This window comes from Bradyrhizobium sp. Pa8 (assembly GCF_052588265.1).
On the sequence record NZ_CP176767.1, the window covers coordinates 5,059,825 to 5,114,241 of the forward strand.

A 54,417-nucleotide genomic window follows, 5' to 3' on the forward strand; every position below is an offset into this window, starting at 1 on the left:
CGCTGCCAACTACGTCGCGTTTCTTCAGGTCGCAAGGCGCACGGGCGCGATCATCGATGTCGTGCCGAGCGATGCCAGCGGCGAGCTCGACGTCCACGCGCTCGAGCGCATGATCGACGAGCACGTGAAGCTGATCGCCATCACCTGGGTTCCGACCAATGGCGGATTGGTCAATCCCGCGGCGGCGATCGGCAGGATCGCGCGGGCGCACGGGATTCCCTATCTGCTCGACGCCTGTCAGGCGGTCGGCCAGATGACGGTCGACGTCGACGCCATCGGCTGTGACATACTGTCGGCGACGGGGCGCAAATTCCTCCGCGGCCCGCGCGGCACGGGCTTTCTCTACGTTCGTCGCGAGCTGCTGCAACGGCTCGAGCCACCGATGATCGATCACTTCGCCGCGCCCTGGGTCTCGCGCGGTGAATATCGGCTCCGTGACGATGCCCGCCGTTTCGAGACATGGGAGAACAATTACGCCGCACGTCTCGGTCTCGGCACTGCCATCGATTATGCCCTCGCGATCGGCCTCGGCCCCATCGAGCAGCGCTGCCGTCTGCTTGCGGACCGTCTTCGCGGCGGCCTCGCCTCCGTTCGCGGCGTGACCATTCGCGACCTCGGACGCGCACCGGGCGCCATCGTCAGCTTCACGATGGATGGGTATGAGGCGGACGCCATCGTCAGCAGCGCCGCTGCAGCGGGCATCACCATCGGCGCTTCGGATCCGGCTAGCACCCGCATCGATGCCGAAGTCCGCTCGCTACCGCCGGTCGTGCGGGCCTCCCCGCATTACTACAACACGGAAGCCGAGATCGATTGGCTGATCGGCCACCTCGCGGATTTGGCGCCGCGATAGTGGCGCGCGCCACTCAGGTACAGCGCGCACTCAAGCCGGATGCGCCGAGCTTGGCCATGACCTCGTCCAGATGCGCGCTGTCGCGGGTCTCGATGACGAGCTGAAGCAGCGTCGCCTTGGCCGGCAGGTCGGAGAAGGTCCGCTGATGCGAGACCTCGATGATGTTGGCGCCGGCCTCGGCCAGCAGTGAGGCGACGGCAGCCAATTGCCCCGGCCGATCGGGGATGTCGAGCGACAACTGGGTCAGCCGTCCTTCGCGTGCCAGCTCGCGCGTCAGAACGGATGCGATCAGCCTGGTGTCAATGTTGCCGCCGCTCAGGACGAGGCCAACCTTCTGGCCGGCAAAGCGGGACGTATCGGACATCAGCGCGGCAAGTCCGGCTGCGCCGGCGCCCTCGACGACGGTCTTCTCGATCGAGATCAGGGTTGCGACCGCACGCTCGAGCTCGGCTTCGTTCACCAGCGCGATGTCGTCGACGAGGCGGCGGACGATCTCGGTCGTGATCTTGCCCGGCGATTTCACCGCGATGCCTTCGGCGAGCGTGTCGCCGCGCGCGGGCAGATTGCCGTCATGGATGGCGTTGTACATCGAGGGGTAGAGCCAGGCCTCGACGCCAAGAATCCGCACTGACGGCTTGATCGATTTCGCGGCAATGCCGATGCCGCTGATCAGGCCGCCGCCGCCGATCGGGACCACCAGCGTATCGAGCTCCGGCACCGCCTTCAGCATCTCGAGCCCAACAGTGCCCTGCCCCGCGATGACGAGGGGGTCGTCGTAGGGGTGGACGAAGATCATGCCGTGGGCCTCGCCATGGCTTCGCGCATGTGCGGCCGCCTCCTCCAGCGTCGCGCCCGTCACCACCACCGCGGCGCCGTGGTGCTTGGTGTTCTCGACCTTCACCATGGGCGTGCCGACCGGCATCACGATGGTGGCGGGAATGCCGAGCCGCTTGGCGTGATAGGCGACGCCCTGCGCGTGGTTGCCCGCCGACATCGCGATGACGCCGCGCGCACGCTCCTCCGGCGTCAGCGCGGTGAGCCGGTTGAGCGCACCCCGCTCCTTGAACGAGGAGGTGAACTGGAGGTTTTCGAATTTCAGCCAGATGTCGCAGCCGCAGATGTTGCTCAGCGTGCGGCTGTAGCTGCAGGGCGTCTCGACGACGGCGCCGCGGATGGTGTCGGCGGCGGCATGAATGTCGCCCAGAGCGACCGGCAAGCCGCTGAGATCGGGGGATATGTTTTGGGACAACTCAGCCATAGGACAGCATAGAGCATTTGGCCGTTTGAGGCGACAAGCCGGCCGCTATTTGGTAAATTCTCGGGAACGTGAAGCCCGCCATAGCGTCCATAGCGTGCGCAGTCGCGACGGGGGCTGCGACGCAAACGGATTGCGACCGGGTTGCGACAGGCGCTTGAGGTCACCCCGCACCTGGCTCAGCAACAGAAACGCTGGCCGCGCCGGCGCCGGCACCTCCGGCAACAGCGACAAGGCCGTCGTCAAATGCTGCTCGGCTTCGCCCACGAGCTGGCCGAGCACCGCATGCAGGTTCGGCGTCTCCTTGCCGGCGAACACGTCTTCCATCTGGCAACCATGAGCCGCCAGCAGCTGCTGCGGCAGGAACAGTTGCCGATGCGCCGAGTCGCGCGGCAGATTCGCAATCACCTGCGCGATGCCCTGGGCGAGCCCGGCATGCCTTGCGACATGCTCGGCCGCTTCCGAAGGTGGCGCCATGACCCGCGCCGCGAGGGCAAACAATGCCGAACAGGTCGCGTCCAGATAGCCCTCCAGAGCCGCCATGGTCGGCATCGGATCGTTGTAGAGGTCGAACTGATGCTCGTCGGCGAGCAGCGACAACGGCTCGACCGGCAGGTCGAAATCGCGGATCGCACGCAATAGCTCTGCCGCCACCGGATTGCCCTCGGCGCTGCCGTGGACGTGGCCCGACAGCATGTCGGTCCACCATTGCAGGCGGATTTCGCCGGGCAAGGGCTGGCTCACCTGGTCGCGGACGCGGACGATCTCGACATTGAAGGCATAGAGCGCCAGCAGCGCCTGGCGCTCGGCGGCCGGCGCAAACAGCGTTGCGGCATAGCGCGGAAAGTCATGGCTGCGCACGAGGCTGGCGCAGAAGGCGACGGAATCGGCCGGAGGCGCAGCGCTGCTCATGGCACGGCGATCAGCGCGGCCGCGACGCGGCGCCGCTCGCCGATCATGATGTTGTAGGTGCGTACGGCGGGACCGGTCTGCATCGTATCCAGCACCACCCTCACCGCCTTCAGCGCCTGCCGCAGGTCCGGCGGCGGCAGCCAGACGCCGGTTCCGGTGCCGATCAGAAGCGTGTCGATGCTGTTGGCCGCCGTGAAGACGCGATCCAGCGAATAGCGGTCGATCTTCGTCGGGTCCGTCACGTCCCAGGCCCAGATCGCGTCGGGCAGGCAGAGCAGCGATCCCCGATGCGACATGCCGGCAAAGGCGAAGCCGCCCTTACCATAGGCTTCGATCGGCGCCGAGCGGGGAAAATGCGGTGCGTTGGGATCGCCGGCCATGTGCTTCGTCCGAATGAGCTTACTGCCCTCGCAAACGCCTGCGAGGGCACGCGGTTCGGATCATGCCTTGTTTTTCTTCGCCGGCGTAGCCGTATCGGGCGCATCTTCGCGATGCTCGCCGACGCCGAGATAGATCAGGATCGGGGCCGCGATGAAGATCGAGGTATAGGTACCGACCAGCACCACGCCGAACATCATCACCGCCGTGAAGCTGTGGATGGCATGGCCACCGAACAGCAGCAGAGCCAGCAGCGCCAGCGTCACGGTGAAGTGGGTGATGATCGAGCGCGACAGGGTCGAATTGATCGACTCGTTGAGCAGCTGCGGCATCGGCATCTTCTTGTAGCGGCGCAGCATTTCGCGGATACGGTCGTAGATGACGACGGTGTCGTTGAGCGAGTAGCCCAGAATGGTCAGAAGGGCCGCGATGCTGGTCAGGTCGAAATCGACCTGGCTGATCGACATGAAGCCGATCGTCAGCACGATATCGTGCACGTTGGCGATCATGGCGCCGAGCGCGAACTGCCATTCGAAACGGAACCAGAGGTAGATCAGGATCGAGACGATCGCGAGCATCAGCCCGAGCATGCCGTAGGCCAGCAGCTCGCCGGAAACGCGCGGTCCCACCACCTCGACGCGGCGATATTCGACGGAATCGCCGAGCGCACCGCGCACCTTCTGCACCGCTTCCTGCTGGGCAGCGTCGCCGCCCGGCTGCTCCGCGACGCGGATCAGGACGTTCTCGGGGCCGCCGAACTGCTGCAGCTGGACTTCGCCGAGATGCAAGGCATCGAGCGTCGTGCGCATCGCGGCGATGTCGGCAGCGCCGGACTTGGCCTGCACTTCCAGCAGCGTGCCGCCGCGGAAATCGATGCCGAAATTCAGGCCATGGGTGAAGAACAGCGTGATCGCGACGATCGACAGCGCCGCCGAGATCGGGAAGCTGATCCGGCGGAAGCGCGTGAAGTCGAAATGCGTCTCGTCCGGGACGATGCGCAGCGACGGCAGCAGCCCGAGCGCTGCGACCACGGTGAGAACGGCAATAAGGATGCCAAGCCCGATGAGAACGTAGTGAGTCACAATCAGGCTCCTAGATCGGCACGCTCTGCGGCCGCTTCCACCGCACCCACCAGGCCACGATCAGCCGGGTCAGCGTGAAGGCGGTGAACACCGTGGTGATGATGCCGATACCGAGCGTCACGGCAAAGCCGCGCACCGGGCCGGTGCCAATGTAGAACAGCACCGCGGCGGCAATGAAGGTAGTGATGTTGGAATCGAGGATGGTCGCAAGGGCCCGCTTGAATCCGGCATCGATCGCCGAGATCGCATTGCGGCCGCCCCGCAGCTCCTCACGGATGCGCTCGTAGATCAGCACGTTGGAGTCGACCGCGATGCCGACGGTGAGCACGATGCCGGCGATGCCGGGCAGCGTCAGCGTGGCGTTGAGCAGCGACAACAGGCCGAAGATCATGGCGACGTTGATGGCGACCGCGATGTTCGCGAACACGCCGAACAGCCGGTAGGTCAGCAGCATGAAGATGATGACCAGGATCGAGCCGACATAGGCCGCAAGCTCGCCCTTCTCGATCGAGTCCTGGCCGAGGCCCGGACCGACGGTGCGCTCCTCGACCACCGTGAGCGGGGCCGGCAGCGCGCCGGCGCGCAAGAGGATCGCAAGATCGTTGGCCGATTGCACCGTGAAATTGCCGGAGATCTGGCCTTGGCCACCGGTGATGGGCTCGCGGATGACGGGCGCCGAGATCACCTTGTTGTCGAGCACGATCGCGAAGGGCAGCCCGACGTTTTCCTGCGTGGCCTGCGCGAACTTGCGCGCGCCCGAGGTGTTGAACTTGAAGCTGACCACCGGCTCACCCGTGCGCTGGTCGAAGCTCGCCTGGGCGTCGGTCAGGTCGCCACCGGCAACCAGCACCTGCTTCTTGACCACATAGGGCGTGGGCGGCGGCGAGGCGCTCATCAGCAGCTCGGATTCCGGCGGCAACCGCCCCTGCTGCGCCTGATCCGGCGGCACGGACGCATCGACCATGCGGAATTCCATCTTCGCGGTCTTGCCCAGCAATTCCTTCAGGCGAGTCGGATCCTGAAGACCGGGGACCTGCACCAGGATGCGGTCGTTGCCCTGGCGCTGGATGACGGGCTCGACGGTGCCGAGCTCGTTGACGCGGCGTTCGACGATCTGGATCGACTGCTCGATGGTCTTGCGCATGCGGTCGAGCATCGCAGCCTGCGGGATCGTCAGGCGGATCACGCCGCCGCCGGCATCGGTCACCTCAAGGTCGCGCTGACCGCTGGATCCCATCAGTCCGCCCAGCGGCTGGGACAGCTCGCGCAGCTTGGCGAGCGCCGGCTGCACGTCGGATTCCTTGGTGATGCGAACCTCGGCCGCGTCGTTGCGCACGGTCACGCCGCCGGTGAATCCGATCTTGGCATCGCGCAGCGTCCGGCGAACGTCGTCGCGGACCTGGTCCAGCCTCTCCTTCTTCACATAGCTGGAATCGACCTCGAGCAGCAGATAGGAGCCGCCCTGGAGGTCAAGGCCGAGCACGAGCCGGCGCTGCGCCCAGGCGGGCCAGGTCTTGACCTGCGCTTCGGGGAAGAAGTTCGGGACCGCGCAGAGGCACACGATCAGCGCCGTCAGGATAATCCCGAGCGCCTTCCACCGCGTGAAATACAACATCGACTGGACCTGTCAGATCAGGAGACTTGGGATGCTCGCGGAAGCGCTCACTTCGACGCGGCGTCGTCCTTGGCGGCTTCCTTGCTATCCTTGGATTCTTTCGCCGGCTCGCCCTTGGCGCGCACGCCCGAGATCATCTGGCGCATCTGCCGCACGCGCACGCCGTCGGAAATCTCGAACTCGATCTGGTCGTCGTCGACGACCTTGGTGACCTTGCCGACGAGGCCGCCCGAGGTCACCACGGTGTCGCCGCGGCGGATGTTCTTCACGAGGTCGGCGTGGTCGCGCACCTTCTTCTGCTGCGGACGCAGAATCAGGAAGTACATGATCACGAAGATCAGGGCGAACGGCAGCAGCGACATCAACATGCTGTTGGTGTCGCCGGCGCCCGCAGCCTGGGCATACGCAGGGGTAATCAGCATTCGGACGATCCTCGTGGAAACGGGGGAAAACCGGTCAGGCCCTCAAAGGCGACCGGTTCGGTCAAATTCGCGCGGACTATAGCGGCCATTGCCCCAATTGCAACGCTGCCAGACCGTCGATTTGGCCACCTTGCGGCGCGCCCTCAGGCCCGATAAGGCTGCATTCTCAGGAACTTCGGACATGCCCAAAAAACCAAGCAAAAGCCCGGCCGGCAAAGGCCCCCGCACCCCTGCCAGGACGCCTGCCCGCGTCGCGGCAAAACGTCCCAAGGCAACCCCCAAGGTAGTCGCTAACCCAGCCCCGGACCTGTCCCAGGACCGCGTCGTCCGCGCGCTGGAGACGATCGCGGCGCACCTCGCCGCCCAGGGCAAGCCCGCCGTCGAACGCGATTCGTTCGAGCGGGCGGACGCCTATGTCTGGCACCCCGACGGCCGCCTCGCTGCGGTGCCGCGGGTCAGCCGCGTCGAGCTGTTCCTGCTGAAGGGCGTCGACCGGATGCGCGACATCCTGATGGAGAACACCGAGCGTTTCGCCAACGGCCTGCCGGCCAACAATGCCCTGCTCTGGGGTGCGCGCGGCATGGGCAAATCGTCGCTGGTGAAGGCGGCGCATGCCAGCATCAACGCGGAGCGCAAATCGGCCGACAAGCTGAAGCTGATCGAGATCCATCGCGAGGACATCGAGAGCTTGCCCGCGCTGATGGAACAGCTGCGCGCCTCATCCTTCTACTTCATCGTGTTCTGCGACGACCTGTCCTTCGACGGCAATGATGCGTCCTACAAGTCGCTCAAGGCGGTGCTCGAAGGCGGCATCGAGGGCCGGCCCGAGAACGTCATCCTCTACGCAACCTCCAACCGCCGTCATCTGCTCGCGCGCGAGATGATCGAGAATGAGCGCTCGACCGCGATCAATCCCGGCGAAGCCGTCGAAGAGAAAGTCTCGCTGTCGGATCGCTTCGGCCTGTGGCTCGGCTTCCACCGCTGCAGCCAGGACGAATATCTCGCCATGGTGCGGGGCTATTGCAGCCATTTCGGCATTAAGGTCGACGACGAGGCGCTGGAGCGCGAAGCGCTGGAATGGTCGACCACGCGCGGCTCCCGCTCGGGCCGGGTCGCCTGGCAGTTCGTGCAGGAGCTCGCGGGACGGCTAGGCGTGAGGCTGACGGCGAAGTAGCGGTCGGATCGCAACCCGGCTACGTGCCGCCCTTCCCCGAAGGGCGCGTGCCTTGCTTCGTCATCATGTGCCGGGTCGGCGTGACGGGACTTTCAGGCGCGGCGGGCGAGATCGCAAGGGAATCGCGCGCGAAGGCCACGCCTGCTACACGCCGGCACTACGGCCTCGGTGGTGGTCACCGGAACGAGCTTCGACGGCGACCAGGTGCCACCGGCTGCCCGTGTGTTGCAAAGAATGATCAGCAAACTGACAAGCCGCAGCTTGATTGCTGCTAGTATTTTCTGACGATGGGCTTTGTCGTCGGAGGTGCTCCGGGCGCGGGCGGCGAGACAGAGAAGGTGACCCAGGTATTCCAGCCCGATGGCCGGTTTTCCGCAGCGAACTCGCCGTAAGCTTTCAAATTGAGATAGCCCTGCATGTCGCCGACCGGAAACAGGAATCCAATCTGGGGGCCGATGCCGACCACTTGGGACTGGAAGCAGCCGACACGGTCACCTGAACCGCTGTCGCAGCCGAGTTGCTTGTAGACATAGCCCACGAGGCCAACCATGACCTGCTTCGACAGGAATTGCGATGCACCCCAGTCGAAGTGCATGTCGACGCCATTTTGATACTGCGTTGCAGTGTTCTTGAAATTGTAGGTGAAGCCGAGCACGCCGGAGAGTTCGTGGCCGGTCTGCGGATTGAAATAGGTGTAGCCGCCACCGGCGTCGATCGCGCCGTGTCCGATGCCTATATTCGACAGGCGATCGGATTGGTAAGCGCCGACCGGGATGCCGCCCATGATATAGGTCATGTAGTTGTGGACCCCGGCGTTCCAGCGCAATTGGAATACCGGCGCTACATCCGCAAAGCCCCATGTGGTGTCGCTGATGGTGTCGGACCGCGCGAAGGGAACAGGGGCGAGCGGCGGCGCCGAGATCACACCGGACAAAGTCCCTGCTAAGCTGGTGCCGACGACGCCGTAGGCTCCCAGGAGGGACACCGACGCCTGGCCGCCGAGAACCGGCGTTGCGAATACATAGGTCGGGAGCACAAAACCAAGATCGCCCGTGGCGTTGACGTTCAAATTCAGATTTGCATTGAGGGTGCCGTTGACGGGAACCCTATTGAGCGTGAATTCACGCGCACGCGCGACGTCGGCGCCAGCGGATACGGAGGTGTGATAGTAGATATTCGTTAGCGACCAACCCGGCTGCAGCGGTGTAGCCGCCAAGCTTCCAAAAAAGCCGGGGACCCAGAAGCTGACGCCGCCTTCATCGGCCGACGCACATTGGGAAAAAAACATGATCGAGGGCGCCAAGACCAATGCAGCAACGCCAAGTCTGCGTTGACGTGCTGATTTCGGTCGCTCACTCTCCGCCGCCAGTGCAACTTCCGCTGTCATGTCGTGCCTCGTGAGATGTGTGGCCGCCGAATACAACTCGGCGACAAGCGTACCCCCGAGGCGACCGGGGCTCATCATGTAAAATTCAACGGGGATAGGTCTGTCGTAAAAAAGATCAATGCTGCGACCAAAGAGCCACATCCGCTAACCCAAGTCCGGTCGGGCGCCACGGCAGACCTACTGCAAACCTCTCATAGCTGGAAATGTTGAGTATGCAGTTTGTGCCACCGATTCTATTTTCGGCCCCCACCAACGAGTGAGAAAAAAAGCAAGCTCGCATTACCGTTCGCCGGCGTCTCTTGCTGCAACGCGATGCCAGCCGTTGTTCGGTCGCATAGTGAGCCTCACGACCGCTTATTGGTAATCGGGTGTGACCAAGAGCAAAGTTGCCAGACGATGAACCTCAAGCTCACGCTCGTCGCCGTTGTTCTAGCGTCAGTCTTCCGCACCTGTGTCCACTCTCCCATTCGAGGATGCGGTCGATGCTCACGCCGGAGCCGATTACGCCAAGGCCCTGCGTCTTGTTCGTCCGCTGGCCAATGATGGTGACGCCGCAGCCCAATTCAATCTTGCTGAGTTTGCGAGCTATCGCGAACTGAGGCAGCATTTGTGACAGGATAACGATTGATGCGACGCGGTTAGAGAGAGGGACTCAACCTCGCAGTTGCCCGAATGTCACCGCATCGAAGATTGCACGAATGGTTTGATCTGCATCAAACAAGTCGGTTGGCTGGAAAGTGCTTCTGGGAATATGTTTCGGAGTTGTGGCCTACCTTGAGGAGGCGACGGTGCGGAAGATTTTCCTTGCAGGTATTGCTGCTGCAGGATTGTTGAGCGGCTCAGCTCTTGCATCGGATTTGCCGATCAAAGCCCCACTGTACAAAGCGCCGATCGTCGCGCCACCCTATAGTTGGTCAGGGTTCTATGTGGGCGCCAACTTCGGCGGTGCATGGTCCAACGGCGGCCTGAACATTCCCGGCAACAATCTTTATGGCGGGCTCAGCGAATTCGTTGGAGGCGTGCAGGCGGGCTATAACTTCCAGGCCGGTCACTTTCTGTTTGGTGTCGAAGGTGAGTTCGATGGAGCCGGCTTTGGTCATCCGGTCCTTCCTGCTCCGACATTAGGCTTTGTAGACCAACACTGGACCGGCACCGTGGCGGGCCGTGTCGGCCTCGTGGATGATCGATGGCTCGTATTCGCCAAGCTTGGCGGCGGTTGGGTCAACAGCAGCGCTACTTTGAACCTCCCCGGCGCCGCTTGGAACGGGACCAGCACGAACACCGGCTGATTGGCGGGCGCTGGCATCGAATACGGCTTCAAGTCGCATTGGACCGTCAAACTCGAATACGATTATCTTGGCCTATCGAACTGGAGTTCTCCCACCCTCCCCTCGGTCGCTTTGAACCGCGACCTTCAAATGGTCAAAGCTGGCGTCAATTATAAATTTGAAAGCGGCCTCCCCGCGGAGGTTGAGGCGGCGAAGCATTCCCACGAGCCTTCAAAAGACGAAGACCTGCAAAAGCAGTCACAGAATCCGATTGCGGACCTGGTCAGCGTGCCGTTTCAGAGCAACACCAATTTCAATACCGGACCATTCAATCGCACCCAGGAAGTATTCAACATTCAACCCGTCGTGCCCATGCATTTAAACGAAGACTGGAACGTAATCTCACGTACCATCATTCCGTTGGTGAGCCAGCCGAGCCCGTTCTTCGACAGCAACACCAACGGGATTGGCGACATTACTCAATCTTTGTTTTTGTCCCCCGTGCACCCCGGGCCGCTGATCTGGGGCGTGGGACCAGTCTTCACCGTTCCGTCCGCAAACGATCCCATCCTCGGGACCGGTAAATTCTTGTTCGGCCCGACGGCCGTGTTAGTGGTCACGCCCCCACATTGGGTGATCGGCGTATTGCTCAATAACCAGTGGTCGGTCGGCGGCAATCCACTGTGACCGCCCGTCAACGCCTTCCTCGCCCAGCCCTTCGCCAACTACAACATGGCGCACGGCTGGTACCTGAACACATCACCCATCATCACCGCGGATTGGCTCGCGGGGAGCGGTGGACGGTGCCGGTCGGCGGCGGTATCGGTCGGGTTTTCAGAGTGGGTGATCAACCGGTCAACGCATCGATCCAAGCCTATTACAACGTGATACGTCCGACTGGCGCTCCGGCCTGGTCACTGCGAACTAGTGTCGCGTTGCTGTTCCCGGTTAAATGACGTGCCGGCCTGGCGCACAATCAGACTTGTGCCCCGGTGTCCGAAGTGGATGATCGCGTCCTTTGTACTGTGGGCCGACAACTTCCCGACGCCGCGTAATACGGTCCACCTCGGACTCGGTTCGGTTCAGAACAAATCTCCGATTGGCAGAATACATCCGCGGTCAAGATCGCCCCGGAATTTGCGTGGCGCCACCAACAGCTAGTTCAACGCAGAATCGTCACACCATGCGTCTGCAATGCCTCGATGATACCGTCGAAGATCAGCGCAACGCCCATCGCAGAGACGAAGAAGCCAACTATTCGGGTGATAGCATCGATCCCCATTGCGCCGAGCTTGTCGAAAAGTTTCCCGGCATATGCCAGACACAGGTAGGTGACGACCATCGTCGCGAAAATGGCCACGACGATCGCTACGAAAGAGGCCAGTTCCGCTGATGATCGCTTAATCGTGGCAGTCATGCCGAGGATTGTGGCGATAGCGCCTGGTCCGCACATGAGCGGCATCGCAAGCGGAACGAAAGCTATGTTACCGCTCTGATCCGCGCCGCTGGCTGGAATCACGCCACCGGAAGCGGATGGTGAAAATAGTTCAAAGCCGATCTTCATCAGGATGATCCCGCCGACGATGCGGACCATGCTCAGCGGCACGCCGAACAAGCGTAGGATCAGCGTTCCGAAGATCAAGAAAAAGAGAGATAGAAGCAGTGCATAGAGGCAAGCTTTCCATGCCACCTTGCGATGTGTGGCGGCGTCCTTGCCTTCCAGCATCTTCAGATAGACCGGCAGGACCTCGAACGGATTTATTATCGCGAGCAAAGTCGCGAACGTACCCACGAACAGCGAGAGTTCATGACTCATTATGCCTGCGCCTCACCCTTTCTCCGGGTGCTCGACTTCGGTGAAAAGGCTCCCCTGTGCCGCACCTGAGCCTGCGCGGCCGCCGCCCGCACCGCGGAGCACCCATGCTGCACCCACTGCGAGAACTGCACCCACGAGTGGACCTGCGACATATACCCAGTAGCTCGTGAAGTCGGTCGCGATTAAGTTCGGACCGAACGTGCGCGCGGGGTTCATCGACGCTCCCGAGATAGGGCTCCCCCAAAGCCCGGCGAGCGCAATGTACGCGCCGACACCGATCGCGCCGAAGATCCCGATGTTCTGGGCGCCGGACGCCGTACCGAGAATGACACTGACGAGACCGAGGGTCAGCACGGCCTCCATCAGGAACGCCTCGGAAGAGGAGTATCCCGAGGCGGGATAGTTCGACCCGTAGTTGGCCGGCACGTTGATCACCGCGTGTAGGAACTGAGCCGCGAGCGTCGCGCCGATCAACTGCACGGCGATGTATCCCGGCACGCGACGCCACGGGAAGTCGCCACGCAGCGAGAACGCGATACTGACCGCGGGATTGAGGTGAGCGCCGGACACCTTGCCCATGAAGAGGATGATCGCCATCACCATCAGACCGGGTGCGACGACCGCAGCGGCACGGCTGATCGTGCCGGGAAAGGCCTGCCCCATCATGCCGCCACCGGCGGCCACGAGGACGAGGAAGAACGTTCCGAGCAGCTCCGAGAAGAGGCGGCGCCACTCTTGGCTCGGATCGTGGAAGTCGTTTAGCGACGCGACAAGCTCGTGATCCAGATGGCTCAGTGTTCTGTCGGCCTCTGCTTGCGCCATGAGCTACTCTTTCCTCTGGTCGATGCCGCTGTCCGTTAGCCTCTCGCACCAAGCCTGCACGGCTCGTCGGGTCATCGGCGCGCTTGCGGATTTCGCGCGCTGGATGAGCATGCCTTCAATCCTCCAAGACGGGACCACACCAGCCGGGCAGGTAGCTCGCCTCCTCTTTTTTGGCCAATTGCAGGGCTTGCTCGAGGGCTTCCTCGAAGCGGGTCTCAACGGTTTTGCGCTTGACCTGTCGACGCAAAAAATCCGCCCACAAGAACTCGCTGAACGGCGTCGTGTCCTTGGCGTACCCGCCGACGCGCCGCAGTTCGCCCGCCAACGAGCGGAACGGATCGTCAACAAGCCCGGCCACGGTTTTCGGCAAATCCTTGTAAGGGCGCAGACGGCCCTCGTCGTCGTACGAATGCATCCAGCTGTGATTGTCCAGGACGAACCAGAACGAATCGGGCTCCAGCGTCCTGAGGTTTTTCACCACCGTAACCAATACCTCTTCGACCCCTTCTTCATGGAGCGCACGCGCCAGGTGGTGATGATCGATGACGTAGTGGCGGTCCTTCGGGCCAAGCACGACCGGGATCATGTGCTTGCCCAAGAACTCGGCTCCCTTGTTTTTACTCTCGTCACGCCAGCGCTTGCGCTTCTCCTTGACCTCCCGAATGCCGACCGTCATCTGGGTCGGGCGCAGGTCTGCGATCGCAACGGGCTTGAGAATGGGTTCACGGTCCGACATCGTGCAGACTTCTTTGATCACTAGTCCGGAAATGTTCGCTTTTAGAAGACGTCGTCGCCTCGTCAGCAACCGACGGCGAGGCCAGCCGCGTCCGGTCGGTCCCGATCACCGGACATTCTCAGCGCCCGTCGGCAAAGCCCGCCTTTATAACAAGACCCTTCGTTGTGCTCACGGTGGACTATTCCATTGATCTGGATCAACGGTCGGCCAAGACTCTTGGCGCACGCCGTACCGGGGCTACACGGACATGATGGCGCTTCGTGATTGTGGTCGATGACGATGCGGCCATCCTGAAGCGTATGGCGCATGCTGTTCGCAGGTTTATCTTCGAATAGTCAATTCGAGGGGGTCTGACCATGAACATCACTCCCACCATGCGCGCATTGGTATGGTCGACCTCCGTTCTGGCCCTCACAATTGGTCCGACCTTCGCCCAGCAGATCTCGGGAACGCCGGGCTCACCCAGCCCCACGACGACGATAGACGGCAAATATCTCCCAAGCCCGCCCGCGCCGTTCGGCGGAACGATCAATATGGATGCCAAGGGTTCCAAACTCTATTGGCCACCGACCGTGATGCCGCCCTAGGGGGCGCCCAACGTCCTGGATGTCCGCGCCTCGAACGCGGTGCCGCAGGCGACAAAGATGGTCGGTGTGTGCAAATCCGGAATGCGTTGGGTGCCTCATGCCGGTAACGATGTCCACTGGCTATAGCCGTCCAGATGGCACTTATGGGTCCTTAGAGGATGTCAGTCGAAGGCAAAGATGCGCTTCCAGTCCTTCTTCATGTCGACGACCGTCCACTTGTTGACGGCCGCGGCGTCCAGCGCGACGTCGAGTTTCCCGAAATGTGAGTCGCGGTCGTAGGCATATTCGCGTTCCGCATCCGTATGGTGAACGATAAGGCCGAACCGCGCCCCGCTGGCGCCGAGTGTCGCCCATTGCAGCATTTCAAGATCGCCATCGGAGTTGCCGAAGGCGGCGATCGGACGGCGCCCGATGTGTTCGTTGATCCCGATCGGCTTGCCCGCCTTGTCATCGATGAAGTTGATGTCAGGCAGCCGGAAGAGTGTCGGCGCGCCGTCCTTCATCTCAAATCGAGTCTTGATCGACGACCCCACGACCTGCTCCGGCGGCACTCCGTAGATCCGTTCGGTCCACGGCCGCATGAATTCAATACCGCCGCCTGACACGATAAAAGTCCTGAACCCGTTGGCCCTGAGATAAGTGAGCAGCTCCAGCATCGGCTGATAGACGAGCTCGGTATAAGGGCGCTTGAAGCGACGGTCGCGCGCGGTCGCAAGCCAATCAGTCACGATTTTTTCGAACTCAACCGTGGTCATGCCGGCATGTGTCACCGCGATGATCTCGACCAATCCCTTTTCGCCGGAAGCCGCCAGCGCCTTCAGATCGTTGTCGAGCACCGCTGCGAAGGGCTGCTTGCTCTTCCATTCCGGATGCATAGGCGCAAGCGCCTTCACGCGGTCGAGTGCGAAGGCCAATTGGACGTACATCGGCTGCTCGATCCAGAGCGTGCCGTCATTGTCGAAAGTTGCGATACGATGCTCGGGGGGAACGAAATAGGAGCCGTTCTGCGTCGTGACGCGCGCGACGAAATCAAGAATTGATGACTTTGTGGCACCCTCGTTCCAGGACGGCAGCGGGTCGCCCTGCGTTTGCGCCATGGCGGACGTGGAACGCAGAGCGGCAGATAGAAACGGAAGCATCGCCAGAGACGAGAGCAGTGCGCGACGGTCAAGGCGTGGAAATCGCATGGTCCGTTTCATTGTCGATCCGTTTTGATTGTGCGGTCCCTACCGGTCAACATTGAAGGTGCGTGCGAGGCTGGTGTATCGCTGCTGTTCGTAGCACGCTTGCCGGCATGCTGGTTCGTGAGGAGCTGGATTCTCAGCGCAGTGGATTGGCGGGTGCCGAAGTGGCGCCCGCCAATGCATACTGATCCGTTAGTCGCTGCGACCGGCAGTTTTGGCCTGCTTGATCTGCTGCATCACCTGATCGAGGTTGTAGCTCGCCGGGTCCTGCAGCGGCGGGTACGCAATATAGCTCTCGAGCTCCTTCAGCCAGAGCGCCTGGCCGATGGGCAGCATGTTCCAATCATAGATGTAGGCTGTAGACGGGGAGCCGATTGTGCCGCCCTGGCCCATGAGCGTCTTGTATTGTGAACCGATCGAGATCTCGAACGGGTCTCGCTTGATGTTGACGACCTGGGCCCAGTGATAGGGAAGCGCTCCGGCAATAAAGCCCGCCGGGCTGTCGGACACCATCGTGAAGTAAATCTTCCAGTTCTTGTAGCGGACCGCCGACGGGTCCTTCCCCGAATAATAGAAGAAGGTATCGCGGGCAGACGTTTCCGAACGTCCGGAAAGGTACTCGGTCTGATCGACGCCATCGAGCGTCGTCTTCACGATGCCGGGATATTGGCCGGCCTCGATGCGCTTCTTCAGCGCGTCTCCCTTTGCGCCACCCGCGATGCTGACAAACGTGGGCAGCCAGTCGAGCGACGCGAAGATGTCGTTCTTGATGGTGCCGGGCTTGATAACCCCCGGCCAGCGAACGAGCGCCGGAGCGCGCATGCCGCCTTCCCAGGTGGTCAACTTGCCACCCTTGAACGGCGTGGTGCCGCCGTCCGGGAAGGTTTCCGTCTCGGCGCCGTTGTCGGTCGTGAACACGACGATCGTGTTGTCCAACTGACCCATGTCCTGAAGCTTTTTGAGCACATAGCCGATGTTGTCGTCCATCTGCTTCATGCCGGCCTCGTTGAGGCCCCAGTCCTTGCCGCCGGGTTCGCCGATCATGGCCGCGTACTTGTCATTCAGCACGGTCGTGATGTGCATGCGCGCAGGGTTGTACCAGACGAAGAAGGGCTTGCCCGTCGTCTTCGGATCGTTGCGATCGATAAAGTCGATGACCTTAGCCGAGATTTCCTCGTCGACACCCTTCGATCGCTCGAGTGTCAGCGGGCCCTGATCGATGCACTGCTGAGTCCTGGATGTACCATCGGACTTGCACGACAGGACGTTGCGCGGAGGCGTCAGGCAAACCGACGTTTTCGGATCGACCGCGCCCGGTACCTCCGGGATGCCGGGGATTGGCGTATTCTTGCATGGCGGGGCAACTGTCTGCTGGGTGGGAGACTTGTTGATGTCCGGGAAGCTCACGCCCTGCATCGCATCGAGGTGATACAGGTAGCCCCAGAATTCCTGGAAGCCATGCGCGGTCGGCAGCGCGTCGGTGTGATCGCCAAGATGGTTCTTGCCGAATTCGCCGGTGTTGTAGCCGAGATCGAGCAGAAACTTTGCGAGCGCCGGCGTGCCGGGCCGCAAATAGGACGGGCTGCCGGGCAGTTGCGGAGGAATCATTCCCGTTCGCAGCGGATGCATGCCGGTGAAGAAGGCATTGCGACCGGCGGTGCAGCTCTGCTCGGCATAGTAATGCGTGAAGATGGCGCCTTCGTTGCCGATGCGATCGATGTTGGGCGTCTCGCCGACCATCAATCCGCGATGGTAGATGCTCGGCTGGTACAGGCCGATGTCGTCACCCATGATGAAGAGGATATTGGGCTTTTGCGCCGGCTGTGCGGTCGCCGGCGTGCTGGCTGCCCCGGACAGCGACATCAATATCGTCGCGCCAAGCAGCGAGGCGCAGGACCTCTTGTGGCAACTGGACGTCTTGAACGGTGGAATTGCGGCAAACGGCGGCTTGTCATTGAATATGCAATTCAACATGGCCTCGCTCTCCCATTATGATGCGTTAGAGACACCTCGCCTGATGCACCGAAATCCAAGGTGGCTCGTGGATGTGTCGACCGGCTCCGCATGTCGCGCAGCCGGCCGGTAGCGTCGGCAGTAGTTCGGCGCGCACAAATGCGAGCCGCCTTTGATGACCTTGCGTGGAATCTTGACGTTGGTCGTTCTGGGGTCGTAGCTGTCGGCCTCGCGGCCGCCGCGCGGGTTCTCTGGAATGCAGCAGGCTTTTGCAGCGTCGGCCTCATGCCGAGGCGCGTACCAGTCGGACGTCCACTCCCAGACGTTGCCGATCAGATCGTGCAGCCCGTAACCGTTCGGCGGGAATGCGGTAACTGGCGATGTCCGTTCGAATCCGTCGTCCCTGGTGTTCTGGCGTGGAAATTCGCCCTGCCAGGTGTTGGCCATGTGACGGCCCCCGGGCGCAAATTCATCTCCCCATGCGAACTCGGCGCCATCCAATCCGCCGCGCGCCGCAAATTCCCATTCCGCTTCGGTCGGCAAATCCTTGCCGGCCCATTTTGCGTAGGCGAGCGCATCACTGAAGGCCACATGCACGACGGGATGATCGTCCAGCCCGCGGATATCGCTGCCCGGCCCGTAGGGATGCCGCCAGTCCGCGCCTTTGGCGAAGGTCCACCATTGGCTGAAGTCCCGGAGACTGACCGGATACGCGGGCGGAGAGAACATCAGCGAACCCGCGTAGATCATGTGCGGGAGCATTCCCGGATAGTCCTTTGGATCGGGCACGATCTCGGCAAGGGTGACGTGGCCGGTAGCCTTGGCGAACACCTTGAATTGCCGGTTCGTCACTGGATGGCGATCCATCCAGAACGCGTCCACGGTGACGCGGTGGACCGGCGCTTCCTCCGGATAGTGCCGATCCGAACCCATGCGAAACGTGCCGCCGGGCACGTACAGCATCCCCTCACCTGCTGGATGCTGGAGCGATTGTCCGGAGTCAGGCGGTGATTTCGTATCAGCCAGTTTCATGCCGATCTCCGGATCCACGCATCATTCGCCTGCGCGGCTACGGAGACGGAACGCAAGACTTCCCGGTTGATCTAGATCAAGGGTCCTGATCGGGTCATTCACGACGGCGCTGGGTCGCCAGCAGGCGCTGCCATGTCCGCTGCGCCTTCGAAACCGAAGCAGATTCAGAACATTAGGTCATTCCACCGGCAGCCATCGGCTACTTTGCATGGGGTTGTTTTTCGATAATTTGATCGTCCGGTCACAAAAGCCTCGGGCCGAACCTGATCCCATTCCTTTTGGCGGCCTGCCGGAGCGAAATCGCATGAACACGACCCGCTTCCGGCATACGTCGCCCTTTTATTAATCCGAATTTGGCTGCGCGCTAATCTACGCGACGGTTCACGGCAGCTTCTCGGCTTGGCGATTGCTGTCTCTGGAATACTGGATCGTTCGCCCCAGTGCGCAATTGCGCGCAAGGCGGACGATGACAGCGTGTTCGTGGTGGTTGCGTGCCCTGCTTCGGGAAGCCTGCGCCTCACGCCCCGTTCAGGAATTGAAGCGGGTCAACCGGGCTCGATCCCTTACGGATTTCGAAGTGGAGCTGCGGCGACGCCACCTCCCCGGATTGACCTGACTTGGCAATGACCTGACCGCGCTTGATGGTATCGCCGCGCTTCACCATCAGCTCACTCGCATGGGCATATGCGGTGACGTAGCCGTTGGAGTGCCGAACCAGGACCAGATTGCCGTAACCTTTGAGCTCGTTGCCGGAATAGGCGACGACGCCGTCTTCTGCCGCCTTGACCGGCGTACCCTCGGGCACCGCGAGATTGATGCCGTCATTGGACTTGCCATTGGTCTTGGCGCCGTAGCTCGTGACCACCTTGCCGCGCACCGGCCAACGGAAGGTCGGCAGCGCGCTGGTGGTCTCCGCAGCTTTCGCCGGAGCCTCCGCGGCCTTCTCTTCGACATTGGCCGTGGCCTGGGCCAGACGCGCGCTTTGCACGGGTGCGGCGACAGCGGCCATCTTGGTGGCGGGTGCGGGAGCAACCGCAACGGGCTGCAGCGTCCCCGCGACAGGGGCCGCAGCAACCGGCGCTGCGACAGCGACGGTCTTGGCACCGGGCACGGTCAGCTTGGTGCCGAGCTTGAGCTTGGCCGACGGAGCGAGACCGTTGGCGCGGGCGAGTTCGACAGGCGAGATATGGTTCTTGCGGGCGATGCTGGCGAGCGTGTCGCCGTGGTTGACGAAGTGCGTGCTCGGCGGCGCGGCGGCTGCAACCGGCTTCGCAGCAGGCGCCATCGCGGGAGCCGCCGCGACAGGAGCCATCGCCGGTGCGGGCGCAGCCGCTGTGGCCGGATGCGGGATGATCAGTTGCTGGCCGGGCGAGAGCGCGCGCGGGCCCTTGTAGCCGTTGGCGGCGAGGATCGCCTGCGGCGTGACGCGATAGCGCTTGGCGAGCACATCGAGCGTGTCGCTGGTGCCGACGATGATCTTGGTCCCGCCGGCCGGCTGGGCGGCCGCGACCGAGCGCGGCGGCACGGTGGCCGTGGTTTCAAGATGCGGCTGCGCCGGAGGCGCGTAGGAGCTGACGCCACGGCCGCCTCCGGACACGCCACCACCCCCAGCGACGGGGTAAGATTGCGGCGCGGAGACCGCCGGCGGCGGCAAGGGCTGCGACTGATAATAACCGGGCTGCGTCTGCGGCCGCGAATATTGCGGCAGCTCACGCTGCTGCGGCGGCGGTGCCTGCTGCACCGAGCCGGTCTGATCAGACGAGAAGGGGTTGGAGAAGTTCGACTGGGACAGCCGCGACTGCATGTCGGCGCTGCACCCTGCAAAGCTGAACGAGATCAGCGCCAAGACCGCAACCTGCGGCACGCGGCGCGAGTAAAGCAACTCGGCGACAACAGACATGGTTACTCACTCGTACGCAACAGAACTGGTCTTTTAAGTAAACACGTCGCGAGTAAATAACGGCTTAACCCTCCCAATAAGATGTTGGCGGCACAGCCGATCCGGAAATCTACAGCTCCCGCGCCACCCCGGGCAGCGCCGGCACGAAGCGGACCTCGACGAGTTCCTTGCGCTCGATCCCGGCTACGGTCCGGCTGAGGCGGACCAGCGTCTGCACCCCATGGTGCGGGCCGATGGGCGCGATCAGGATGCCGCCGACCTCCAGCCGTTCGACCAGGTTCTCCGGAAGCTGCTCCATCGCGGCGGTCACGATGATACGGTCGAACGGGCCGATATTGGCCGGCAGGTTGAGGCCGTCGCCGAGCATCACCTCGACATTGTGACAGTCGAGCTTTTCGAGCCGGGCGCGTGCCGCCTCCGCGAGCTTGCGGTAGCGCTCGACGGTCAGCACCTGGCCTGCGAGCCGCGACAGCACGGCGGCCTGATAGCCCGAGCCGGCGCCGATCTCGAGCACGCGGTGCTTCTTCTGGAGCTGCAGCTGTTCGGTCATGTAGGCGACGACGAAGGGCTGGCTGATGGTCTGCCCGCAGGCGATCGGCAGCGCGCTGTCACGATAGGCGGCGTCGCGATCGGTCTCCTCGACGAACAGATCGCGCGGCACCTCCTCCATCGTCCGCAGCACCGCCTGATCGCTGATGCCCCGACGCCTCAGCGAGAGCTGAAACATCATCTTTTCCGGCGGGTGCTGATCGGAGGTCATCGCTGCTTATCGTCTCGTCGGGTCCGGGGCCACTCGTTAAGACCCGGGGCAGGAATCCTGTTCCTACCCAGGAACCCATGATAGCCTTTCGGGCGCGGTATTGGACCATAAATCGGCTTGCAACGGGTTGGCTGCAAAGACCATTTTCAGGTGTCCGCTCGCCGAAACGCGCATTGCGTCGATTCGCGTTATCTGCGAACGTTTTGCGCAAATGGGCAAGGACTCAACGACTATGACCGCGACCGGGCCTTCGGGCCGCTCTGTATTCCTCGTCGAGGACGAGGTGATGATCAGGATGATGGTCGCGGATATGCTCGAAGAGCTCGGCTACCAGGTGGCTGCCGAGGCTGGTGATATCACCGAGGCCTTGCGGCTCGCCCAGGCGACCGAGTTCGACATCGCCATCCTCGACGTCAACGTCAACGGCAAGGTCATCTCTCCGGTCGCCGATGTCATCAAGGCGAAGGGCTGCCCGTTCATCTTCGCCACCGGCTACGGCTCCTCCGGCCTGCCCGAGCAGTACCGCGACCGGCCGGCGCTGCAGAAGCCATTCCAGCTCGACGCACTCGGCAAGACCATCGAAGCCGCCCTTCGCGGCGGCTAGCGATTACTTCAGCGTCGCGCTCAGCGCTTCGGAAAACGCCTCATTGGTGCGGTCGAGCCGGAGCGGCGTGACGGAGACATAGCGCTCGCGCAGCGCCGCCAGATCGGTGCCTTCGGCAGGCGTATCCATCATCGCTGCACGCTCGAAGCCGATCCAGAAATAGGGATTGTTGCGGCCATCCCTGCGCTCGTCGATCCTGAGGAAGCCGAGATTGCGCTTGCCCTGGCGGGTGACGCGAATGCCCAGCACCTCTTCCGGCGTACAGGCCGGGAAATTGACGTTGATGACGGTGTCCTTCGGGATGCCGGCGGCGATCACCTTGCGCAGGATGTCGGGTCCGAATTTGAGCGCGGTGTCCCAAAGCGGGCGCTCACGCGTCTCGATGCTGAACTCCTGCGACAGGGCGAAAGACGGCAGCCCCAGGATGGTGCCCTCCAGCGCGCCGGCGATGGTGCCGGAATAGACCACGTCCTCGGCGACGTTGCGGCCCTTGTTGACGCCGGACAGTACGAGGTCCGGTGGCTTGGTGCCGAGGATATGGCGCGCGCCCATGATGACGCAGTCGGTCGGCGTGCCGCGCACGGCGAAGTGGTTTGGTCCGACCTCGCGCAGGCGCAGCGGATCGTTCAGCGAGAGCGAGTGCGACACGCCGGACTGGTCGAGCTCGGGCGCCACGACCCAGACATCGTCGGACAATGCACGTGCGATCTCCTCCACGACCTTGAGGCCGGGGGCGTGAATGCCGTCGTCATTGGTGCAGAGGATAGTATAAGTCATTGGGACCATTCAAGAAATCAGGGAAAGCCTACACAACAAGGGGCTTCTCTTTTATCCTCGAATCCCATGTTCCGCGACTGATCCGACGTTTTTCTACGCCTGATTAGACCTGTCTAACCGATCTAACGGCCTCTGTCGCCATTGCCAGAGCCAATGACCACAGCCCGGCGAGGCCTTTTGCGGCCAGCCCATCTAACCAATCTAACGAGGGGGAAAACTCGTGCCAGTCTTCATCACCGACGACCACCTCAAGACGCCCGCCAAGGGAACCAAGACCTACAGCGACGGCGGCCCGAAGGGCCAGAAGGGTTTCGTGCTGCGCGCGACCGCCAACGGCGCGTTCTCTTTATATTACCAGTACCTCAACAAGAAGAAGCTGCACCCCAAAACCAAGAAGCCGGTGCGCGACTGGGAGCTGATCGGCACGGTCAAGGACGGCTGGACGATTGCACGGGCTCGCGCCGAGGCCGCCCGGCTCGCCGCGCTGATCGCCCTGGGCAAGGACATCCGCCAGATTGCCGCCCAGCAGCTCGCCGACCAGCGCGCCATGGGCGTCACCTTCCGGCAGGTCCACGACGAATACATCGCCTACTGCTCGCAGCTGGTTGACCGCAAATGGGGCCGGGTTCCACGCAAGGAGACTTGGCCCAACATCCAGTCGGCCCTGAAGCGCCCGCTGGAATGGTGGGGCGACAAGGTCGCCAGCGAGATCACCCCGCGCGACGTCAAGGAGCTATACGACAGCATCGTCGCGGAGGGCTACCCGGCGCAGGCCAACAACGTGCGGGGCCAGCTTGGCACCCTCTTCATCTGGGCGATGCACGAGGAGCGCCAATACGTCTCCAAGAGCCCGGTCGTGAAGCAGCTTGAGGACGACAAGGTGGCCGAGAAGGCCGACCTTGAGGAAGGTCGCGTGCTCGACATCGAGGAGCTGCGCCGGTTCTGGTTTGGCCTCAATGATCCCGATTGCCCCGGCTCCCGTCTCAGCAAACTGGCCCTGAAGCTGTCGCTGGTCACCCTGCTCCGCACTGGTGAATGCGTGAAGATCGAGCGCGAGCTGGTCGGGCCTAAGACCGTCACCATCCCGCTGAAGAACGTGAAGAGCCGCAAGGCGAAGAAGGCGCGTCCTGTCGTGCAGCCGCTCAACAGTCTCGCCCAGGAAATTCTCGGCGAGGCGTTCTCTATCGGCGACGCGAAGCGGGACTACGCCTTCCCCGGCACCCGCAAGCGGCGCGCCGCCCCCATGAGCCAGCAATCGCTGGGCGCCCTGCTCCGGCGCACCACCGATGACGCCAACGGCCACATGGGCGTCTGCGAGTATCTCTGCCTTGAGGACGTCACCCCGCACGACCTGCGCCGCACCGGGGCTACGATCCTGTCGGAGCTGGGCTATACCGACGCGGAGATCGGCCGGGTGATGACGCACAAGGCTGCGGACGACGACGCCGCGCCCGTCACCCGCGAGCGCTATATCGTTTCCAGGCGCGTGCTCACCATGCGCCCGGTCATCGACCGGCGCGTGGACATGCTCAATCATCTCGATCTGGTGTTGCGCGAAGAACTCGGCCTCCCCGCCGCCGCGGCCCTGCCTGCACCGCAGCAGCTCCTCTCAGCCGCCTAAATCAAGCGGCCCGACACCGAGCTGGAACTCGGCACCGGGCCTATCCATCACCCGAAACCTTCACAGCAGGTTCCAATGACCGACGTCACCACCACAGCCGACATTAAAAATAATGAGCAAGGCACCCCTCACCGGGGCCCAGCGCGCCTCCCCGGCCGGGGGTCGGTATCACCATGAATGGCAGGTTCGCCCACACCCTGGGGTCCAGCGTGATCGCCGGATGGCTGTTTGCCGCCATTGGCGTCGCCGCTGATTCGGTGGCGCTGGCGATCCCCTCCTGCCCAGCTCATTGCCCTTGAAAACTCATCACGCCGCCTTGATGGCCAAATACACTTGCCGGGCTTTCCACTACTCCTTCGGCCAGACCATCAGCTTGCCTTCCTGATCGATGAGCGACGTTCGGCAGACTCGGCTCTCCTCATCGAAGATCATCGACCGCTCAATCCCCATGTAAGCCGACATGGCATAGCTGAGTGCGGTTTCATCCCACTCGTCGAAAATTCGCAACTCACCGGTTCCCGGCAAATATCCCGAAAACGATTTGACGTGCAATTGCTCTACTTGGATGGATTCGTCATCTTCAACCGTCAGGTAAAAGTGCGTCGCATCTCTAAGAGACGCTTTGTAATGCACCCGAGCTGAAATCTCCTTGAATTGTGTTTCGGATAGCTCAGAATCCAATAGGCCGAATGGTCCTTCCGGTCCGACCTCCATTTGAAAACCGCCATCGTTTATGAAAACGGCACCTAGCTGACCAATTCTAATTGAGACCGACTGTCCCCCGACATTCGTGGAAAAATCGAACGGGCGATCAAGTCGATGATTCGGCACACGGTAGGAATACATCGAGAATGGAAACACACTGTGGAGACACCGGAAGGACGTGGCTTTTCTGCCGCTCTGCAACACAAAATGACAGTGGCGAAGTTCGTCGATGAAACCGGGATCAACGATCATTCCGTGGCTAGGTCTTGATCGGTCGAACAAGAGACCGGTCTCTTTGACTAAAAGCCCGATCAAGATTTTGGAAAGCCAACGCGCCAGAGTGAGCTTCTCCTCATCGGATGCCACGTGCCCACGCTCAAAGATCGGTTGCACTGAGTTTTCGATTTTCGCTAGATAGCCAGTGTTGCACTCTACGCAGCATGGCACCGTCAAATATCGGTAAGGAATGGACGTCCCGTTCAATAGCGTTAGGCGTTCATCGAACAGGTCGCATTTATTTTGGAGCCATTTCGGAATTACATGCTCACCAGCGCCATTGCTGGGTGGCCCACCGCAGCAAAAACACCTCTTTTGAGCTATGTTGCTCTCTAAGACAGCCTGAGCTGTCAATTCAAAGACCTTCATCGCAGCAAGCTACAGGCCATCGAAATGACTATCAACGCAGCGACTCCGCTTATTCACTGCGTCGGCGCTTCTGCGAGCCCGTGCTGTGCGCACGCGTGACGCGGCGCGTGGCAATTGTCGGCATTTTGCAGAACGGTCGCGATTTATGAGTGTACGCCCTAACATTGCTGTCAGAATTTGTAGGGATGCGGTCCCTGCAATCCCTGAGAGCCCGCCGCATGGCGGGCTTTCTTTATTGCGCCTTGCCGTTGCCGAGCAGTCTGTTTAGGTCCGCTGCCGCGTTCAGGATCGCTGTGGGAATGTCCACAGCGCAATCGGCGTCAAGGCGTCCGGCGAAGTAGTCATCGTTGTTGGTGAAGCCGCTCTCGCCCTCGGCCATGATGATGCCCTGTCGCACCAGCTCAAGGATCGAGCGGCGCACGCTGGTGCGCGGCACGTTGAGCTGCCGCGCGATGCCGATGATAGTGGAGCGCGTGCCATCCGCATCGTTGCTGCGGATCGTCATGCCCACCAGCAGCGTGATCGCCACCGCGCCAAGATGCTTGTGGCCATATTGCTTTTGCATCGCCGTGAAGCACGTCACCATCATGCGTGCCACGACTGCCGCGATTTCGCGCCGCTTCTCGACTGGAAGAGCCAATTTCTGTTTTCCCATTTGTCTATGCTGCCACTGCGTATTTTCGGCATGGCAGTTAGTATTTTTTGCTCCAGCGGCGCCGATTCAACCCATGTCCATTTTGGACACTCTACTGCTGTCAACATAGTGGAAATTATGGATTTTTTGCGCGTTCATAACTGCAACGCGAGTCACCTTTTTTCACACTTTAGACGCAATAGGTACGCCAAGATTGCTACCGTACAAAGTACGGTTCAATGACGGACGATCTAAACAAAACCCCAGATCAATCTGGGCAGGGCTGCAAAGGGACGAAATGGCGAAGAAGGCAATGAAGCGGCGGACGCGATCCGCCAATGAGATGGACAGCGAGATCGGGCGGCGGATTCGGCTGATCAGGGTTCAACGCAATCTCTCCCAGGAAGAGCTGGGCGCGGTTCTCGGCGTCTCCTTCCAGCAGGTGCAGAAATACGAGAAAGGCGTGAACCGGGTCGCCGCGAGCCGCCTCGCCGACGTCGCCAGCCGCCTCTCCACATCGCCGCATCATTTGATGGGCTGGCAGGACAAGCAAAACGTCGAGGGCATCGACTTCGACACCTACAAGCTTGCCAGGGAGTTTCAGCAGCTGAGCGCGGCCCAGACGCGTGCGGTTCGCCACCTGATCGCTGGCCTGATTGCAGCCGAAGACTAGGCAATCGGCTCAACGGTGGCAACGCATCAACTGGCCAATCGTCGGGAGTGAACAGGAAGCAACATGGCCTACCACAACGAGCTGACAGAGATCGCGCTCAATGAGCTGAAGGCGCACGGCATCAAAGGGCACTTGCGCGACACCAATGGCGGCCACATCGAGATCACATGGCGCGTGGTGCCGGAAAAGGAGGTCCGCACCATCATTGTCGCCAAGACCACCAGCGACTGGCGCGCACGCATGAACACCCGCGCCGAGGTGCGCAGGCTGCTCCGCGCCGACAATGTCACGCTGAAGATGCAACACGAGAAGAAGCCGCATAAGGTCCCGCACCTCAACAAGGCGCTGTCGTTGCCGCAGCCAGAGACCCTGTCGGTTCCAGATCGGCTTTCGGCGATCAGCTCCGAGCTGTCCGACCTCACCGAGCTCGTGCTGCGGCTGACCAAGATTTCCACCACCGTGCGCGACACCGTGGCGGTCCACGTCCCCAAGCCCGAGACGATAGTGCCGCCGCCGCCCTCCTCGCGCAGCATCAAGCTGGTGGAGTATTTGTCGGAGGAGCGATGGGTAACGATAGACACGCTGCCGCGCGACACCGGGCTGAAGCCCGAGCAGATCAAGCTCAAGCTGCAGTATCTGAAGCAGCATGATCTGGTCGAGCTTTACCGTGGACAGGTGCGGCTGAAATCGCCGAAGGCGAAGCCCGAGAAGAAGGTGCATTGGAAGACCGCGCAGAAGGCCGCCAGGGAGGCCGAGGCCAAGGCCGACGCAACACCGCGCCGCCGCGGTCGGGCGCGCCTCGTGCGCGAGACCCACGCGGCGTGAGGTTTTGCTCCGCATCGCCAAATGCGGGGTAACGGCCGGGTCCACGCGCCTGCCCCCAGCCCCGCGTGGTCCCGGCTTGATACTTACTTCAGCAAGTCTTCGCCCGGCGTCAGCAGGCGCACATAAGTGCCGCTCTCGTGCAGCTCCAACCACCCCTGTTCGACGGCACAGGCGAGGCCCGCACCGAACTCGGGCCCGCTGCCCTTGAGCGTGTAGAGAAACGGTGCGTTGAGCTTCTCGATGTGGATGCGCCCGTCCTGAACCGGCGGAATGCTGGCGGCCAGCGCGACCAGCTTGCGGGCCGTAACGTCTGGCTTGGCAAAGGGACGTTCTGCGGTGTGCTTCATGCGCCGATGCCTCGGTGAACAGTGTGGATGTGCGCTTCGTAGGCGAGCGTAATCGGCGCGCCGCAGAAGCACCGCGACAGGCCGCTTGTGGTCTCCGTCGGCATCCGGCAGTGGCTGGCCGCCATGCGGTGTTTCCAGGCGTGAAAATCGCGGTCGCGCCGCCAGAGCTCAAACTGGTCTTCGCTGAGCGTCGGCTCCAGCTCCTGCCACGCGCCCTCGAACGCAGCGCGGGCCTCATCGAAGCTTGCGGCCGATCCGCTGCGATCCGTGCCGGGCTCCGTGCCTGGGGTGAAGCCCATGCGCCAGCCCCACTGGTCGGCGCTGAGGGGCACGCCCGCGCGCACGCCGATGGTGCCGATGCGGACGTCGCCGCAATAGATGTTCCAGCTCTCTTGAGGTTCGTTGTCGCTGCGGCGTCGGGTGAGCGCGGTCATGGCGCGTCTTATAGAACCCGTTGCATGGTTGCGCCAGCGCGTCCATGAACTACAATCTGCGTCGTTTGTTGGCGGGAGATGGCGCGACTACTTGAAAAGATCGAGCTGCCTTGTGTCGGCCGGTCGTCGCGGACGCGCGAGGGTTCTGGTCGCTTCTTGAATGAGCCGCACGAACACCGCGGTGTCGAGAAAATAGTTGGGATAGGCTTTTCGCACGGCGTCCAGCGAATCGACCGAGACGAGCACAGCTTCCGCGCCAGGAATATCCTTCAAGCTGCGCTCAACTTCGAGATATTTTTGGTTTGCCAGGGGCGACTCACCGAACTTGAACGTCGTGACCTGTACCGACATCAGCGCAGGATTCATCTCCAGCAGGAAGTAATGATCGTCACCTCTGTTATGTTGCGGGCTCGACAATAGCTTCATCGCATGCCCGTAATTCTGCAGCCGCTTCGCCAGATCGAGCCTACGCACGTAATCCCGCATTTCGCGGACGAGTTCACTATAGGCGGTCGGAGTTCCTGGAACAGGCGTCGTGCCTTCCCGCAGCGCAAAGGCGCTACTGGCTAACGCGAAGAACCGCAACCAGTCCTTCTCACCCTGGCTGGACTTTAGCGCCTGCTGCTGGAGTGTGCCGACAGTTTCGACTGCCGTTGCCCACGCGTGCTGCAGCTGCGATCTGATCTGTATCTCTATTTTCAACGTGTTGTAGTCGGCCTTGCGATCTGAGAAATATTTATAGACGAGATGAACGCCTCGATAGCCGGAGGGCTTCGGCGAGGCGACATAATCGTCATTGACCGCCAGCGTGTGCTTCAGATCACTGGACGCGTACGCCTCGCACAGCTGCCTCACCGCCTTGCTCGATCTCATGATAGCGCGACATCCGCCGATGTCCTGCATCTGCGAAAGCGTCATCGTCGGCCAACGATCCAGCTTGTGTTCAATCGAGGAGAGACGCTTGATGCGTTGTGCTGTGATGATCCCCCTATCGATCTGTCTTCCTCTCTTCTTCAGACCCACGTGAAAGGTGTTCAGCGGGAAATTGTGGGCCGAGCGCCAATTGTTCACAACGTCCAGAGCTTCGAGATATTCCGGGAAACTATTCGGTGCCCCCACGTCGTACGACGCCACGAGCGCACCGGCATCGTTGACGCGACGTTTCGAATATTCGGGTCGTGCCCACGGCATGACGTAACGGCCCCCTCCGTTGCGTCAGAGAGATTATAGTTGCTTGCTCGTTGCGGTAGAACCTGAGGGAACATATCCCCAGCTTCCCACGACCGAGGCCGACAGCGCCGGTTCTGGCCAGAGTTACAACAGCGACAGCTGGATCGCGGCGCCGCGGCTGTGGCGGTCGAGGAAGTCCTCCAGCGACGGCGGAGCTTCCTCGCGGCGCGCGCAGCGCTGGCGCAGCGCGTCGGCGATCTCCTGCGAGGCGTCCTGGGCCCAGCCCGCGCCGGGATTGAAACTGACGATCCTGACGGGGTTGTGATACTGGCCCTCCATCAGGTGGCGCAGCAGCGTCTCGCGTTCGGTGTGTGTCTCGTCCATCTCGGGCCATGCCCGGCCGAGCGGCTGGCCGTAGTCATCGAGCACCATGTAGATGTCCCGCTCCACCCCTGGAGCAATCGACGGCGAGGAACGCATCACTGATCTCCAGCAAAAGGCTGCAGCCATATTCCAGCCGCTCGCCACGCGCCCGTCAAGGACTACTCCTGCCCTTCCGCTCAAGCATCGCCATCTCAACCTGATCCGCCAGAAGCGATAGATGGTTTGCGAGCCGGTCGAACGTCTCGCGCTTGGCCTTGTCGGTCGCAAGATCGCGGATCAGCGCGCACTCGGCGGCTTCCTTTCGCAGCTTTTCAAGCTGAGCTTGGTAATCCTTCATCCTCGCCCCAAATTGCCGCTTTTTCCCGATCATGACTTAGCAAGCGGAGCAAGGATGTCAATTAATGCGATCTGCCCAGCGCGTTCTTCGGCAACCCTCGACAACTCTCCGGCCCGTTCCTATCTGCGCTGATATGTCAAAACCCATTGAGCCCGCTTTGCCGGTCAAGGGTGCCAGGGTTCCCACCGGCCCCGACTGGCTGCATGAAATCAAATATGACGGCTACCGCCTGATCGTGGTGCGGGAGAACGCACGCGTGCGCCTGCTCACCAAGGGTGGCTACGACTGGGCGGAGCGCTACCCGCGCATCGTCGAGGCGGCGCTGAAGAACCGGCAGCAGCATTTCGTGATCGACGGCGAGGCGGTGGTGCTGACCATGACCGGCCTGCCCGATTTCGACGCCCTGCATTCGCGCAGGCACGACGACGAGGTCCAGCTCTACGCCTTCGACATACTGGCGGGCGACGGCGACGACTACCGGAGCCTGCCGCTGAAGTTGCGCAAGCCTCACCTGGCGCGGCTGCTGGCGCGCCGCCCCGAGGGCATCTTCGCCGCGCAGTTCGAGCAGGGCGAGATCGGCCCCGACCTGTTCCGGCACGCCTGCCTGCACGGGCTGGAGGGCATGGTGTCGAAGCACGGCGGCCGCGCCTATCGCGCCGGGCGCTGCGACCACTGGATCAAGGTCAAGAACAGGCAGCACCCGGCCTATCGCCGCGTGCGGGACCAATTCAGATAGGATGGTCTGAACGCAAAAATGCCCCGCGCCGGGATCACCGGACGCGGGGCGTCGAGCGCAAAAAAAGCCCCGCCTTAGGGAGCGGGGCCTTTGGAGGTGCATCACACCATCAGGTTGGTGAAGTGAGCCGGTTCCGTCAACCAACCTATGTTAGTGCGCGCAAAAAAAGGCCCCGCCTAAGCGGGGCCTTTGGAAAGTACGTTGCGTGTTTGAGCATCACCGGAGGCTTGTCGGTCAACCGGCACCATCAGGTTGGTGAAGTGAGCCGGTTCTGTCACCAACCTATGTTAGTTCACCCAAGAAAAACGGCCCGGTCGACGGCGCGCCTCCTACAGCGTGAGCAGCTTCTGCCTGAATTGGGCAATCGTGAGCGGCGGCTGGCCTTCCAGGGCGCGGATGCGGTTCTCCTGATCGTAGTCCACCGGGGCCAGCGGCTCCGCCAGGGCGATGTCGGCGCGCCCCGCCTGATAGCCCGTCAGCACGTTCGCCGGAATGGGCTCAAGCTTGTAGGGCGCGAGCACGCCGCCAAGATTGAACTCGGTGTCGATGGGGGTTGGCGTGTTGAGCACGGACGACACGTCGGCCTGTGTCAGCCATTCCAGATAGTCGGGGTCGGTCTCCTGCACGTAATTCGAGGCCTTGCTGGAGTAGACCTGACCGGTCAGCCCGGCGACGCTCCAATACCAATTCGACGGAAACATCTCTCCTCCCTACCTTGCTTGCAGGATGCTGCGCGCGGTGTCGCAATCCTCGCGCACGGCAATGAACTTGCCGTCGATCATGCTGATGATGCAGGCCACGCCCTTGGTCGTTTGCTTGTTGGTGTCGCTGTCGGCGCGCGCGTCCTGCACGGTCGTCACCGTCATCGGGTTGACGCTGACCTCGTGACCATCGGGACCATGCAGCAGGATCAGGTGGAGCACCGTTGCGAGCAGGATCATCACGCATACGAGCCATATGGCGCGACGCCCGGCGTCGAGCCGCTTCCGGCAGCGTTGCCGGGGAAATAGTTGGGGCCACCGCCGCCCGTGTAAATCGATGCAGCGTTGGACACGTTGAACCGTGCGCCCGTTGCCGTGCCAATGAACGTCATGCCGGGCGCAAAATATGAGGCACCGGACAGGTTGAAGATGCAGAAAAATTCCAAGAATGCTGGCGTCCCCGTGAGTGTCACGGTGCGACCTTGCGAATTAACCCAGCCGTTGCTGACGATGTGATCGGATGCGCCGCCGCTGATGGTGTAGTCGCCCGCAATCGTGACGCTGCACCCACCCTGATTGTAGATGTGATAACCGGGCGTCTGGCCGAAATCCATGCCTGCACCAAGCACGACGGCGGCCCCATTGGACAGCTTGATACTGTAGCTGCCCCCCCCGCTGCCGAGCAGCTTCAAATTCTGGATCACCCATGGCGTGCTGCCGTTTGCGTCGATGCATGTGCCCGACGCCACGTTGATGATTGTGGTGCTGCCAACTCCCGTCAGGATCGGTGCCTTGCCGCCAACCATCCGAGGCAGCGCGACCGTCGTGGTGAACGTGCCTGCCTGCGCGGAGATCGTCAGTTGATACGATAGCGTGTCGAGCGCAGCCGCCACGCTCATCGCCTTCGGGATAGTCAGGAACGCACCGCCCGGCGAATTGGTCAAACCGTTGTTGGCGTCGTTGCCATCGGTGCGGACAAAGTAGGTCGTGTCGGCCGACAACATGGTGCGGCCGACACCGCCGCCACCGGACTGGCTCGCGATCCATTTCTCACCGTCCCATGTATAGCCCTGATAGGTCTGCCCGACTGTTGGCGCGTTGGGGAAATCAAAGGCCATGATGCAAGCTCCGCACGACGCTGAGCAACGGGACGCTCATTAATTATCCCTCCCGCGTCGATCAACCCAGCCCATTGTCATGATGCTGTAAGTTGCGGTTGCGCCTGTCCCACGCACCCTGATTTGGCCGTTGACGTTGGTCCTGATGTTCATCCAACCGGCTGCGGCAAGGGCGGATGTAGTGCCGACAAATAGCGACGTATAGGCCCCACCGGGGACTTGATCGAAGTGATCTAGCGACGAGACAAGGCCACCAGTGTTGCCGGTGACAGCATCCATTCGGAATGTAATGAGAGCGTTGACCTTCAAGCCTGTCGGCACGCTCAGTGTCGGCGTGAGCGACGTTGCTGCAATGGTGACGATACTGACATCGGCAATTTGATTGCCCCACAAAAATTCGTCGCCGTTCTGGACGAAATAGACCCACTGTGCCGATCCTGTCGTGAACATTGCGCCAATGCGCCGGAATAGCGTGTAGTTTGCTGGCAGCGTTGGTGCTGATGCGGATAGCGAAATCAGAACGTCAACAATCCCGGTGTCAGGCCGTTTAATCAGATAGGCGTGATACCAAGTTGCATTGGCAATCGTGCCAGTGTCGAGCGCGCCCGCGCCCGTTCCAACCGCCCATGCATTCGTAGTTTTCGAGATCGACGCCGCCAGCCTCATCGCATCCGAGTTTGTGCTGTCCGCGCAAATGCCCGACGCAACCGAAAAAGTTGCGGAAAGGCCGGGCGTCGAAAGCGTCAACCCCACCAGATAGGATTGCAGCACCGCGCCGATATTTTGGCGCGCTTGCAGCTTTTGCGATGCCGTGAGCGCCTGCACGACATCGTAACGCACCGCGCCGGTCGGCTGGCCTGCGCTGATCGACACCCATTGCGATGAACTGCCGTCGTTGTAATAGATGAACAGAATGCCGGTGTCGCTTTCCCACCACAGCGAGTTGGCGGTGGGCGATGCCGGGGGTGTGTCGGAAATGGTGACAGACGCGCCACCACCGCCACCGCCGAAAGCCGGATGGACGTGATCCTCACGCGCGTATTTGACCGACGTACCAACAGCGCCCGCGCCGCTTTCGATCAGCGGCGTTGCCGTTGCGGGCGCGATGCCGCCGCCCGCAATCAATGATGTCGAAACCTGCGCATACTTTCCGGTGGCAGGATCAAAGATCAGCGCATAGGTCGCCTGCGGCGGCACCGATCCAATCACCGGGAAGTCGCTGTAATCCAGATCGAGAAAATAATTCCCGTTCTCCTTGGTGACATCGATCCCGGCGCGGCCGATCAGGCGCGCAGGAAAGCGCGGTGACACCTTGAGCTTGATCGCGCGCGGCTTGACCGAGAGAAACGGGACGCTCATATGTACTGCCCGCCATTTGATGTCACGCCCGCTGTGTTGCCGGGCAAGTAGTTTGCGCCGCCGCCGTTCGTGAAGATCGTGGCGTTGCCGGTCGCGTTGAAACGTCCGCCTGTTGCCGCCCCGGTGAACGTGACACTGTTTATGCGAACGTTGGCGCCGTTCTCCGCGTGAATGAAGCTGCCCCAATTAGGCGTACCATTCAGCGACCAGTTACCGGAGCCCTCCGCCATCAGAAGCGCGCCCGTCGAGCAATAGAACGCGAAGGTTGCCGACGCGTTGACGGTGAGCGGGCTGGGGACATAGAGAGTGCAGCCCCCGCTGAGAGCGCAATGATAGACATTGGCGCCAAACGAGATGCCGACGCCGAGACCAAATCGAGAGCCCATACCGCCGTTAATTCCGACGGCGCTAACACCAGTCGCGATCTGCATATTTTGCAGTGTGCCCGTGGGCAAAGGCAGGTTCGATTGGATGGTGGTGTTGATGATGGTCGTTGCACCCTGCCCGTTGATGACGAACGATTGCAGGCTTGCCAAGCCGGTCATTGCCTTCATGACAAATCCGGCGAAGGTGCCAGCGCCGACACTGACCGCGACGGTTTGGCCGCCGAGATCGAGCGTTGCCGAACAGACATCGATGGCCTTCTGGATCGTTGCGAACGGAGCACCTGCGCTTGTGCCGGGGTTACTGTCGCTGCCGCCGCTGGCAACGAAATAGGTTCGCCCTGCCGTCAGCAATTCGCGCATCGCCCCAACGCCGGGAACGACCGACCACGCCAAGTTTTTACGACCATAAAGCTGGCCGTCATTCGGCGCGTCGGCGATGCCGCCGCCAAGCAGCGAGATCGGCAGTTGCGCATATTGCCCGGTTGCCGGGTTAAAGATCAGCGCGTAAGTCGCCCCCGCCGGAACGCTGCCGATGACTGGAAAATCCGCATAGTCGAGATCGAGATAATAATCGCCGCTCTGCTTGCTAACGTCGATACCGGCGCGACCGATCAACCGGCTGGGAAACTGCGGAAGCACCTTGAGCTTGATTGCGTCGGTCATTGATCGTCAATGCCTTCCATCACGTTGACGCTGCCGATGATTAATTGCACCGTCCGCTCGTCGCGCGAGATACGCACGCCAACTTGATAGGCCCCGGCGCACAGCCCGCGCATGGTGTTGTGGTCAAAATCCCAAGTGAACATCCCGACGTCGGGAAATGTGATGGTGCCCGCATCGCTGTCGGCTGTGAGCCGCGCGCACCTGTTCTCGTCGCGCACCGTCAGCGTGACGCGGCATCCGGTGAGATCGATCACCTCGCCGCTTTCGGTATCCTCAAGCAGGATGGTTTCGGTCCAATCGGAGCGGTTCGATTGCGGGGCCAGATAGCCGGTGTACATGACGCCTCACAATTTGATGTAGTGCGTGACCAAGAGCGACGGCGCGGTGAGACCGAACAGCGAGCTTGAGCCGCCACCGACCGAGCCGGTGAACGTCGATGGGGCCTGCGATGCGGTGATGGTTGCGCCCGTGTTCTGAAACGCGCCACCCGGCGAGCTATTGGAAACGATACTGCCTCCGGTGAAGAACTGCGCGTTGTGGCTGATGCTGATGGCGCCGTTGCTGATGACGCCCGCTGGCGTGATCGGCGGAAGGTTGGCGAGCACCAGCGACCGGGCCTCAACGCCACCACCACCACCGAGCATGATGGGAGAGACGCCGAAATAAGGGGCGGTGATGCGCCCTGACAGGGATGAGCCCATGTCATCGACGCCGCGCAGCGTGCGCCCGCGCGCGTCTGGCGTGGCGATGGTCTTGTTCGCCGCCCAGTCCGATGCCGAGGTCGCGCCACGGCTTGGCAGCACCGATAGATTGGGATCGACATTCCAGAGGAAATTGAACAGCGCCTGACAATCCGCGTTGGCGCGCTCCGTCGCGCCGGACGTTGCCGAGCCGATGGTGCGCCCGTTCATGCGGACGAAACCGGCCAGCACGCCGACGCCGTAGAACGGCTGAATGGCGCCGGTCTGGATCAGTGTGGTGGGATCGGCACCGCCACCGCCACCGCCGCCCGCGCTGGGGCCAATCACGAGGATGCCGTCACGCGCGAGCTGGGTGACGCCGAACTTGTCGTCGAGCCGAACCTTGATGTAGCCGTCCGCCAGGAAGAACTGCGGCACGCGGCCAGCGGCGTCCAGCTGGATCGGGTTCGGCTGCAGGATCGTCAGCGCCGCATCCTGATAGGGCTGCTGCGGCGTCGACACGGTCCCGGCCTGGATGATGTAGAGCAACGCGCCCGACAGCGGTTTGCCGAACTCGTCGAACTGCTGCGTCAAGGAAAGCGGGATGGTGCCTGCCATCAGGAGCCCCAACAAAAAACCCGCCAGAGGCGGGTTACTGATCTCGGTTCGGTGAAACGTAGAGGCGGGGTTCAAGTCGCCCGGCCTGTCGCGCCCCCTCCGCGACTGCGCGCGGGTGGGCACGGCCTGCATAGCGTTGCCCCACGCCCGTCAGATAGGAGACCTCGCCGCCGAGGCGCGGAGACATCGCCGCCATAGACGGCACCGCGAGCGCCGAAGAACTCAGCGAGCCGCCGCCGCCGAGGAACGCGCCCAATGCTGGCACCGTCGCACCAGCGACCGTGCTCATCAGTCCGCGCGGTGCCCACGAATTGAGTGCCTGACCCGCGAGCCGCTCCATCAGGTGCGGAGCGCCGTTCGCGACGAGATAGTCAGCCAACTCGGCACGCCGCCCGTAGGCGGAAGTGACGTTGTTGCGCAGCACCGATTGCAGCTTGCGCAGCGACGTGTCGACGGTGGCATTGGGATTGAGCGAGAGCGTGCGCTCCATCTCCCTGACCATCTGCGAGGCGCGCTCGTAGCCGCGCATGATGCGGTCGTAATCGGGCACCTGATTGACGATGGTCTGGCGCACTGCCTGATAAGCAGCGTCGGCAACGCGGCGCGACGGCGAGCCGTGTTCGGTAGCATCGCGGATGTCGCCGAGCCGCTGCTTCAGCGCATCAAGGCCTTCAGGGGTGTGATACTCGCGCGGATCGAGCTGCTTCCAGAACGCGACCTCGTCCCTGATGCGGTTGCGGATCGGCTGCGTCTCGGGCTGCTTGGTGATGCCCTTGAAGGTCGAGCTGTTCTCCATCTGCCGGACGACGTTGTCGATGTTTCGAAAGTTGAGCACCGTCTGGTCGAGCCCCAGCTGCTGCATCTCGCGCTGGTAGACAGCGCCGCGATCCTGGCGCATCTGGCGCACCGCGTTCTGCGCGTATTCCACTGTCTCTTGGGCCGGGGCTGTCCCGCGCAGGTTGCTGCGGAAGGCTTCCGCGGTCTCGCCGCCTTCCCGGCCAGCTGCAACGGCCATCCGGTAAGGCGTCCCGCCGACGCCAGAGGCGCGGCCAGCCGCCGCCGCCGCCGCGTGACCGGCCGCGGTCAAAGGCGCGGTCAGTGGGTCGATGGCACGACCCACGGTTCCTGCTGCGCGCGCCACCTGCCCCGCGATGCCCGGCGCGCGGGCCGCGAGCGCCGAGCCGCCGCTCAGCACCGCGGAGAGATCGCCCGCCACGCCGACCGGATCGGTCGCCAGCGTGCGCTTGATGTTCTCGATGCCGCCGTAGCGGTCGGCGAAGAACTGCCCGACGGCGTCGGCCTTGTTGATGTCCTCGGTGCCGGACGCGACGCCGAGCTTCTGGGCGACCCCATGACCGACGTCGCCGATGTTGCTGAGCGTGTCGACGGGATGGAGGAACGGCTGCACGATGTCCGCGCCGAAGCGGTAGGCACTCGACGGCAGGTTCTGCAGCATCTGGCCAGGGACGTCCGACCACGACAGCGGCTGTTCACCCTGCTGCTGCCGCTGCGCCGATGTCGCCAGTTGTTCCGGCGTCAGCTGCGCTGGCGGCGTCAATGCAGCCGTCGTCGGTGGCTGATCTGGCTGCTGATTGTAGAGCGCGAGCAGCTGCTCCGTGGACATTCCAGAGAGATCGCTCACCTGATGGCTCCCCGCCTGCGCAACTCGGTCTCGACGGCAGCGCGATCAGGCGCCGCTGGCGCTGCGAGCAGATTGCCGCCGCCGCGGCTCCTGCCGAGCAGCTCGCCGATGTGATTGAGATGGCGCTCCAGCGCACTGATCTTGGAGTTGATGGTGAAAGTCGTGTCGCGCGGCGTGATGCGGTACTGCTGCGCGTTCTGCGCCGCCTCCTCCTTGCTCATGCCCGCGCCGGTCAGCATGCGGATCAGCGCCTCCGCACCCGTATCGAGCATGCGCTTGGTCTCGCCGGGCACGCCGATATTCGCTATCGCCTGGGCGTGGTTGGCCGGGTTCTCGATGCCGACATCGCCGCGCGCGACACGCGCCCTCAGATCGGGCAGCGTGCTCATGAACGATTTGCCGAGGCCGACCCGCGCGACGATCTCGTCGCCGATCTTGTCGGCCTCGCTGCCGGGGATCGGCACCACGCCCTGCGACTTGTCGTTCGGGTCTTTCCAGCGATGGTTCGGCGGCAGCTTGCCGTAATTGCCGCCGCCACCGCTGCCGCCGCTGTCAATCGGCCCTTCAGGCCCCTGCTTCCTGACCCGCACCAGCCGCTCGTTGCCGTCGTCGTCCTTCACCTTCTGGATTTCGTAGTCGTTTTTGACGTCCCGCATCATGATCTCGGTGCGGCCGGTGCGGCTGTTGGTCCGCACCAGATTGTCGCCCACGATCTTGAAGTCGTAGGTGCCGGGGTCGAGCTGCTTCTGCAGCAGGCCAATGGCGAGCGGGCGCGTCAGCGGGTTGCGATAGAGCGCCTGCAGCTGCTCCGCGCCGACGCCAGGCGCGCGCGGCTCGTCGCTGACGATGCTGTCGACGGCGCGGTTGCGGACCTGATCGAAGGCGAGCGAGGACTGCGGCGCCGCATCGGGACGCGAGGTGCCCGCGGTGATCTCGGGCGGCAAATCCCGGCCCATCTTGCGTTCGAAGTCCGCAGCGTAGGCGGTGGGCGTGGTGCCGAGCGGGTCGGCGATGTTTTTGTACATGCCGCCCTCGCCCGCGAGCCACGCCCGCGCGGCGCCGCTGAGGCCGTACTTGTTGGCGTAGGCACCGAACTTGGCCCGCGCGACGGCGTCCTGGGCGTCCCGGTCTGCCAAGAATTCTTGCGGCGTCATCGCGCGCCCCAGCACCTCCTTTGTCCAGGGGCCGACGTTGAAGTCCATCACGCCGTAGGCGCCGAGCGCGCTCTGGGGCTGGCCCCGCCGGTTGCGGGTGGTGGTGACGTTGGCATAGTCCCCACTGCTCTCCTTCTGCCGGATCACGGCGAGCGCGCGCTCCAGGCCCTGCGGCGAGTAGGACGCCTGCGCCGTTGCGCTCGTCGGCGCGCCGACCGGCCCCTGCGGCCATCGCGCGGTGTCGAGCGGAGAAGGCTCATCCGGTGCCGCGAGTTGCGACGGCGCTCCGACAGGCCCCTGGGGCCATTGCGCTGTGTCCAAAGGCGACGGCTGGTTGGCCGCCAGCAACGGCGCGCCAACGGGGCCTTGCGGCCATTGCGCGGTGTCGAGCGGCGACGGCTCGTTCGCAGCCAGCGTCAGCGACGGTGCCGGGCGCGCCGCTCCACCGAACGGCTCGAACCCCTGGGCAATTCGCTGAGCGGGCGTCAGCAGCGGCGGCAGCGCCAATTCGGCAGACGTGAACCGGGGCGGCGCAGCTGCAGCAGGAGCTGGCGCAGCAGCCTGGGCCGGACGACGCTCCACGGGCGGCGGCTGGCTCACCTGGGCGCCATCCAGCTGCTGTCCCTGGCCGCCGTACAGCTGCGCGATCAGGCGTGCCGCCTCGTCCTGCTCGCGCTGCTCCTTGATGATCTGGCCGATCCTGGCCAGCGGCGACCAGTCGATCTCGCCAATGAAAGAGCTGGGCGTCGGGAAGCTGCTGGGATTGATACCCATGGACCTTGACCTCAGTAAGCCGTGTAGCGGAGCCCGCCCACCGTTCCCGACCCGAACAGGTTGCCGCCCGTGCTGCTGTAGCCGCCGGTCGTCGCGCCCGTGGGCGTGCCGCCGCCGAACAGGCCGCCCAGGCTGCCGAGGCTGAGCCCTCCCGTGAACGGCGCGGCGACCATGCCTGCAAGCGACAGCCCGGCGCCGAGCAGGTTCTTCGCGCCAGCCGCCTCGCCTGCGGCCTGCAGATTGTTCGCGGCGACGTTGGTGCCCATGGTGTTGTTGGCGACGTTGCTCTGGTTGAGCCCGTACTGTTGCGCGAGGCTGGCAAGGCTGCTGTAGCCCTGCTGCTGGCCCTGGGCGGCGCCCGCGGTGTACTGGCCGCCCATGCCTGCGGCGCTCTGCAGGCCCGCCATCCAGGGCGCATATTGCGTGTTGTAGAGCATGCCGGTGACGGCGTTGCCGGTGTCGAGATCGGCGTTGCCGCTCGCATACATGCCGCCAATCGCGCGCCTGCGGTCGATGGCATCGAGCGCGGCCTTCTGCGTGATGTCGTAGCCGGGCGTGGTCTGGAACGCCGCCGTTGCCTTGGCATTGCCCTCGGGGCCGTTGACGCCGAGCGCGTTGAGCCAGGTATCGCCCGCAGCGTTGTACTTGCTGCCGAGCGCGGCCAGCGGCGCATAGGCGCTGATGCCGGAATTGATCGCGCTGGTGCCGGTGTCGTAGCCGCTCTTGAGATAGCCGAGCGCGTCGGTCTGATACTGGGACGCGAGCGCCCGGTTCTTCGCTGCAGCTTCTTCCTCGGCCCCGCCGCCGAACAGCGTGTCGAAAAATCCGGCCATCAGTTTGCTCCCGGCAGGAATTTCTTCTGCGCATCATTCCAGATCAGCACTTGGCCGTTGGTGAGCGTCTTGAAGTTGACTTCGGAGAAGTAGTTGATGAACGCCGCCATGGCCGTGAGCTTCTCGTACCAAATCGGATCGATGCCCTGGTCGGTCTGGATTGCGACGGTTTGCGCAGGAAGGCTGAGTTTCATCGCAACTGGTCCCCGAGCATGTCGGCGCCCATGAAGGCGAAGTTGACGCCTTCGCTCTCCTCGAAACGCCAGCGCACGCCCTGCACCTCGGCCTGCCCCCAGATCGAGGCCCGCACGCGCCCGTTGGTGATGGACTGGCGGCCAATCCTGGCATTGCGCGGGTTCGACCAGTCCTGGCCGCCGTTGCGCGAGATCGAGATCGCGATCTCGACATTGGTCTCGTCGGGATCGTGGCCGGTGGCGTCGCTCGCCCCCTTGGTCAGGTACAGCTCAATCGCGTTGATCCGCACGGCGTTCGGGAATGCGCCGAACGGCCCGGTCTCGATCCGCATCATGATCGGGTTGCCCAGCTCCTTGCGCACGTCTGCGCTGATCTCGCAGAGGTTCGCCGCGTCGCTGTCGCCGCACAGCCACTTGCCGAACGCCAGCACCGGATAGAGACCGCGCCAATATTGCTGCAGGTACGAGCGCCGCTCGTGCCACGTCTGCAGCGTGGTGTCGTAAATCCAGCACCATGCCGGACCCTGCACCACGACGAAGCCGTGACCGCGCGACACGAACACGCCGAGGCGGATCTTGGTCTTGTCGGTCTCCTGCTCGATCAGCCGGTCAACGTCGGTGTTGGAGATCGGCGTGCAGGTGTAGCCGTCGATGGAGGACACGCGGTTGTCGTCACCGACGATGAACAGCCCCTTGCCGAAGCCGTCTTCCGCACCAGCCGCCGCCGCGGGGCCGACAATCCCGCGCGGGATCGTCGCGATGTAGGAGAACGGATAGCCGGTATCGTTCTGGCCGCCCCACACTTCCAGTGAACTCGAGCCGCACAACAGCAGCTGACCGTTGCCGAGCGGCACCGGCCGGTACAGCGTGTCCGGCTTGCTCTCCGCGGTCGCGACATTGAGCATGTTGATGATGGTGACGTTGACGTTCGAGGTGCGCGTGGTGCCGTTGCCGTAACTGAAGACGAAGAAGCCCTTGTGGAACACCACCGCGTTGGGCTGGCCGACATTGCCGTCAGGGTACGCGACGACCTGACCGGCACCGTTGATCCAGAACGCGCCATTGCCGGGACTGACGAACACCACATCCGGGTTCGCCGCATTGTTGCGCGCGCCGAACACGATGTCGCTGCCGGGGATCGCGCCCGGCAGCAGCGTGCCCGCGCCACCCGCCGACGACCACGAATAGACCGACGTGCCGAACACGCCATAGAAGATGTTGTTGACCAGCACGCCGCCGCGGAAGCGGCCATTGGGCACGGTGCCGAAGCCGTTGAGACCCGGCACCCGATAGTAGGCATACGGCTTGCCAGCCGTCGCCGGTTGCTTCTCCGGGTAGCAGTTGATGATGCGGCCCCCGGCGAGCTGCGGCTTGAGGCCGGGCGCCGACAGGAGCGGAAACGGGACGTCGGTCATCTCAGGTTCGGTTGCGATACCCTAGAAATGGTTGGTCGCCAGGATTTCGTAGGTCGGCGTCTGCGCGATCAGATAGCGCAGCCGCATCTCGTGCTGGGCCACGGCGGCGAGATCGACCGGCTGGTTGGAGAACTCGGCCGCCGCGTAGATCGCCACCAGCCGCGCCACCGTCTCGAACACGAGGTTCGGGATGTCGTCGCGGTCGGCGATGGCGACGATCTTGGCGATCTCGGCGAGTACGTCGTCGATGCACTTGTCGATGGTCTGGTGCTCGACGTCGCCGAGTGCCTCGCCCGGCACGTACTTGCCGAGGATCGCCGCGGCCTTGTTGATCAGCTCTTCCGCGGTGTGGGTCTCAGCCATCACGGCACCAGCTTGACGTTGATGGCTGGCATCTCCGTCACGACGTTGCCTTGCGCCACGGTGATCGCAAACTCACGCTGCGCGGCCTGCGGCTTCGGGGTCTGGTAGCTGCCCGAGCGAAACTTGATGAAGGCGGCTGAGCGCAGGAAGTCGAGCGGCACCACGATGGCGACGCCGGGTGTCACCGGCAGCGACACCTCTTCGCCATGATGGTTGAACAGATTGTTGAAGAACAATCCGTCGGTCGAAATCTGGAACGTGAGCAGAGCGTCGGTCCAGTCGGCGGGCATGGTCAGCCGGACGATGTCGGCGCCGCTACAATCGACGGCATCCGACAAGCTCTCACCGGCAGCGATGATCGGGCCGTTCAGCACGACAAGCGGCATGTCATCATCCCCAAAAGAAAAGGGCCGCTTGAAGCGGCCCTACTTGTGATGCTTGTGATCCTTCGGATCGGGCTTCGGCTCGTCGGCCTTGGCCTCCTGCTTCGGCGCGTCCTTGGCCGGGTCGTAATCCGAGACCTCGCCGACCTTGAAGTAGCGGTTGCCCTGGAGGCGGGTCATGTTCGCCTCCTCGCAGACCACCGGGGTGGCTTGGCCGTCGTAGAAGGTGGTGCCGAGCATCTCCACGACTTTGCTGTCGGCCTTCGGCGCGGTGTACGTCACGGTTGCTTTCTTCATCGATGACTCCTTGTGATCTACGTTCCACATGAAACGAACAAAGCGGGCGGCTTACGCCGCCCGCCCAAGTCACTTCATGTAGCCTTCCATCAGGATGCTGACGGTGGGCGTCGGGCCGAGACCGGCCGCCGCCGCCGTCACCGTCACCAGAATGTCGGTGTCGTCGGGGAATTCGTACCCCGCCGCGCCCGCCGCCAAGGTCGGGGTGAATGCGCCAGCCGCTTGCGCGAATGCGGCTGCCGCCACGAAGCGCGCAGGGTTCGCCGCATCACCGAGAGACGCCTGCAAGGTGGCGCCCGTATCGAGATCGCCCGTGGTGCCACCGATGCTCTGCAGGATGAAGCCCCTGGGCACCCGCATCACAGCAGTCTGCGCATTGAGAGCAACGTCGGCGGCAACAAAGTTTACGGTCGGGCCGCCGAACACCTTCTTGGTGCGCGCGAAGCCCTGGCCGCCAGCCTGGGGCTGGCGATAGAGAGTGCGAGGAGCCATGATCATGATCTCTCGTTGGAGGAAAGTCAGGGAGCCGGGTCCGGCTCCCTGTAGTCGTCGCGTCTTCAATCCGGGGGAAGATTGAACCGTTAGGCCGCGGGCGGCGCAGCGACGAAGCCCGTCACCATGCCCCAATCGACCAGATCGCCCGCGGTGGCACCGCCGACGTTCTGCGGGGCCTTGGCGATCTTGCCGACGCCGTACTGCGCCTCGATGCCGAGGCCCGTGACGAAGTCGTAGTCACCGTCCTCCAGCTGGGTCGGACGCGGCAGCTGGCCCGTCGCATAGGCCAGTGCCGCCTGACCGCACAGGAAGAACGGCTCGACGTCCACCGAGCCGCCGCCTGCGGCCTTCAGCAGCAGGCGCTGGGTGATCTCGGGGATGTTCTTGTAGAGGATGCCGTCGTACTTCAGCGCGCCGCCCGTGAAGATCGGGTTGGTCGCGGTGGCGTTGCCCTCACGGGCGCGCGCATCGCGGTTGGCCTGATACATTGGCGGGTCCTGCTGGAGTGCCGCGAACGCGCGGTCGCCCAGGAAGCAGACATACATCTCCTCGTCCAGCTCCTCGATCTCCCAGGGGGTGATCTTGGGGCGGCCGTTGTAGACGCCGGGGTTGGACGGATCGACGCCAGACTGCTTGGCGAGCTGCTTGGCGAGCGAGCCGATGGCCGCGGTCATCTTGTCCTGCGCGCTGTCGACGTTGGCAATCGCAGTCGCGAAGGTCGAGGAGTAGTTCGAGAGCAGCGCACCGAACAGCGTGCGGTCCCAGTTGGCTGCGGTCCACGAGTTCTTGTTCGCGGCGGTCGCGGCCGACCAGCGGATGCCGTTGACGCGGTTGCCCGGCTCCTGAAGACGGCCCGCCTGGATCGAGGCGGTCGGGATCGAGAGCAGGCTGTCGACAATGTCGTCACGCACGATGCGCCGTGCCCAGCCGCGCAAGAGATCGCGCGCGGTCGAGCGGACGTTGAACGAGCTTTCCTTGTTGGAAGCGCGGTTGTTGGCCACCGCGTTGCGGCCCCAATCGGCCCAGATGGGGAAGCCGTAGCTGTCCATCTGCTCCTCTTTGCCGCGCAGCGTCCCAGCGCCGACGCCGTCACCCTGGAGCTGGTTGACGAGCGGGACGTTGATCTGCTTGCCGTCGCTTTCGAGATCGGCGAGGCGCACGATGACGTTGGTGGAGCTGTCGCCCATGAAAGGGTCGAAGCGGGAGCGTCGGAGGAAGTCGGAGATCACCTGCCGACGAAACTTGATGACCTCGTTGTTGACGTGGTTGGTCGTAAGCATAGCCGCTCACCCGATGATGAGGCGGCGCAAGTCGCTCTAGCCATGTGGGGTTAGCGCCGCCGTGCTGAGGTGGCTTGGCGGAACAGGTCTGCGTCGGAGGGTTCGGCGATCTGCGCCTCACCACCCCCGGCACCGATGTTGCCAAGCGATGGACTGGAGGCGACCGTGACGGGGCGAGCGACGGAGTTGCCGGTCGCCATTGCCTGACCTTTCGCAGCTTCGATGACCCGCTTGCGATAATCCGGGTCACTCAATGCTTCTTCGAGAACGCGCTTCTTGTAGCCATCGAGATCACCGCCAATCGAGCGCAGCGTCTCGCCGTCGTTGTGCCAACGGACGATCACGCCATAGGGATCGTGAGACCCCATCGCACGGTTGTAGGTGGCCCAAGCATTGGGATCGTTGCGCGCCATGCCGTGCTCCAGAGCCTGCCGCGCAGCGCCGACCTTCTCGTTGCCATGCCGCTGGAGAGCGAAGTCGAGAGACATCGCCTCACGCTGCATCTGAAAGTCGCTGCTGATCTGCTCCAGATACGGGCGCAGCTCCTGCTGCACGAACCCCGACGGGTTCTCGAACAGGTCGATCTTCGGGGTCTGCTGCTGGCCCTGCTGCGGCGGCTGTTGCCGCGCCAGCATTGCCATCTGCGCCCTGAGATCGTCGCGCTCACGTTCCGCCCTGCGCCGCGCCTCGCTCTCCTCACGCAGACGCCCCGAGGGGATCGTCTCGTCGAGCTTCGGCTCAGTCCTGGCTTCGGGCTTGGGGGTTTCACCGGCCGGTGGCGTCGGAGCTGGCGGCTCCGTCACGACGGGCGGGTTCTCGAACTTCTCCAGCGTCGCGGTGCTCACCGCGTCGTTGAACAAGGCATTCTCGTCGGGCGCGTCAGCGCCTTGGGTCACGTCAGTCATGTCATGGTCTCCCCGGAATGTCGTTTCCGGCGAACGTGGCCCGGCTGTCGCGACGGGCGGCGTGGCGAGACATCCCTCTCGCAGGGCAATGCGATCTCGCTCGCATCGGGCGTGTGCGCCGTGTCGTGGCGCGGACGAAGGGGTGCGGGCGCGCGGTGAAGCACGCCCGCCCGTCACCGGGCGCGGGGGACAGCCCGCGTGGGGCGGTGGCGGTTTTCTAGACTTGCGGCCTCGGCCGGTTCGCGGCAGCGAAGCGCGCGACGCGCTCGCGGCTGGCGCGGTCCTGGCCGCGGTGGAAATCGTCCACCGCGCGGTCTGCCATGCGGTGGAAGGTGTCGACGTTGCGGTTGGCGAGCTGCTCGATGCTGGCGCCGAACCGATCAGCGTTGCGCTGGGAATGATCGGCCAGCAGTTGCAGCGGCGTCACCAGCGCCCTGTGGTCGAGCGAGCGCGCCGAGGCACGCTTGTGTTCTGCGGTGGCGTTGGTCTCGTTGATCTCGGCCATCTGCTGCGCGTAGTCGAGCGGCGTCTTCGGATCGGGGCCGCCCTCGGGCATGCCTTCGGTGCGCGCCTTGGCGACGTTGAGCAGCCCGGCGGTCTGCGCCTTGCCCGCGTCGGCCTGCGCCTTTCCGGCCTGGGCGTTGGCGAGATTGGCTTCGGCCATGGTCTTCTGGATGATCGCTGCCTGCGCCTGCTGCTTGGTCGGGTCGGGCTGCGCCAGCATGCCCTGCAGCTTCTTCTTCTCGGAGAGCGGCAGCGCCGAGGCTTCGATGATCAGCTGCGGCGGCACCGGCACGTTGTTCTGCGACAGGCCCATCAGGAGGTCGAAGACGTCGCCCATCACCGTCTCGGTGTCGGGGCCCTCGTCGACCTTGATCTCGACGTCGATGTTGCCGAGCATGTTGACCAGCATCGGCAGGCCGTACTGATCCAGCTCCACCGAGTTGATCGCCATGAACTGGGCGACGCCCGCATCGCCCGTCACCCGCAGGAAACGCTCGCCGGTCCAGTAGCGCTGCGCCGCGCACCAGCAGGCGCGGTAGCGCTCCAGCTTCCACATCCGGAAGTTTTTCAGGAACGGCCCCAACTCAGCGAGACCGGCCTGCTGGAGTAGGTTAGCCGCCCTCCCCGAAACATTCTGACCGAACTCTTGGATCAGCTGCTGGTTGGGGCCGAAAGTGTCGATCTCGGCCTTGGCGTCCTGATAGTACTCCGTCTGCTGCAGGAACTCGCTCTCGGGCTGGATCACCTCCAGCGCGCTCTTGTCGCCGCGATAGACCAGCGTGCCGTCGGGCCGCGCCGCTTCGCGCCGTGTCACCTCGATGTCGTCGACCGCGCCTTCCTGAATCTTGATCTGGCGCGTGTTCATGATGTGGATCGACTTGGAGCGGTGTTGGTTCATCGCGTCCTGGGGCCCACGCAGGCGACGGATGAAGCCGTAATGGTCGCCGTCGATGTCGATCATGTTGGCGAACGCGGCAAACTTGGAGATCGACATGCCGCGCTCGTTGAAGAACGGGCTGTCGCCCGCCATCAGCTCGACATTGCCCGTGTGCAGGCACCAGCGCCACATCCCGCCGCGCTTGTACCAGTGATCGACGAGGCGCACCCGGTTGCGGCTGTCGACCCAGAGGTTTTCGCGGTCGGTGTCGAACGCGGTCCAGTAGCCGCCGTCGTTGTTGAGCGCGTCCTTCACCAGCTCTGCGCTGCCCTCGACCAGCGACTCCAGCTCGTCGACATCGGCCCATTTGTAGACGCCGTGGAAGCGCGCGTCGGTGAAGTTGGTGCGCAGTGAGCGCGGGTCGTAGAAGAACGTGCGCGGGTCGACATAGTCGAAGCGCAGATCGGGATCGCCGTGATCGCCCTGGCCGAGCACCAGCTCGCTGACGCCGATGCCATGCACCAGCGCGTCGCGGCAGCACTCGACCTCCAGGTCTTCGGCGAACGAGGCGTCGTTGATGGTGCGGATCACCTGGGTGGCGACCTCCGCGCCCTGCTCGCCGTTCGGCGTGTTCGGATAGGCCTTGGGGTCGGTGCGCAGGCGCCGGATCGTACCCGACAGACTGTCGATCTTGCGCCCGGTGCGGTCGAACGTCATCGGCGGCTGCGACCGCTTCTTCAAAATCTTGAGCTGGTCCGCGGTCCACTGGTCGACGTGGTAATAGCGCCAGGACTGACGCTGCTCTTCGATCTCGCGCGACTTGGCCGAGCAATAGTCCTCGAACTCACGGCGGCGCACCAGAAGCTTCCTGGCGTCTGCATCCTCCGGTCCCACCACGCCTTGCGAATTGTAATTGGCGTGCAGGGTTTCGAGGTTGATCATAGCGTCATGGGGTCCACGGACTTGATGCGGGAGTGAGCGCGGTAGCCGTCGAACGGCTCCGCGACCGAGCGGCCAGGAGCGAGACGCCCGACCACCATCTTGTCGAGCAGCTGGCCGACGAGGCCGAGAGCGTCCACTTGGTCGTCATGCTTGGACGCCGGAAAATTCATCAGCTCCGCGAACAGGTCCGCGGCCCAGGGCGCGTTCCTGGCGTAGTAGATGCCGTCGAGCGCGAGGCGGCCCTGGATCGCGCGCGCACGCACCGCCTTGTCGCCGCGCGTCGGAAACTGCTCGCGGCTCACATAGACGCGGCGCTCGCGCATGCGCTTTTCGAGGAACGGCCCGACGGCAGACTTGATCTGGCCGGTCTCCTCCGCCCAGGCGAGCGGCCGATACTTCGCGACGAGGTCGCAGAACGCCTCGATCCAGACGTCCGAGGTCTTCTGGCCGCGCCACACATCGAGCAAATACAGATTGCCCATGTGGTCGACGCCGAGGACGATATGCACCGCGTAGTCGCCGCCGTCGGCGGTGACGGCGTAGTCGCTGCCGCCGTAGCAGCGCATCAACTCGTGGCCCGGCTGCAGGTGCAGCGGCTTGAACCACTGCTCCTTGAAATAGTCGCCCTCTTCAGGTGCCGGCGCCTGCTGATAGAGTGCGCTCCACACCCGCGGCGGCGTCGTATCCTTCAGCTCGCGCAGCTGCTCGCCGTAGCCGTACTCGCCATCGCTCCACAGAAACTCGCCGACGGCCCGGCCGAGCTGGTCGTTGGCCTTGGCTTCGGCGGGAAGCGAGATCACCTCCCAGGGCTCGTGGTTGAGCGCGCGCCCGGCAAGGTCGTCCTCGTGCCAGCGGGTCTGGATCAGGAGCTGCCGCGCGCCAGGGATCAGGCGCGGCCGGAAGTCGTACAGGTACCATTCCCACAAGCGCTCGCGGACGTGCTCGCTCTCGGCGTCCTCCCTGCTGCGCAAGGGATCGTCGATCACGCCGAACAGCGCGCGAAAGCCCGCAATGCCGATGCGCGCACCGGCCGCGAGATACTCGCCGCCTTCCCTGATCGCCCAGCGGCCCGCCGCCTGGTTGTTGTCGTCGGGATGGATGCCGAGGATCGAGGTCTGCTCCGCAATCAGGTTGCGGACGCGGCGGCCCCAGCGTTCGGCCAGCTCTGTGGTGTGCGAGGCCGCGAGAAACTGCGCCTTCGGGTGCTGCGCCATGCACCAGGGCGGAAACAGCACCGAGGCATAGGTGCTCTTGGCGCTGCCGGGCGGCATAAAAATCGCGAGCCGCGGAATGTCGCCGCGGCTCAGCGCTTCAAGCTTATCGATCAGCAGGAGATGGTGACGGGCAGGAAGATAGCCTTGAGATTTGCACCACTCAGTGAGGCTTGAGCGGATCAGCTTGCGTCGGAGTATCTCCGACGCCGCCTTCTCTGCCGTTATCATTCTTCAGTGCGGCATCGTACTCGTTGAGCAGATCGATGATGTGCTGCTCTTCAGGCTCGATCACCTCGGGCTCCTCGCCCCACCAGTTGATCCCGATGTAGCCCTCGGCGAGCTTACCGATATGTCGATGCAGATTGTGGAGCACGAGCGCCAGCGCCGCCTCGTAGCCACTCAGGCGTACCAATTCCGCCCGCAACGTCGAAGATCGCTCGCCGTGCTTGATCGACTGATAGCTCTCCACGGTCCACCGCCTTCCAGATGTCATCGACAGCTGTTGCGTTTTTAGCGGTTTTCCAGTCGGCTGGGAAGAGCGAACGGATCGGCTCCCACGTCGCACTTTGTGCGGCGCGCGGGAGCATTCCGTACTCCTGGGCAAATTGTCGAGTCGCATCAGCAACTAAGCCGTAGGTGCCCTGGACGCCGGTCACCGCGCTCGACTTGGCGTTGACCGAGCCCGCCGGGCCGCCCGACGCCAGATGCTGGATCACCGCCTCCGAGGAACCCGACAGGGGCCGCATCTGGGCGGCGGCGACCTGATGGGTGTCGCCGGTAATGTCACCGAAGCGCGGATCGTTCGGCACCTCGATGTTGTTGTAGAAACTGCGCACCTTGTGCTTGGCGCCGAGCAGCGGCGACAGCGTGTCCATGTCGCCGCCGGACTGGATCGCGCGCACCGCCTTGCCGATGTCGCCAAAGGTGCCCCAGGCGACCTTGGCGGGATCGCCGCTCGCGGTCCTCACGAAGTCGCCGAAATCGCCCTCCGGCAGCACCGAGCGATAATTGCGCGCGTTGTGTGCCTCGTCGAAGGCGCGCACGAACAACGCGGCATGCTTCGGGTCGACCTGATCGAGCCGCTTGCCTTCGATGGCGCGCAGCAAGTCAGCAGTGTCAGGCTTTGCCATCAATGCGGGCTGCGACCCGACCCAGCTCGCCATGTCGCTGGTCGCGCGCGGGTTCGCGGTGACGATGTCGCCGACGCGCTCGCCGAGCGAGGCATTCATGAACCAGTCTTTCTGCGGCGACAGTGACGCCAGCGCAGCCGATGCGCTTTGCCTGGGCACGCCCCAGCGCTGCGCCAGCGCATCCGAAATCCGGTTGGCGCCCTCGTACCAAAGCGGCGCGCGGCGCTGGAGGTCGGCGGGCGAATTCTCATACAGGAAGCGCATATTGCCCGCCGCCTGATCGATATAGGCCTGCGCCGCCTCCTCGGGCGCCATGCCCTTGAGATGCGCGAAGCCGGGATAGCGGGCCAGGATCGAGGTGTTGTGCGCGAACTGCTCCGGGTCCATCCGCATCTCTTCGGTGCCGATGGACAAATGTTGCCGCAGCGGATTTTCCGGGCTCTTCACACCGGTCGGAAAACGGGTCGCAACGCGCGTGTCGCCCTTCGCAATCGCCTGCGGCACCTCGGACAGCGGCCGGATCGCGCCAGCCCCGAGCACCGCCTCGCCTGCCCGCATCGGCACGCCCGCGATGGCGCCTGTGCCCATCGGCAGCGACGCTGCCTCGACCACGGGCGCCGGATCGTATTCGCCGGTCTGGCCGTAGCGGTCCATCGCCTCGCGCAGGCGGATCGGCAGCGTGCCGAGACTGCCCGCGGTGTCGAGCAGCATCTTGGCGGGCACTTTCGCCGCGGCGAGCAGCTTGTCGCCAATCGTGAGCGGCCTACTCAGCGCGCCGAGCGGCCTGAAATCTCCGTAGCGGTCGCGGATGCGGTCGGCTGCGCTGGCGATGCCGTAGTCTTCGGGGAGACCAAGCTCTGCACGGCTTGACCTGAACCTATCGCCTTCCATTGCGCCGTGACCAAAGCCCTTGTCTGTTCGTCTGCGAGATCAATGACGCGCACGCCTGCCTTGCGGGCCTGCTTCATCATGTCGGCGGTACCGCTGCCGCCAGGAAACGCGATCACCAGCGCGGGCTGGCCCTCGGCGAGCATCTGGCCGTTGCGGATCGGCCCTGCGGCGTTGTGGTGGACCTTCCAGTGCGCCGGAAAACATTCAATCGGGAGCCGCTGCACCGTGGCCCAGCGGTTGGCGCACCAGTCGGCGCCCCTCGCGCCGCCATGGATCACCAGGGTGAAGCCGTGGATCGCATGCAGCATGTCGAGAAACCGCGTCACCGCGTCGAGGTTGTTGAAGTTGCGCCCGCCGCAGACGATGACGCGCATCAGGGCTCACCGGCCATCGAGACCACGGCGAGTGTCACGACCCCGACGCAGCCCCCGACGACCATCCCGATCACAAAGGCGAGCCAGATCATGCCTTGTCCTCGGCCTCGTCGGTTTCGCGCAGCCTGTCGAGCAGGCCGCCCAGCTCCTCGATGCAGTCGTCGGCGTCGCCGCCGTTCATGGCGACCACCCAGCAGATCGTGATCGCGCCGATCACGGCGCGGTCGCGCGCATCGCGCAGCTTGCGCTTGACGTGCGGCGCGATCATCTCGTCGATGAACTGCGTGGCCTGTTCGAGCCTGTTCACCGCAGCCTCCGTCGCGCTTCGACGATGTTGAAATTCTGCGCCAGCAGGCCGAACACCATGCCGTGGCCGTGACGGGTCACCAGCTCACGCCAGTCGACCGGGAGCCGCTCGCGCAGGAACGTCACGACCGGCGGCGTCAGCGCCTCATAGTCCTTGATGTTGCGCAGATAGGTGCGGACGGCTTCGACGGTGTCGAGCACGTCCTCTTTGTCGGAGGGATTGAGCCGGAAGACGATCTCTTCCAGGGCGCGGATGCGGGTCAGCGCCCGGTCCAGATCGGCACGAAGTGTCGCCAGCGTTTCCGCCATGGAGCTGTCCCTCTCGCATGGGTATCGAGCACACCGGAAAGCTGCACCAAAACGCCCCGGACGTAAAGATTACGTGAGCGCGTTTGCGGAACTTTTTTTGAGCCGCCGGTACCAAGTGCGCCGAGAGACCCCGTCGGCCTTCCAGGGCTGCAGGGTGGCTTTCGAGGTCGGCGAGCAGCGCCGCACCCGCTTCTTCTTCGGCGGCAGTGGCGGTGGCGGTGGCGGCGGCTCGCCGCGGCTGCTCAGCGCGATCAGCTGCCGGGCCAGCAACTGATCGGCGATGTCGGCGACGTCGCCCATGTTGGCGCGCCTGAGATCACGCAGGCCTTTCAGCTGATCGCCAGACATCTCGCCGCGCGCCTCCTGTGACGTGGCTTGTCGGTCACACCTCCGACTAAACCGAGACGGTGTGTCGGGATTCCGACAGACGCGTCAGCTCCATTTATTCAGCCTGTCAGCCATAGGACGGGGTGCGGATCGGCGGATCAGCCCGGTGGTGTTCCTCCAAGAGCCACCGAGTTTTCCTCCGGTCTGCCAGTGGCGAGGGCTGACGGCGCTGTCGGATAATGATCTTCATTTCAAAATTGCTGTCACGGCGCTGGGCGTGTTTTCGGCCGTCTTGGCTATCAGCCTGATATTTTCTTTCTGAGGTGTTCCCTCAGGGGGGCCGCCCCCCCGACGGAGGCGATGGGGCAGTGGCGCATGCCTCGCGCATTTCTGGCGCGCGCGGCATTTGATTTTAGCTACATCGGGACCCAGCCGTCCAACAGCAACCCGTCAAAAGCGATAACGCCTTCGTCGTGCGGGGCGGCATACTCGCGATAGCGCGCGGCCCATTCGGGTTTCCAATCAATGAACGTGTTGTTGAGGCCCTCGTGCACGCGACAGGGCTCATCGGGATTGAACGTGTCCATCGGGTTCATGTGGGCCCACATTTCAAGCGGACCTCCACCAGGAAAACTCTGGAAAGAAGGCGGCTCCAGCAGAAACAGGGGGCAACCTAGCTGGAGCCGCGAGGCCACGTTGTGCAAAGCACTCCGGGACACGAATTGGGAAACGGGCCCGAAGCGCAATTGAAATGCATGACCGGGACCAGAGTTCCTAGAAAAAAAGAAAACGGACTGCGCCAAAATTAATCCGCGCAGCTTCACATTTGTTAGAAGCGCGAATGCTTTCAAAGTGGAAGGTTGCGGCGGTGCGCTGGGTTTTTGGCGCGCTCGCGGCCCCGGCGTCCCGATTTCTCCTCTCTCGCGGCGCCTGGGGCCGACGCGCACTGAGTTAGGAACGACGGCAAGATCGCAACGTTTTTCTCCTGCCCTCGTGGGCACGCCGCATGTGCCCCAGCTCGCGACCGGTGACACGCACGAGCTGGGGCCTTCGTCGAGCCCGCGGTCGGGATCAAGCCGGCGACCATCCGCTTACAAAGCCGGACATGGCGCGCGGGGCCTTTGCAACTACATCGGCACCTAGCCGTCCAACAGCGGGGTTCGGTCGCATCACGTCGCCAACGTCACCTCGTCGCGCCGTTTGGCCGTTTCGTCCGCGCTGTGTTCAATATCACCCGGCCTTTTTTGCGTTTCTC

61 protein-coding genes (2 of these 61 cut by a window edge) are annotated in these 54,417 nt (G+C 63.3%); 10 read left to right on the top strand and 51 right to left on the bottom strand.

The annotated features are described in order from the left end of the window. On the top strand, positions 1-853 hold the 3' portion of the coding sequence (locus ACKWRH_RS23365) for an aminotransferase class V-fold PLP-dependent enzyme (RefSeq protein WP_445215428.1). The gene continues 326 nt to the left of window position 1, outside the view; 853 of the gene's 1,179 nt are visible here — the last part of the coding sequence; the start codon falls outside the window, past its left edge; its stop codon occupies positions 851-853. 13 nt (positions 854-866) lie between these two features. Here ACKWRH_RS23365 and ACKWRH_RS23370 read toward each other — a convergent pair whose 3' ends face one another. The 6 genes from ACKWRH_RS23370 to yajC are packed head-to-tail and all read right to left on the bottom strand — an operon-like array spanning position 867 to position 6,517. Continuing rightward, a complete protein-coding gene (locus ACKWRH_RS23370; protein WP_445215429.1) occupies positions 867-2,111 on the bottom strand; it encodes a threonine ammonia-lyase in 1,245 nt (414 codons plus the stop codon). Positions 2,112-2,156: 45 nt separating this feature from the next. Beyond that, a complete protein-coding gene (locus ACKWRH_RS23375) occupies positions 2,157-3,020 on the bottom strand; it encodes a phytoene/squalene synthase family protein (RefSeq protein ID WP_445215430.1) in 864 nt (287 codons plus the stop codon). Further along, the gene (locus ACKWRH_RS23380) at positions 3,017-3,400 is read right to left on the bottom strand and encodes an Mth938-like domain-containing protein (RefSeq protein ID WP_028152342.1); all 384 of its coding nucleotides are present in this window, start codon (positions 3,398-3,400) and stop codon (positions 3,017-3,019) included. The genes ACKWRH_RS23375 and ACKWRH_RS23380 overlap by 4 nt, the downstream gene beginning before the upstream one ends. Positions 3,401-3,460: 60 nt before the next feature. Continuing rightward, on the bottom strand, positions 3,461-4,480 hold the full coding sequence (secF, locus tag ACKWRH_RS23385; protein ID WP_445215431.1) for a protein translocase subunit SecF: 1,020 nt from the start codon (positions 4,478-4,480) through the stop codon (positions 3,461-3,463). A gap of 10 nt (positions 4,481-4,490) precedes the next feature. Further along, on the bottom strand, positions 4,491-6,095 hold the full coding sequence (gene secD, locus ACKWRH_RS23390) for a protein translocase subunit SecD (protein WP_028152340.1): 1,605 nt from the start codon (positions 6,093-6,095) through the stop codon (positions 4,491-4,493). Between the two features lie 47 nt (positions 6,096-6,142). Beyond that, a complete protein-coding gene (gene yajC / locus ACKWRH_RS23395; RefSeq protein WP_014495068.1) occupies positions 6,143-6,517 on the bottom strand; it encodes a preprotein translocase subunit YajC in 375 nt (124 codons plus the stop codon). A 181-nt stretch (positions 6,518-6,698) separates the two neighbouring features. On the opposite strand from yajC, the gene ACKWRH_RS23400 reads away from it, so the two are divergent. Next, positions 6,699-7,691, top strand: a complete 993-nt coding sequence (locus tag ACKWRH_RS23400) for an ATP-binding protein (RefSeq protein WP_445215432.1) — start codon at positions 6,699-6,701, stop codon at positions 7,689-7,691. 271 nt (positions 7,692-7,962) lie between these two features. Here the strand turns inward: ACKWRH_RS23400 and ACKWRH_RS23405 are convergent, their stop codons facing one another. Next, a complete protein-coding gene (locus ACKWRH_RS23405) occupies positions 7,963-8,979 on the bottom strand; it encodes a SphA family protein (protein WP_445222462.1) in 1,017 nt (338 codons plus the stop codon). Positions 8,980-9,866: 887 nt separating this feature from the next. Here ACKWRH_RS23405 and ACKWRH_RS23410 point away from each other — a divergent pair. Next, positions 9,867-10,367 (top strand): outer membrane protein, encoded by a 501-nt coding sequence (locus tag ACKWRH_RS23410; protein ID WP_445215433.1) that lies wholly within the window; start codon positions 9,867-9,869, stop codon positions 10,365-10,367. Next, complete coding sequence (locus ACKWRH_RS23415; protein ID WP_445215434.1) at positions 10,368-11,033, top strand: outer membrane protein; 666 nt, start codon at positions 10,368-10,370, stop codon at positions 11,031-11,033. It abuts the gene before it with no gap. Between the two features lie 475 nt (positions 11,034-11,508). Here ACKWRH_RS23415 and ACKWRH_RS23420 read toward each other — a convergent pair whose 3' ends face one another. The 3 genes from ACKWRH_RS23420 to ACKWRH_RS23430 form a co-directional block, all read right to left on the bottom strand. Next, a complete protein-coding gene (locus tag ACKWRH_RS23420; RefSeq protein ID WP_445215435.1) occupies positions 11,509-12,162 on the bottom strand; it encodes a MarC family protein in 654 nt (217 codons plus the stop codon). Positions 12,163-12,174: 12 nt separating this feature from the next. Further along, positions 12,175-12,984, bottom strand: coding sequence for an MIP/aquaporin family protein (locus tag ACKWRH_RS23425; RefSeq protein ID WP_445215436.1), 810 nt, complete (start codon positions 12,982-12,984; stop codon positions 12,175-12,177). Positions 12,985-13,099: 115 nt separating this feature from the next. Beyond that, positions 13,100-13,720, bottom strand: a complete 621-nt coding sequence (locus ACKWRH_RS23430; protein WP_445215437.1) for a ParB-like protein — start codon at positions 13,718-13,720, stop codon at positions 13,100-13,102. A 356-nt stretch (positions 13,721-14,076) separates the two neighbouring features. Here ACKWRH_RS23430 and ACKWRH_RS23435 point away from each other — a divergent pair, with 356 nt between their 5' ends. Beyond that, positions 14,077-14,307, top strand: a complete 231-nt coding sequence (locus ACKWRH_RS23435) for a hypothetical protein (protein ID WP_445215438.1) — start codon at positions 14,077-14,079, stop codon at positions 14,305-14,307. Positions 14,308-14,468: 161 nt separating this feature from the next. Here the strand turns inward: ACKWRH_RS23435 and ACKWRH_RS23440 are convergent, their stop codons facing one another. The 5 genes from ACKWRH_RS23440 to ACKWRH_RS23460 form a co-directional block, all read right to left on the bottom strand. Then, positions 14,469-15,446, bottom strand: coding sequence for an HAD family hydrolase (locus ACKWRH_RS23440; protein ID WP_445222463.1), 978 nt, complete (start codon positions 15,444-15,446; stop codon positions 14,469-14,471). A gap of 237 nt (positions 15,447-15,683) precedes the next feature. Continuing rightward, a complete protein-coding gene (locus ACKWRH_RS23445; RefSeq protein ID WP_445222464.1) occupies positions 15,684-17,354 on the bottom strand; it encodes an arylsulfatase in 1,671 nt (556 codons plus the stop codon). A 126-nt stretch (positions 17,355-17,480) separates the two neighbouring features. Next, the gene (locus ACKWRH_RS23450; protein ID WP_445222465.1) at positions 17,481-18,476 is read right to left on the bottom strand and encodes a formylglycine-generating enzyme family protein; all 996 of its coding nucleotides are present in this window, start codon (positions 18,474-18,476) and stop codon (positions 17,481-17,483) included. A gap of 517 nt (positions 18,477-18,993) precedes the next feature. Further along, positions 18,994-20,376, bottom strand: a complete 1,383-nt coding sequence (locus tag ACKWRH_RS23455; protein ID WP_445215439.1) for a peptidoglycan DD-metalloendopeptidase family protein — start codon at positions 20,374-20,376, stop codon at positions 18,994-18,996. Positions 20,377-20,485: 109 nt separating this feature from the next. Further along, the gene (locus ACKWRH_RS23460) at positions 20,486-21,136 is read right to left on the bottom strand and encodes a protein-L-isoaspartate(D-aspartate) O-methyltransferase (RefSeq protein ID WP_445215440.1); all 651 of its coding nucleotides are present in this window, start codon (positions 21,134-21,136) and stop codon (positions 20,486-20,488) included. Positions 21,137-21,368: 232 nt separating this feature from the next. Between ACKWRH_RS23460 and ACKWRH_RS23465 the strand changes: the two genes are divergently transcribed. Next, positions 21,369-21,740, top strand: coding sequence for a response regulator (locus ACKWRH_RS23465; protein WP_445215441.1), 372 nt, complete (start codon positions 21,369-21,371; stop codon positions 21,738-21,740). 3 nt (positions 21,741-21,743) lie between these two features. Here ACKWRH_RS23465 and surE read toward each other — a convergent pair whose 3' ends face one another. After that, complete coding sequence (gene surE, locus ACKWRH_RS23470; protein WP_445215442.1) at positions 21,744-22,517, bottom strand: 5'/3'-nucleotidase SurE; 774 nt, start codon at positions 22,515-22,517, stop codon at positions 21,744-21,746. A gap of 220 nt (positions 22,518-22,737) precedes the next feature. Here surE and ACKWRH_RS23475 point away from each other — a divergent pair, with 220 nt between their 5' ends. Then, complete coding sequence (locus ACKWRH_RS23475; RefSeq protein WP_445215443.1) at positions 22,738-24,138, top strand: tyrosine-type recombinase/integrase; 1,401 nt, start codon at positions 22,738-22,740, stop codon at positions 24,136-24,138. Between the two features lie 348 nt (positions 24,139-24,486). Here the strand turns inward: ACKWRH_RS23475 and ACKWRH_RS23480 are convergent, their stop codons facing one another. Further along, positions 24,487-25,209, bottom strand: coding sequence for a hypothetical protein (locus ACKWRH_RS23480; RefSeq protein WP_445215444.1), 723 nt, complete (start codon positions 25,207-25,209; stop codon positions 24,487-24,489). A 511-nt stretch (positions 25,210-25,720) separates the two neighbouring features. Then, positions 25,721-26,086 carry a helix-turn-helix domain-containing protein gene (locus ACKWRH_RS23485; RefSeq protein ID WP_445215445.1) on the bottom strand — a complete coding sequence of 122 codons (366 nt, stop codon included), beginning with the start codon at positions 26,084-26,086 and terminating at the stop codon, positions 25,721-25,723. Positions 26,087-26,465: 379 nt separating this feature from the next. Between ACKWRH_RS23485 and ACKWRH_RS23490 the strand changes: the two genes are divergently transcribed. Together ACKWRH_RS23490 and ACKWRH_RS23495 are read left to right on the top strand one after the other, a co-directional pair. After that, on the top strand, positions 26,466-26,795 hold the full coding sequence (locus tag ACKWRH_RS23490) for a helix-turn-helix domain-containing protein (RefSeq protein WP_445215446.1): 330 nt from the start codon (positions 26,466-26,468) through the stop codon (positions 26,793-26,795). 63 nt (positions 26,796-26,858) lie between these two features. Beyond that, positions 26,859-27,620: a hypothetical protein gene (locus tag ACKWRH_RS23495; protein WP_445215447.1), complete on the top strand. Its 762-nt coding sequence runs from the start codon at positions 26,859-26,861 to the stop codon at positions 27,618-27,620. Between the two features lie 83 nt (positions 27,621-27,703). On the opposite strand, the gene ACKWRH_RS23500 is transcribed toward ACKWRH_RS23495, so the two are convergent. The 5 genes from ACKWRH_RS23500 to ACKWRH_RS23520 all read right to left on the bottom strand — a co-directional run bounded on the left by ACKWRH_RS23500 (position 27,704) and on the right by ACKWRH_RS23520 (position 30,292). After that, positions 27,704-27,967: a hypothetical protein gene (locus ACKWRH_RS23500; protein ID WP_445215448.1), complete on the bottom strand. Its 264-nt coding sequence runs from the start codon at positions 27,965-27,967 to the stop codon at positions 27,704-27,706. After that, complete coding sequence (locus ACKWRH_RS23505; RefSeq protein ID WP_445215449.1) at positions 27,964-28,401, bottom strand: hypothetical protein; 438 nt, start codon at positions 28,399-28,401, stop codon at positions 27,964-27,966. Before ACKWRH_RS23505 ends, ACKWRH_RS23500 begins: the two co-directional genes overlap by 4 nt. 87 nt (positions 28,402-28,488) lie before the next feature. Further along, the gene (locus ACKWRH_RS23510; protein WP_445215450.1) at positions 28,489-29,592 is read right to left on the bottom strand and encodes a RelA/SpoT domain-containing protein; all 1,104 of its coding nucleotides are present in this window, start codon (positions 29,590-29,592) and stop codon (positions 28,489-28,491) included. A gap of 123 nt (positions 29,593-29,715) precedes the next feature. Next, complete coding sequence (locus tag ACKWRH_RS23515; RefSeq protein WP_445215451.1) at positions 29,716-30,051, bottom strand: hypothetical protein; 336 nt, start codon at positions 30,049-30,051, stop codon at positions 29,716-29,718. Between the two features lie 55 nt (positions 30,052-30,106). Continuing rightward, positions 30,107-30,292 carry a hypothetical protein gene (locus ACKWRH_RS23520; protein ID WP_445222466.1) on the bottom strand — a complete coding sequence of 62 codons (186 nt, stop codon included), beginning with the start codon at positions 30,290-30,292 and terminating at the stop codon, positions 30,107-30,109. A gap of 157 nt (positions 30,293-30,449) precedes the next feature. Here ACKWRH_RS23520 and ACKWRH_RS23525 point away from each other — a divergent pair, with 157 nt between their 5' ends. Next, positions 30,450-31,028 (top strand): ATP-dependent DNA ligase, encoded by a 579-nt coding sequence (locus ACKWRH_RS23525; RefSeq protein ID WP_445215452.1) that lies wholly within the window; start codon positions 30,450-30,452, stop codon positions 31,026-31,028. Between the two features lie 329 nt (positions 31,029-31,357). On the opposite strand, the gene ACKWRH_RS23530 is transcribed toward ACKWRH_RS23525, so the two are convergent. The 28 genes from ACKWRH_RS23530 to ACKWRH_RS23665 form a co-directional block, all read right to left on the bottom strand. After that, a complete protein-coding gene (locus tag ACKWRH_RS23530; RefSeq protein ID WP_445215453.1) occupies positions 31,358-31,729 on the bottom strand; it encodes a hypothetical protein in 372 nt (123 codons plus the stop codon). Between the two features lie 9 nt (positions 31,730-31,738). After that, the gene (locus ACKWRH_RS23535) at positions 31,739-31,969 is read right to left on the bottom strand and encodes a hypothetical protein (protein ID WP_445215454.1); all 231 of its coding nucleotides are present in this window, start codon (positions 31,967-31,969) and stop codon (positions 31,739-31,741) included. Continuing rightward, a complete protein-coding gene (locus tag ACKWRH_RS23540; RefSeq protein WP_445215455.1) occupies positions 31,969-32,847 on the bottom strand; it encodes a hypothetical protein in 879 nt (292 codons plus the stop codon). Before ACKWRH_RS23540 ends, ACKWRH_RS23535 begins: the two co-directional genes overlap by 1 nt. A 39-nt stretch (positions 32,848-32,886) precedes the next feature. Beyond that, positions 32,887-34,206, bottom strand: a complete 1,320-nt coding sequence (locus ACKWRH_RS23545; protein ID WP_445215456.1) for a hypothetical protein — start codon at positions 34,204-34,206, stop codon at positions 32,887-32,889. Beyond that, positions 34,203-35,255 (bottom strand): hypothetical protein, encoded by a 1,053-nt coding sequence (locus tag ACKWRH_RS23550; RefSeq protein ID WP_445215457.1) that lies wholly within the window; start codon positions 35,253-35,255, stop codon positions 34,203-34,205. Before ACKWRH_RS23550 ends, ACKWRH_RS23545 begins: the two co-directional genes overlap by 4 nt. Then, positions 35,252-35,593: a hypothetical protein gene (locus tag ACKWRH_RS23555; RefSeq protein ID WP_445215458.1), complete on the bottom strand. Its 342-nt coding sequence runs from the start codon at positions 35,591-35,593 to the stop codon at positions 35,252-35,254. Before ACKWRH_RS23555 ends, ACKWRH_RS23550 begins: the two co-directional genes overlap by 4 nt. 6 nt (positions 35,594-35,599) lie before the next feature. Then, positions 35,600-36,553 (bottom strand): hypothetical protein, encoded by a 954-nt coding sequence (locus ACKWRH_RS23560; protein ID WP_445215459.1) that lies wholly within the window; start codon positions 36,551-36,553, stop codon positions 35,600-35,602. A gap of 34 nt (positions 36,554-36,587) precedes the next feature. Then, entirely contained in the window at positions 36,588-38,195 is a 1,608-nt protein-coding gene (locus ACKWRH_RS23565; protein ID WP_445215460.1) for a hypothetical protein, read from the bottom strand. Further along, positions 38,192-40,123 carry a hypothetical protein gene (locus ACKWRH_RS23570; RefSeq protein ID WP_445215461.1) on the bottom strand — a complete coding sequence of 644 codons (1,932 nt, stop codon included), beginning with the start codon at positions 40,121-40,123 and terminating at the stop codon, positions 38,192-38,194. The genes ACKWRH_RS23565 and ACKWRH_RS23570 overlap by 4 nt, the downstream gene beginning before the upstream one ends. Before the next feature lie 11 nt (positions 40,124-40,134). Continuing rightward, positions 40,135-40,956, bottom strand: coding sequence for a hypothetical protein (locus ACKWRH_RS23575; RefSeq protein ID WP_445215462.1), 822 nt, complete (start codon positions 40,954-40,956; stop codon positions 40,135-40,137). Beyond that, complete coding sequence (locus tag ACKWRH_RS23580) at positions 40,956-41,150, bottom strand: hypothetical protein (RefSeq protein ID WP_445215463.1); 195 nt, start codon at positions 41,148-41,150, stop codon at positions 40,956-40,958. Before ACKWRH_RS23580 ends, ACKWRH_RS23575 begins: the two co-directional genes overlap by 1 nt. Then, positions 41,147-42,565, bottom strand: a complete 1,419-nt coding sequence (locus ACKWRH_RS23585; protein WP_445215464.1) for a hypothetical protein — start codon at positions 42,563-42,565, stop codon at positions 41,147-41,149. The genes ACKWRH_RS23580 and ACKWRH_RS23585 overlap by 4 nt, the downstream gene beginning before the upstream one ends. Positions 42,566-42,586: 21 nt before the next feature. Continuing rightward, positions 42,587-42,928 (bottom strand): hypothetical protein, encoded by a 342-nt coding sequence (locus tag ACKWRH_RS23590; RefSeq protein WP_445215465.1) that lies wholly within the window; start codon positions 42,926-42,928, stop codon positions 42,587-42,589. Beyond that, a complete protein-coding gene (locus tag ACKWRH_RS23595; RefSeq protein ID WP_445215466.1) occupies positions 42,928-43,314 on the bottom strand; it encodes a hypothetical protein in 387 nt (128 codons plus the stop codon). The genes ACKWRH_RS23590 and ACKWRH_RS23595 overlap by 1 nt, the downstream gene beginning before the upstream one ends. Positions 43,315-43,353: 39 nt before the next feature. Continuing rightward, positions 43,354-43,608, bottom strand: a complete 255-nt coding sequence (locus tag ACKWRH_RS23600) for a hypothetical protein (protein WP_445215467.1) — start codon at positions 43,606-43,608, stop codon at positions 43,354-43,356. Between the two features lie 69 nt (positions 43,609-43,677). Next, positions 43,678-44,100, bottom strand: a complete 423-nt coding sequence (locus tag ACKWRH_RS23605; RefSeq protein ID WP_445215468.1) for a hypothetical protein — start codon at positions 44,098-44,100, stop codon at positions 43,678-43,680. Between the two features lie 89 nt (positions 44,101-44,189). Then, the gene (locus ACKWRH_RS23610; RefSeq protein WP_445215469.1) at positions 44,190-45,383 is read right to left on the bottom strand and encodes a phage capsid family protein; all 1,194 of its coding nucleotides are present in this window, start codon (positions 45,381-45,383) and stop codon (positions 44,190-44,192) included. 50 nt (positions 45,384-45,433) lie between these two features. Further along, complete coding sequence (locus ACKWRH_RS23615; RefSeq protein ID WP_445215470.1) at positions 45,434-46,243, bottom strand: hypothetical protein; 810 nt, start codon at positions 46,241-46,243, stop codon at positions 45,434-45,436. A gap of 262 nt (positions 46,244-46,505) precedes the next feature. Further along, on the bottom strand, positions 46,506-48,611 hold the full coding sequence (locus ACKWRH_RS23620; RefSeq protein WP_445215471.1) for a portal protein: 2,106 nt from the start codon (positions 48,609-48,611) through the stop codon (positions 46,506-46,508). Further along, positions 48,608-50,023, bottom strand: a complete 1,416-nt coding sequence (terL, locus tag ACKWRH_RS23625; protein ID WP_445222467.1) for a phage terminase large subunit — start codon at positions 50,021-50,023, stop codon at positions 48,608-48,610. The genes ACKWRH_RS23620 and terL overlap by 4 nt, the downstream gene beginning before the upstream one ends. After that, positions 49,986-50,198: a hypothetical protein gene (locus ACKWRH_RS23630; RefSeq protein ID WP_445215472.1), complete on the bottom strand. Its 213-nt coding sequence runs from the start codon at positions 50,196-50,198 to the stop codon at positions 49,986-49,988. Before ACKWRH_RS23630 ends, terL begins: the two co-directional genes overlap by 38 nt. After that, positions 50,167-51,666 (bottom strand): DUF7178 family protein, encoded by a 1,500-nt coding sequence (locus ACKWRH_RS23635; RefSeq protein ID WP_445222468.1) that lies wholly within the window; start codon positions 51,664-51,666, stop codon positions 50,167-50,169. The genes ACKWRH_RS23630 and ACKWRH_RS23635 overlap by 32 nt, the downstream gene beginning before the upstream one ends. A 56-nt stretch (positions 51,667-51,722) precedes the next feature. Then, complete coding sequence (locus tag ACKWRH_RS23640; RefSeq protein WP_445215473.1) at positions 51,723-52,220, bottom strand: DUF2493 domain-containing protein; 498 nt, start codon at positions 52,218-52,220, stop codon at positions 51,723-51,725. Between the two features lie 88 nt (positions 52,221-52,308). Beyond that, a complete protein-coding gene (locus tag ACKWRH_RS23645; RefSeq protein WP_445215474.1) occupies positions 52,309-52,527 on the bottom strand; it encodes a hypothetical protein in 219 nt (72 codons plus the stop codon). After that, on the bottom strand, positions 52,524-52,835 hold the full coding sequence (locus ACKWRH_RS23650) for a hypothetical protein (protein WP_445215475.1): 312 nt from the start codon (positions 52,833-52,835) through the stop codon (positions 52,524-52,526). Before ACKWRH_RS23650 ends, ACKWRH_RS23645 begins: the two co-directional genes overlap by 4 nt. A 69-nt stretch (positions 52,836-52,904) precedes the next feature. Further along, positions 52,905-53,183 (bottom strand): hypothetical protein, encoded by a 279-nt coding sequence (locus tag ACKWRH_RS23655; RefSeq protein ID WP_445215476.1) that lies wholly within the window; start codon positions 53,181-53,183, stop codon positions 52,905-52,907. 395 nt (positions 53,184-53,578) lie between these two features. Further along, positions 53,579-53,758, bottom strand: a complete 180-nt coding sequence (locus tag ACKWRH_RS23660; protein WP_445215477.1) for a hypothetical protein — start codon at positions 53,756-53,758, stop codon at positions 53,579-53,581. Between the two features lie 634 nt (positions 53,759-54,392). Further along, positions 54,393-54,417, bottom strand: partial view of an AIPR family protein gene (locus ACKWRH_RS23665; protein WP_445215478.1) — the final stretch only. Its footprint extends 1,679 nt past the window's final position; only the last 25 of its 1,704 coding nucleotides appear in the window; the start codon falls outside the window, past its right edge; its stop codon occupies positions 54,393-54,395.

What these genes read in the sequence shown, in the direction of transcription:
- ACKWRH_RS23370 (WP_445215429.1), bottom strand. Translation starts at nt 2,111, where the DNA reads ATGGCTGAGTTGTCCCAAAACATATCCCCCGATCTCAGCGGCTTGCCG.
- ACKWRH_RS23375 (WP_445215430.1), bottom strand. Translation starts at nt 3,020, where the DNA reads ATGAGCAGCGCTGCGCCTCCGGCCGATTCCGTCGCCTTCTGCGCCAGC.
- ACKWRH_RS23380 (WP_028152342.1), bottom strand. Translation starts at nt 3,400, where the DNA reads ATGGCCGGCGATCCCAACGCACCGCATTTTCCCCGCTCGGCGCCGATC.
- secD (WP_028152340.1), bottom strand. Translation starts at nt 6,095, where the DNA reads ATGTTGTATTTCACGCGGTGGAAGGCGCTCGGGATTATCCTGACGGCG.
- yajC (WP_014495068.1), bottom strand. Translation starts at nt 6,517, where the DNA reads ATGCTGATTACCCCTGCGTATGCCCAGGCTGCGGGCGCCGGCGACACC.
- ACKWRH_RS23400 (WP_445215432.1), top strand. Translation starts at nt 6,699, where the DNA reads ATGCCCAAAAAACCAAGCAAAAGCCCGGCCGGCAAAGGCCCCCGCACC.
- ACKWRH_RS23405 (WP_445222462.1), bottom strand. Translation starts at nt 8,979, where the DNA reads ATGTTTTTTTCCCAATGTGCGTCGGCCGATGAAGGCGGCGTCAGCTTC.
- ACKWRH_RS23420 (WP_445215435.1), bottom strand. Translation starts at nt 12,162, where the DNA reads ATGAGTCATGAACTCTCGCTGTTCGTGGGTACGTTCGCGACTTTGCTC.
- ACKWRH_RS23425 (WP_445215436.1), bottom strand. Translation starts at nt 12,984, where the DNA reads ATGGCGCAAGCAGAGGCCGACAGAACACTGAGCCATCTGGATCACGAG.
- ACKWRH_RS23430 (WP_445215437.1), bottom strand. Translation starts at nt 13,720, where the DNA reads ATGTCGGACCGTGAACCCATTCTCAAGCCCGTTGCGATCGCAGACCTG.
- ACKWRH_RS23435 (WP_445215438.1), top strand. Translation starts at nt 14,077, where the DNA reads ATGAACATCACTCCCACCATGCGCGCATTGGTATGGTCGACCTCCGTT.
- ACKWRH_RS23440 (WP_445222463.1), bottom strand. Translation starts at nt 15,446, where the DNA reads ATGCTTCCGTTTCTATCTGCCGCTCTGCGTTCCACGTCCGCCATGGCG.
- ACKWRH_RS23445 (WP_445222464.1), bottom strand. Translation starts at nt 17,354, where the DNA reads ATGTCGCTGTCCGGGGCAGCCAGCACGCCGGCGACCGCACAGCCGGCG.
- ACKWRH_RS23450 (WP_445222465.1), bottom strand. Translation starts at nt 18,476, where the DNA reads ATGAAACTGGCTGATACGAAATCACCGCCTGACTCCGGACAATCGCTC.
- ACKWRH_RS23455 (WP_445215439.1), bottom strand. Translation starts at nt 20,376, where the DNA reads ATGTCTGTTGTCGCCGAGTTGCTTTACTCGCGCCGCGTGCCGCAGGTT.
- ACKWRH_RS23460 (WP_445215440.1), bottom strand. Translation starts at nt 21,136, where the DNA reads ATGACCTCCGATCAGCACCCGCCGGAAAAGATGATGTTTCAGCTCTCG.
- ACKWRH_RS23465 (WP_445215441.1), top strand. Translation starts at nt 21,369, where the DNA reads ATGACCGCGACCGGGCCTTCGGGCCGCTCTGTATTCCTCGTCGAGGAC.
- surE (WP_445215442.1), bottom strand. Translation starts at nt 22,517, where the DNA reads ATGACTTATACTATCCTCTGCACCAATGACGACGGCATTCACGCCCCC.
- ACKWRH_RS23490 (WP_445215446.1), top strand. Translation starts at nt 26,466, where the DNA reads ATGGACAGCGAGATCGGGCGGCGGATTCGGCTGATCAGGGTTCAACGC.
- ACKWRH_RS23495 (WP_445215447.1), top strand. Translation starts at nt 26,859, where the DNA reads ATGGCCTACCACAACGAGCTGACAGAGATCGCGCTCAATGAGCTGAAG.
- ACKWRH_RS23500 (WP_445215448.1), bottom strand. Translation starts at nt 27,967, where the DNA reads ATGAAGCACACCGCAGAACGTCCCTTTGCCAAGCCAGACGTTACGGCC.
- ACKWRH_RS23505 (WP_445215449.1), bottom strand. Translation starts at nt 28,401, where the DNA reads ATGACCGCGCTCACCCGACGCCGCAGCGACAACGAACCTCAAGAGAGC.
- ACKWRH_RS23510 (WP_445215450.1), bottom strand. Translation starts at nt 29,592, where the DNA reads ATGCCGTGGGCACGACCCGAATATTCGAAACGTCGCGTCAACGATGCC.
- ACKWRH_RS23515 (WP_445215451.1), bottom strand. Translation starts at nt 30,051, where the DNA reads ATGCGTTCCTCGCCGTCGATTGCTCCAGGGGTGGAGCGGGACATCTAC.
- ACKWRH_RS23520 (WP_445222466.1), bottom strand. Translation starts at nt 30,292, where the DNA reads ATGAAGGATTACCAAGCTCAGCTTGAAAAGCTGCGAAAGGAAGCCGCC.
- ACKWRH_RS23530 (WP_445215453.1), bottom strand. Translation starts at nt 31,729, where the DNA reads ATGTTTCCGTCGAATTGGTATTGGAGCGTCGCCGGGCTGACCGGTCAG.
- ACKWRH_RS23535 (WP_445215454.1), bottom strand. Translation starts at nt 31,969, where the DNA reads ATGATCCTGCTCGCAACGGTGCTCCACCTGATCCTGCTGCATGGTCCC.
- ACKWRH_RS23540 (WP_445215455.1), bottom strand. Translation starts at nt 32,847, where the DNA reads ATGGCCTTTGATTTCCCCAACGCGCCAACAGTCGGGCAGACCTATCAG.
- ACKWRH_RS23545 (WP_445215456.1), bottom strand. Translation starts at nt 34,206, where the DNA reads ATGAGCGTCCCGTTTCTCTCGGTCAAGCCGCGCGCGATCAAGCTCAAG.
- ACKWRH_RS23550 (WP_445215457.1), bottom strand. Translation starts at nt 35,255, where the DNA reads ATGACCGACGCAATCAAGCTCAAGGTGCTTCCGCAGTTTCCCAGCCGG.
- ACKWRH_RS23555 (WP_445215458.1), bottom strand. Translation starts at nt 35,593, where the DNA reads ATGTACACCGGCTATCTGGCCCCGCAATCGAACCGCTCCGATTGGACC.
- ACKWRH_RS23560 (WP_445215459.1), bottom strand. Translation starts at nt 36,553, where the DNA reads ATGGCAGGCACCATCCCGCTTTCCTTGACGCAGCAGTTCGACGAGTTC.
- ACKWRH_RS23570 (WP_445215461.1), bottom strand. Translation starts at nt 40,123, where the DNA reads ATGGGTATCAATCCCAGCAGCTTCCCGACGCCCAGCTCTTTCATTGGC.
- ACKWRH_RS23575 (WP_445215462.1), bottom strand. Translation starts at nt 40,956, where the DNA reads ATGGCCGGATTTTTCGACACGCTGTTCGGCGGCGGGGCCGAGGAAGAA.
- ACKWRH_RS23580 (WP_445215463.1), bottom strand. Translation starts at nt 41,150, where the DNA reads ATGAAACTCAGCCTTCCTGCGCAAACCGTCGCAATCCAGACCGACCAG.
- ACKWRH_RS23585 (WP_445215464.1), bottom strand. Translation starts at nt 42,565, where the DNA reads ATGACCGACGTCCCGTTTCCGCTCCTGTCGGCGCCCGGCCTCAAGCCG.
- ACKWRH_RS23590 (WP_445215465.1), bottom strand. Translation starts at nt 42,928, where the DNA reads ATGGCTGAGACCCACACCGCGGAAGAGCTGATCAACAAGGCCGCGGCG.
- ACKWRH_RS23595 (WP_445215466.1), bottom strand. Translation starts at nt 43,314, where the DNA reads ATGCCGCTTGTCGTGCTGAACGGCCCGATCATCGCTGCCGGTGAGAGC.
- ACKWRH_RS23600 (WP_445215467.1), bottom strand. Translation starts at nt 43,608, where the DNA reads ATGAAGAAAGCAACCGTGACGTACACCGCGCCGAAGGCCGACAGCAAA.
- ACKWRH_RS23605 (WP_445215468.1), bottom strand. Translation starts at nt 44,100, where the DNA reads ATGGCTCCTCGCACTCTCTATCGCCAGCCCCAGGCTGGCGGCCAGGGC.
- ACKWRH_RS23610 (WP_445215469.1), bottom strand. Translation starts at nt 45,383, where the DNA reads ATGCTTACGACCAACCACGTCAACAACGAGGTCATCAAGTTTCGTCGG.
- ACKWRH_RS23620 (WP_445215471.1), bottom strand. Translation starts at nt 48,611, where the DNA reads ATGATCAACCTCGAAACCCTGCACGCCAATTACAATTCGCAAGGCGTG.
- ACKWRH_RS23635 (WP_445222468.1), bottom strand. Translation starts at nt 51,666, where the DNA reads ATGCTGCTCGACACCGCGGGCAGTCTCGGCACGCTGCCGATCCGCCTG.
- ACKWRH_RS23640 (WP_445215473.1), bottom strand. Translation starts at nt 52,220, where the DNA reads ATGCGCGTCATCGTCTGCGGCGGGCGCAACTTCAACAACCTCGACGCG.
- ACKWRH_RS23650 (WP_445215475.1), bottom strand. Translation starts at nt 52,835, where the DNA reads ATGGCGGAAACGCTGGCGACACTTCGTGCCGATCTGGACCGGGCGCTG.
- ACKWRH_RS23655 (WP_445215476.1), bottom strand. Translation starts at nt 53,183, where the DNA reads ATGTCTGGCGATCAGCTGAAAGGCCTGCGTGATCTCAGGCGCGCCAAC.
- ACKWRH_RS23660 (WP_445215477.1), bottom strand. Translation starts at nt 53,758, where the DNA reads ATGAACCCGATGGACACGTTCAATCCCGATGAGCCCTGTCGCGTGCAC.